This window comes from Flavobacterium sp. GP15 (genome assembly GCF_014281985.1).
GTDB lineage: Bacteria > Bacteroidota > Bacteroidia > Flavobacteriales > Flavobacteriaceae > Flavobacterium > Flavobacterium pygoscelis.
Map to the genome: position 1 here is coordinate 1 of NZ_JACFTC010000004.1, position 57,671 is coordinate 57,671.

The 57,671-nt window shown below is 31.1% G+C and carries 46 protein-coding genes (1 of these 46 running past the window's edge); 27 read left to right on the plus strand and 19 right to left on the minus strand.

Going from position 1 to position 57,671, the window contains the following annotated elements; genetic code table 11:
- Positions 1–496: 496 nt before the first annotated feature.
- Positions 497–1,171, minus strand: coding sequence for a DUF4294 domain-containing protein (locus H2650_RS09630; protein ID WP_188050599.1), 675 nt, complete (start codon positions 1,169–1,171; stop codon positions 497–499).
- 81 nt (positions 1,172–1,252) lie between these two features.
- Between H2650_RS09630 and H2650_RS09635 the strand changes: the two genes are divergently transcribed.
- The 9 genes from H2650_RS09635 to H2650_RS09675 all read left to right on the plus strand — a co-directional run bounded on the left by H2650_RS09635 (position 1,253) and on the right by H2650_RS09675 (position 16,311).
- Positions 1,253–2,341 carry a M42 family metallopeptidase gene (locus H2650_RS09635; protein WP_188050600.1) on the plus strand — a complete coding sequence of 363 codons (1,089 nt, stop codon included), beginning with the start codon at positions 1,253–1,255 and terminating at the stop codon, positions 2,339–2,341.
- A 114-nt stretch (positions 2,342–2,455) separates the two neighbouring features.
- The gene (locus H2650_RS09640; RefSeq protein WP_188050601.1) at positions 2,456–3,136 is read left to right on the plus strand and encodes a response regulator transcription factor; all 681 of its coding nucleotides are present in this window, start codon (positions 2,456–2,458) and stop codon (positions 3,134–3,136) included.
- On the plus strand, positions 3,133–4,494 hold the full coding sequence (locus H2650_RS09645) for a HAMP domain-containing sensor histidine kinase (protein WP_188050602.1): 1,362 nt from the start codon (positions 3,133–3,135) through the stop codon (positions 4,492–4,494). Before H2650_RS09640 ends, H2650_RS09645 begins: the two co-directional genes overlap by 4 nt.
- 74 nt (positions 4,495–4,568) lie before the next feature.
- Positions 4,569–5,816, plus strand: a complete 1,248-nt coding sequence (locus H2650_RS09650) for a TolC family protein (RefSeq protein WP_188050603.1) — start codon at positions 4,569–4,571, stop codon at positions 5,814–5,816.
- Between the two features lie 125 nt (positions 5,817–5,941).
- A complete protein-coding gene (locus tag H2650_RS09655) occupies positions 5,942–7,027 on the plus strand; it encodes an efflux RND transporter periplasmic adaptor subunit (RefSeq protein WP_188050604.1) in 1,086 nt (361 codons plus the stop codon).
- Between the two features lie 3 nt (positions 7,028–7,030).
- Positions 7,031–10,129, plus strand: coding sequence for an efflux RND transporter permease subunit (locus tag H2650_RS09660; protein ID WP_188050605.1), 3,099 nt, complete (start codon positions 7,031–7,033; stop codon positions 10,127–10,129).
- A gap of 400 nt (positions 10,130–10,529) precedes the next feature.
- Positions 10,530–11,612, plus strand: a complete 1,083-nt coding sequence (locus H2650_RS09665) for an efflux RND transporter periplasmic adaptor subunit (RefSeq protein ID WP_188050606.1) — start codon at positions 10,530–10,532, stop codon at positions 11,610–11,612.
- A 28-nt stretch (positions 11,613–11,640) separates the two neighbouring features.
- The gene (locus H2650_RS09670) at positions 11,641–14,859 is read left to right on the plus strand and encodes an efflux RND transporter permease subunit (protein ID WP_188050607.1); all 3,219 of its coding nucleotides are present in this window, start codon (positions 11,641–11,643) and stop codon (positions 14,857–14,859) included.
- Between the two features lie 18 nt (positions 14,860–14,877).
- The gene (locus H2650_RS09675; RefSeq protein ID WP_188050608.1) at positions 14,878–16,311 is read left to right on the plus strand and encodes a TolC family protein; all 1,434 of its coding nucleotides are present in this window, start codon (positions 14,878–14,880) and stop codon (positions 16,309–16,311) included.
- A gap of 737 nt (positions 16,312–17,048) precedes the next feature.
- Here the strand turns inward: H2650_RS09675 and H2650_RS09680 are convergent.
- From H2650_RS09680 to H2650_RS09690, 3 genes are all read right to left on the minus strand, one after another.
- Positions 17,049–18,002: a phosphoribosylaminoimidazolesuccinocarboxamide synthase gene (locus H2650_RS09680; protein WP_188050609.1), complete on the minus strand. Its 954-nt coding sequence runs from the start codon at positions 18,000–18,002 to the stop codon at positions 17,049–17,051.
- 418 nt (positions 18,003–18,420) lie between these two features.
- On the minus strand, positions 18,421–20,769 hold the full coding sequence (locus H2650_RS09685; protein WP_188050610.1) for a prolyl oligopeptidase family serine peptidase: 2,349 nt from the start codon (positions 20,767–20,769) through the stop codon (positions 18,421–18,423).
- A 44-nt stretch (positions 20,770–20,813) separates the two neighbouring features.
- Positions 20,814–21,623 carry a Cof-type HAD-IIB family hydrolase gene (locus H2650_RS09690; RefSeq protein WP_188050611.1) on the minus strand — a complete coding sequence of 270 codons (810 nt, stop codon included), beginning with the start codon at positions 21,621–21,623 and terminating at the stop codon, positions 20,814–20,816.
- Between the two features lie 263 nt (positions 21,624–21,886).
- On the opposite strand from H2650_RS09690, the gene hmpA reads away from it, so the two are divergent.
- Both hmpA and H2650_RS09700 read left to right on the plus strand, forming a co-directional pair.
- Positions 21,887–23,086, plus strand: a complete 1,200-nt coding sequence (gene hmpA / locus H2650_RS09695; RefSeq protein WP_188050612.1) for an NO-inducible flavohemoprotein — start codon at positions 21,887–21,889, stop codon at positions 23,084–23,086.
- 9 nt (positions 23,087–23,095) lie between these two features.
- Complete coding sequence (locus H2650_RS09700; RefSeq protein ID WP_188050613.1) at positions 23,096–23,515, plus strand: Rrf2 family transcriptional regulator; 420 nt, start codon at positions 23,096–23,098, stop codon at positions 23,513–23,515.
- A 32-nt stretch (positions 23,516–23,547) separates the two neighbouring features.
- Here H2650_RS09700 and H2650_RS09705 read toward each other — a convergent pair whose 3' ends face one another.
- Positions 23,548–24,498: a PhoH family protein gene (locus tag H2650_RS09705; RefSeq protein ID WP_188050614.1), complete on the minus strand. Its 951-nt coding sequence runs from the start codon at positions 24,496–24,498 to the stop codon at positions 23,548–23,550.
- 18 nt (positions 24,499–24,516) lie between these two features.
- Positions 24,517–25,044, minus strand: a complete 528-nt coding sequence (locus H2650_RS09710) for a hypothetical protein (protein WP_188050615.1) — start codon at positions 25,042–25,044, stop codon at positions 24,517–24,519.
- 121 nt (positions 25,045–25,165) lie between these two features.
- Here H2650_RS09710 and H2650_RS09715 point away from each other — a divergent pair, with 121 nt between their 5' ends.
- The 5 genes from H2650_RS09715 (at position 25,166) to dnaN (ending at position 30,078) form a co-directional block, all read left to right on the plus strand.
- Positions 25,166–25,993, plus strand: a complete 828-nt coding sequence (locus H2650_RS09715) for an S-adenosyl-l-methionine hydroxide adenosyltransferase family protein (RefSeq protein ID WP_188050616.1) — start codon at positions 25,166–25,168, stop codon at positions 25,991–25,993.
- Between the two features lie 65 nt (positions 25,994–26,058).
- Positions 26,059–26,355 (plus strand): putative quinol monooxygenase, encoded by a 297-nt coding sequence (locus H2650_RS09720; protein WP_188050617.1) that lies wholly within the window; start codon positions 26,059–26,061, stop codon positions 26,353–26,355.
- Positions 26,356–26,445: 90 nt separating this feature from the next.
- Entirely contained in the window at positions 26,446–27,171 is a 726-nt protein-coding gene (gene gldF / locus H2650_RS09725) for a gliding motility-associated ABC transporter permease subunit GldF (RefSeq protein WP_188050618.1), read from the plus strand.
- A complete protein-coding gene (gene gldG / locus H2650_RS09730; RefSeq protein ID WP_188050619.1) occupies positions 27,171–28,856 on the plus strand; it encodes a gliding motility-associated ABC transporter substrate-binding protein GldG in 1,686 nt (561 codons plus the stop codon). Before gldF ends, gldG begins: the two co-directional genes overlap by 1 nt.
- Before the next feature lie 103 nt (positions 28,857–28,959).
- The gene (gene dnaN, locus H2650_RS09735) at positions 28,960–30,078 is read left to right on the plus strand and encodes a DNA polymerase III subunit beta (RefSeq protein ID WP_188050620.1); all 1,119 of its coding nucleotides are present in this window, start codon (positions 28,960–28,962) and stop codon (positions 30,076–30,078) included.
- A gap of 151 nt (positions 30,079–30,229) precedes the next feature.
- Here the strand turns inward: dnaN and H2650_RS09740 are convergent, their stop codons facing one another.
- From H2650_RS09740 to H2650_RS09755, 4 genes are all read right to left on the minus strand, one after another.
- Positions 30,230–30,703, minus strand: coding sequence for a GyrI-like domain-containing protein (locus tag H2650_RS09740; protein WP_188050621.1), 474 nt, complete (start codon positions 30,701–30,703; stop codon positions 30,230–30,232).
- Positions 30,704–30,753: 50 nt separating this feature from the next.
- Complete coding sequence (locus H2650_RS09745) at positions 30,754–32,526, minus strand: DNA mismatch repair protein (RefSeq protein WP_188050622.1); 1,773 nt, start codon at positions 32,524–32,526, stop codon at positions 30,754–30,756.
- Positions 32,527–32,695: 169 nt separating this feature from the next.
- Complete coding sequence (locus tag H2650_RS09750) at positions 32,696–33,529, minus strand: universal stress protein (RefSeq protein ID WP_188050623.1); 834 nt, start codon at positions 33,527–33,529, stop codon at positions 32,696–32,698.
- A 71-nt stretch (positions 33,530–33,600) separates the two neighbouring features.
- Positions 33,601–34,434: a universal stress protein gene (locus H2650_RS09755; RefSeq protein ID WP_188050624.1), complete on the minus strand. Its 834-nt coding sequence runs from the start codon at positions 34,432–34,434 to the stop codon at positions 33,601–33,603.
- Between the two features lie 173 nt (positions 34,435–34,607).
- Here H2650_RS09755 and mnmE point away from each other — a divergent pair, with 173 nt between their 5' ends.
- The 7 genes from mnmE (at position 34,608) to H2650_RS09790 (ending at position 42,711) form a co-directional block, all read left to right on the plus strand.
- Positions 34,608–36,011, plus strand: coding sequence for a tRNA uridine-5-carboxymethylaminomethyl(34) synthesis GTPase MnmE (mnmE, locus tag H2650_RS09760; RefSeq protein WP_188050625.1), 1,404 nt, complete (start codon positions 34,608–34,610; stop codon positions 36,009–36,011).
- Positions 36,012–36,443: 432 nt separating this feature from the next.
- Positions 36,444–37,532, plus strand: coding sequence for a DNA phosphorothioation system sulfurtransferase DndC (gene dndC / locus H2650_RS09765; protein ID WP_370566858.1), 1,089 nt, complete (start codon positions 36,444–36,446; stop codon positions 37,530–37,532).
- A gap of 224 nt (positions 37,533–37,756) precedes the next feature.
- Complete coding sequence (locus H2650_RS09770) at positions 37,757–37,906, plus strand: AAA family ATPase (protein WP_188050626.1); 150 nt, start codon at positions 37,757–37,759, stop codon at positions 37,904–37,906.
- 48 nt (positions 37,907–37,954) lie between these two features.
- Complete coding sequence (locus tag H2650_RS09775) at positions 37,955–38,593, plus strand: viroplasmin family protein (RefSeq protein ID WP_188050627.1); 639 nt, start codon at positions 37,955–37,957, stop codon at positions 38,591–38,593.
- A gap of 6 nt (positions 38,594–38,599) precedes the next feature.
- On the plus strand, positions 38,600–40,771 hold the full coding sequence (locus H2650_RS09780; protein WP_188050628.1) for an ATP-dependent helicase: 2,172 nt from the start codon (positions 38,600–38,602) through the stop codon (positions 40,769–40,771).
- Positions 40,772–40,790: 19 nt separating this feature from the next.
- On the plus strand, positions 40,791–41,858 hold the full coding sequence (locus H2650_RS09785; RefSeq protein ID WP_188050629.1) for an HNH endonuclease domain-containing protein: 1,068 nt from the start codon (positions 40,791–40,793) through the stop codon (positions 41,856–41,858).
- Entirely contained in the window at positions 41,851–42,711 is an 861-nt protein-coding gene (locus H2650_RS09790; protein ID WP_188050630.1) for an HIT family protein, read from the plus strand. Before H2650_RS09785 ends, H2650_RS09790 begins: the two co-directional genes overlap by 8 nt.
- Before the next feature lie 14 nt (positions 42,712–42,725).
- Here the strand turns inward: H2650_RS09790 and H2650_RS09795 are convergent, their stop codons facing one another.
- From H2650_RS09795 to H2650_RS09810, 4 genes are read right to left on the minus strand one after another with little or no spacing between them, the layout of a single operon-like run.
- Entirely contained in the window at positions 42,726–42,932 is a 207-nt protein-coding gene (locus H2650_RS09795) for a helix-turn-helix domain-containing protein (RefSeq protein ID WP_188050631.1), read from the minus strand.
- 3 nt (positions 42,933–42,935) lie between these two features.
- A complete protein-coding gene (dptG, locus tag H2650_RS09800) occupies positions 42,936–44,393 on the minus strand; it encodes a DNA phosphorothioation-dependent restriction protein DptG (RefSeq protein WP_188050632.1) in 1,458 nt (485 codons plus the stop codon).
- Positions 44,390–46,132 carry a DNA phosphorothioation-dependent restriction protein DptF gene (gene dptF, locus H2650_RS09805; protein ID WP_188050633.1) on the minus strand — a complete coding sequence of 581 codons (1,743 nt, stop codon included), beginning with the start codon at positions 46,130–46,132 and terminating at the stop codon, positions 44,390–44,392. Before dptF ends, dptG begins: the two co-directional genes overlap by 4 nt.
- A gap of 15 nt (positions 46,133–46,147) precedes the next feature.
- Entirely contained in the window at positions 46,148–46,360 is a 213-nt protein-coding gene (locus H2650_RS09810) for a helix-turn-helix domain-containing protein (RefSeq protein ID WP_188050634.1), read from the minus strand.
- Positions 46,361–46,511: 151 nt separating this feature from the next.
- Here H2650_RS09810 and H2650_RS09815 point away from each other — a divergent pair, with 151 nt between their 5' ends.
- Complete coding sequence (locus H2650_RS09815; RefSeq protein ID WP_255462865.1) at positions 46,512–46,928, plus strand: YafY family protein; 417 nt, start codon at positions 46,512–46,514, stop codon at positions 46,926–46,928.
- A gap of 128 nt (positions 46,929–47,056) precedes the next feature.
- Here the strand turns inward: H2650_RS09815 and H2650_RS09820 are convergent, their stop codons facing one another.
- The 3 genes from H2650_RS09820 to H2650_RS09830 all read right to left on the minus strand — a co-directional run bounded on the left by H2650_RS09820 (position 47,057) and on the right by H2650_RS09830 (position 50,931).
- Positions 47,057–48,625, minus strand: a complete 1,569-nt coding sequence (locus H2650_RS09820) for a GMC oxidoreductase (protein WP_188050635.1) — start codon at positions 48,623–48,625, stop codon at positions 47,057–47,059.
- A gap of 336 nt (positions 48,626–48,961) precedes the next feature.
- Positions 48,962–49,933 carry a hypothetical protein gene (locus H2650_RS09825; RefSeq protein ID WP_188050636.1) on the minus strand — a complete coding sequence of 324 codons (972 nt, stop codon included), beginning with the start codon at positions 49,931–49,933 and terminating at the stop codon, positions 48,962–48,964.
- 74 nt (positions 49,934–50,007) lie between these two features.
- Entirely contained in the window at positions 50,008–50,931 is a 924-nt protein-coding gene (locus H2650_RS09830) for a ketopantoate reductase family protein (protein WP_188050637.1), read from the minus strand.
- 150 nt (positions 50,932–51,081) lie between these two features.
- On the opposite strand from H2650_RS09830, the gene uvrA reads away from it, so the two are divergent.
- Entirely contained in the window at positions 51,082–53,913 is a 2,832-nt protein-coding gene (gene uvrA / locus H2650_RS09835) for an excinuclease ABC subunit UvrA (protein WP_188050638.1), read from the plus strand.
- 253 nt (positions 53,914–54,166) lie between these two features.
- On the opposite strand, the gene H2650_RS09840 is transcribed toward uvrA, so the two are convergent.
- Together H2650_RS09840 and H2650_RS09845 are read right to left on the minus strand one after the other, a co-directional pair.
- Positions 54,167–54,517: a heavy-metal-associated domain-containing protein gene (locus H2650_RS09840; RefSeq protein ID WP_188050639.1), complete on the minus strand. Its 351-nt coding sequence runs from the start codon at positions 54,515–54,517 to the stop codon at positions 54,167–54,169.
- 244 nt (positions 54,518–54,761) lie between these two features.
- Entirely contained in the window at positions 54,762–55,736 is a 975-nt protein-coding gene (locus H2650_RS09845) for an NAD(P)H-quinone oxidoreductase (protein ID WP_188050640.1), read from the minus strand.
- A gap of 306 nt (positions 55,737–56,042) precedes the next feature.
- On the opposite strand from H2650_RS09845, the gene H2650_RS09850 reads away from it, so the two are divergent.
- Together H2650_RS09850 and H2650_RS09855 are read left to right on the plus strand one after the other, a co-directional pair.
- Positions 56,043–56,771 (plus strand): TIGR00730 family Rossman fold protein, encoded by a 729-nt coding sequence (locus H2650_RS09850; protein WP_188050641.1) that lies wholly within the window; start codon positions 56,043–56,045, stop codon positions 56,769–56,771.
- Positions 56,772–56,878: 107 nt separating this feature from the next.
- Positions 56,879–57,671 carry the 5' portion of an aminopeptidase gene (locus H2650_RS09855; RefSeq protein ID WP_370566846.1) on the plus strand. 2,036 nt of this gene lie beyond the right edge of the window, so only the first 793 of its 2,829 coding nucleotides appear in the window; it begins with the start codon at positions 56,879–56,881; the stop codon falls past the right edge of the window.

The window sequence follows — 57,671 nt, forward strand, 5'->3', positions numbered from 1 at the left end:
TAGGTACAACGATACTAGAATTTACATTAACACTGTTTTTTACACCTATATATAGGTAGGAGTTTCTTTTTTAGCACAATCAAATGTCAATATAATATCGAGTTATGCAATTCTCTTTGAAATCTAAAAACACTTAAGGATTGCTATTGTTGTATTATATATAGGTAAAGCAATACTACCATTTATAAAACCGCTGTTTTTTACACCTATATATAAGTAGTTGTTTTTTTTCTTACCTATATATAGGTGTAGGAATCCTATTGAACAGATTCTGTGGTCTAGAATAGTAAATTTGTTTATTAAGTCTAATCTCTTATAACAGCCTTAGAAAAACAAACCCGCGTTAGGGATGGCAGTGTAAAGCCCACAGTCAAGTGAAGTATAACGGAACTTGACGAGGACTTGAAGCGAATAGCCCGACCCATTCTAAAAAGAGGCTATAACCGAACTCGGATATAGCCTCTTTTTTAGAATGGGAAACGCCAAAAGGAAAATTTTAATTTGCTTTAGCTGCTTTAGTCAACCATGATTCATTGAGATTTCCAATATCAATAGGTGTTGCCGTTTTTTGATTTTGTAACCTACCAGATTCAAAAGCTCCTACTAATATGGTTTCTATTAAATAATCTTCGTTTACCTCATAAGGTGCGTACTTTGATTTTAAGTTGATATCAAACATACTTGCAGCTGTATTAGACCAAAAGGCTTTCCAGCCACTTTTAAGATTCTTAACTAATTCAAAAGTGGTGCTACCAGTCTGACGATGTATTAATTTGACTAGAATTCGTCCTTGTCCTCTGGATAGTTTTTTGAGTTTGGCTTCAAATTCGTCGTTTAGATAATGCTCTACTATACTAAAATATCTTTTTTTCTCCTTACTTGTTTTAAGATTAGCCATTCCTTTATTCAAATTCGTCAAACGCTCTGAGGCTAATTTTGCATAAGGATAGGTTACGTATACTCGGTTTTGAAGGATCAAAAATTGCTTTCTTGCATCAGAACTCATTTTATCCTTGTATATTAATATTTCAGGTAGCTGAATGGTATCGTTAAGTATAGCGTCATCCTCTCGTAACTCATACCCCATTTTTGTAGTATCCTGAGCAATAATTTGAGCATTTACAGCAACAGCACCGAAAAGAAATAAAATAAAGAATTTAACTACCTTCATATAATAAATTTTAATTACCAAAATTATACATTTAATACACAACTGTAATACCAAAATCTTAATTTAGCAAAAAATTATTTTATGAGCACAAAATCGATATTAAAGGAATCCTCTATCACATTTTTAGAACAATATTTAAATAACGCATCTCCAACAGGATTTGAAGCTGAAGGTCAAAAAATATGGATGAATTATTTAAAACCTTATGTAGATACATTTATAACAGATACTTACGGAACTGCAGTTGGAGTCATTAATCCAGATGCACCTTATAAGGTAGTGATTGAAGGACATGCCGACGAAATTTCATGGTATGTAAATTACATTACTGATGACGGACTAATCTATGTGATTCGAAATGGAGGTTCTGATCACCAAATTGCACCATCAAAACGCGTGAACATTCATACTAAAAAAGGAATTGTTAAAGGTGTTTTTGGTTGGCCAGCAATTCATACTCGAAACAGAGGAAAAGAAGAAGTAGCCAAAGTAGACAATTTATTCATTGACATAGGTTGTGAAACTAAAGAAGAAGTAGATAAAATGGGTGTACACGTAGGTTGTGTAATCACTTATCCTGACGAATTTATGATTTTGAATGAAAATAAATTTGTTTGTCGTGCCATTGATAACCGCATGGGCGGATTTATGATTGCTGAAGTAGCGCGTTTGCTACATGAAAACAACATCAAATTACCTTTTGGATTATACATTACTAACTCTGTTCAGGAAGAAGTTGGTCTTCGTGGTGCCGAAATGATTACTAAAACAATAAAACCTAATGTAGCAATTGTTACTGATGTTTGTCACGACTCTACTACGCCAATGATCGATAAGAAAATTGAAGGCGAAACAAAAATAGGTAAAGGTCCAGTAGTTACTTACGCTCCGGCGGTTCAAAATAATTTGAGAGAATTAATTTTAGAAACAGCAATGGCTAAGGAAATTCCGTTTCAGCGACTAGCTTCATCTCGAGTTACGGGAACAGATACGGACGCTTTTGCTTATAGCAATGGCGGCGTTGCATCTGCACTAATCTCCTTACCTTTACGTTATATGCATACTACTGTCGAAATGGTTCACCGCGATGACGTAGAAAATGTAATAAAATTGATCTATGAAACGCTATTGAAATTAGAAAATGAAGAGACTTTTTCTTATTTTAAATAATATTTTAAGGAGCTAATCCCGCTATCCGCTTTATCTTTTGTCCCGAAACCCGGGACAAAAGGATATCGCTCCTATCGGGGCTAAAGAAAGAATAAATACAAATTTAATTTTTTTATGAAAATTCTACTACTCGAAGATGATTTTACTTTATCAAAAGAAATTGCAACATTTTTTACTTCAAAATCTTATGAATGCACCCCATTTTACGATGGTCTATTGCTTGTAAAAAAATACAAAGCTAATGCTTATGATTTGATCATTCTAGACATTAATGTTCCAGGAAAAAACGGAATTGAAGTCTGTAAAGCGATTAGAGAATTGGATAAAAAAACTCCCATTATAATGTTAACGGCTTTTAGTGAAATCGAAGACAAACTTTCTTCATTCGAAAATGGAGCCGATGATTATCTAGTAAAACCTTTTCATTTTGATGAATTATACGCCAGAGTAATTGCTTTATTAAGACGAAAAGACATTCCACAGCAAACAAAAGATAAAATTAGTATTCATAATTTAGATATATTTGAAACGGAAATGAAAGTTTTTCGTTCAGACGAAGAGATTAAATTGACTCCAAAAGAGTTTAAATTGCTATTAACATTAGCCAATGCCAATGGAAATGTACTGTCAAAGCAATTTATTGCAGAAAAATTGTGGGATTATCATATAGAAACCAATCAAAATACAATTGAAGTTTACATCAACTTTTTAAGAAAAAAAATAGATAAAGACCATCCCGTAAAATTGATTCATACCAAAATAGGATATGGTTATTATTTAAAAGAGTCCGAATGACATTAAATAACAGAATATCACTTTTAGTAAGTTTACTCTTCACCGTCTTGTTTGGCTTGGCTTCAACATTGATATTTATATTATATGCTAATTTTAGAAAAGAGGAATTTAGAGATCGATTAGAAGTAAAAGCACTTTCGAATATAAAACTACTCGTAAATGTTAAAAAGGTAGATAAGCAATTATTAAAAATGATTGATCAAAATACCATTAACAAACTTTACAATGAAAAAACATTAATTTTTGATTCTAATTATCGCTTGATTTATAGCAGCATTGATGATGCAAAAATCAATTGGTCCGTTAATGACCTAAAATATCTTAAAACACATAAAACACTTTTTAAACAACAAGGTAATTATGAAGTATATGGTATCTTTTATGATACTAATTACGAAGATTATTACGCGTTAATCTCTGCAACGGATGATTACGGCAAGCGAAAATTACTTTATTTGCGTTTTATTCTGATTATTTCTTATATCGTTTTTACTGCAATTTGTTGGGTATTGACTTCATTTACTGTCAAAAAAATCATGCATCCTTTGGGTATTTTTCATCAAAAAATAAGAGATATAAATGCAAACAACCTTGATAGTAGAGTTGAAGTTCGAAGTAAAAAAAATGAAATCGACTTGATTGCTAGCGAGTTTAATTTTATGATGGACCGAATTGAAATTTCGTATCAAAAACAAAAAGAATTTACGGCTCACGCTTCTCATGAACTACGTACTCCTTTGTCTAGAATAACCTCTCAAATAGAAAACAATATTGCTCTCAAAGAAACAGATCAAAACGCTAAAAATTTCTTAAACACCATTCTTGGTGACGTCAATCAATTAACAGAACTTATAAATTCTTTGTTGATTCTGTCCAAATTGGAGAATAAAAAATACGAAAACAAAGAAATTTATCGACTAGACGAAATTCTATTTACTGCGATTGAGAAGTTGAACAAAATATTTCCTGATTTTGTTATCCTTTTTGAAATGGAAGAAAGTGACAATTTAGATTCGCTTTTAGAAATTACTGGAAATAAAAAGTTACTAGAAATTGCGATTAGTAATATTCTAAAAAATGCTTTTACTTATTCGGATAATCAACAAGCGATAGTAAAAATTAAAGTTGATGGAGAGCAACTAATTATCTCCGTTTCAAACACTGGAAGAACATTAACTGCTAAGGAACAAAAAAATCTTTTTCAACCTTTTATGCGTGGTGAAAACGCTAATGGAACCACTGGTTTTGGTCTTGGTTTACGTATTGTACAGCGAATCCTTACGCTTCATAATGCTAAAATTTTATATAAAAATCCTGAAGAAAATACTAATTTATTCCTACTGATTTTTCATACTTAAGGTCTTTTTAAGGTTGAAATTAAGGCTTCTTAAAGATAGCCAGAACATCTTTGTATCCAACAAAAAAGGATATAATGAAAAAATTAATTGGATTAGTACTACTCTTATTTCTAAATCAAGTTGTTTTCGGTCAAAAAATAGTTACAGTTAAAGACTGCGAAAACATTTTTTTAGAGAACAATCTTGTATTGTTAGCCTCACATTACAATATTGATGCTTCAAAAGCACTCATTATTCAGGCACGTATTTGGGATAATCCCACATTTACGGCTGATTTGAATGCGTATAATCCAGAAAAAGAAAAGTATTTCTACAATGGATCACAAGGAGCTAAATCTTTTGGGATTGAACAACTCATCTACTTAGGAGGAAAAAAACGCAATGAAGTAAAATTAGCGCAAGCTACTGCAAAGCAAACCGAATTGGAATTTGATGAATTGCTTCGAACCTTAAAATTTCAATTGCGTAAAAGTTTCTACACAGTTTACTTCAATTCAAAAAATCTTGAAACCATAGACAGACAGCTGTCACATATTGAAGATTTAATAAGCTCTTATTCAGTACAAACTCAAAAAGGGAATTTGCCTTTGAAAGATTTGGTGCGTTTACAATCTTTGTTTTTAAATTTTAAAAATGACAGAATTGAAGTCGTAAACAGTACGATAGAGGAACAAGCAAACTTAAAATTACTGCTGAACGAAAGTGAAAATGTTGTTCCAACACTGACTGACATTGATTTTGAAAAATATACTAAAGAAATCAGCCTTGATGCCAAAGTATTAGAAAACATAGCCATAGAAAGTCGCCCTGATTATCTGCAACAGCAAAAAAACATTGAAATCAATGAGTTGAATATAAAATATCAAAAATCACTTGCAATTCCGGACTTAACTTTAGGATTAGCTTACGCACAACGTGGAGGCGCCTTTCATAATCAAAAAAATGTAACACTTGGAATACCATTGCCACTATGGAACAAAAATAAAGGAAACATACAAGTTGCTAAAGCTTTATTAGAACAATCAAAATTAGAAAAACAAGCCTTTGATTTACAGCTTCAAACTGAAATTGCTTCTAATTGGAACAAATGGAATGAGTCTCGAAAAAACTATCAGTTATTAAATCCTAAAATAAATGCTGATTTTGAAATGGTGTACAAAGGTATTTTAGAAAATTTTCAGAAAAGAAATATCAGCTTACTTGAGTTTACTGATTTCATGGAAAGTTACAATCAAGCAGCGATTCAAATGAATGAGTTAAAGAAAAAATTAGTCCTTTCTGGAGAAGAATTTAACAGTACCATCAATAAGGATCTATTTTAAAATACCATTCATAAAATCCTCATAACGAATAGCAAACATTCAATTGTAAATAAAAATAAATTAGGCAAATTACACTTGCCTCGCAGCAGTATGCGACAGATACATAACCAAATAAAAGAAACAAAATGAATTATAAAACACTTATAGGAATTGGCTTAGTTGTATTAGCCATGACAAGTTGTAAGCAAGAAGAAGAAAAGCAAGAAACAGCAACCACATTTGTGCTAAGCGACAAAATGCTAAAAACAACCACAACAGCTGTAGCAACAAAAGAAGCGGTACGAAATGAATTAAGTTTTTATGGAAAAATTACTACGGACGACAATAATGCAATTGATGTCTATCCACTTGTTGGCGGAAACGTGGTTAAAGTAAATGTTGAACTTGGAGATTATGTAAAAAAAGGTCAAGTATTAGCAGTGATAAAAAGTACTGATATTGCTGATTTTGAAAAGCAAATGGTAGATGCTAAAAGTGATTTATTGGTAGCCAAAAATAACTTAAAGGTTTCTCAAGAATTATTTGAAGGAAAATTAAATTCGGAGAGAGAAGTACTTCAAGCAAAAGGAGAAGTCGATAAAGCGGCTTCACAATTGAATAAAATTCAGCAAACCTATAAAATTTATAATATAAAAAGTGGCTCTTTATATGAAGTAACAGCACCAATAAGCGGTTTTATAATTCAAAAAAGCATTAATCAAAACATGCTTTTGAGAAATGATCGCTCTGAAAATATTTTTGATATTGCCGAAATCAGCGAAGTTTGGGCTATGGCTAATGTCAACGAAAGTGATATTGAAAAAGTAAAATTAGGAGAAGATGCAGCCATTACCACTTTGAGTTATCCGGATAAAGTTTTTAATGGAAAAGTAGATAAAATTTTTAACGTGATTGATCCTAATACGAAAGCCATGAACGCTAGAATAAAACTGCAAAACAAGGATTTTCTCTTAAAACCGGATATGAACGCCACAATTAAATTATCATTTGAAGAAGATAAATCTATGATTGCGGTTCCAAGTACTGCCATCATTTTTGACAAAAGTAAAAACTATGTTTTGATCTATAAAGATCGTAATAACATTAAAACCAGACAAGTTGAAGTGTACAGACAAGTAAGCGGTACGACCTATATTTCTAGTGGACTAGAAGAAAACGAAAAGGTAATTACCACCAATCAATTGTTTATTTATGATGCTTTAAACGAATAAAACATGAACAAATTTATCAAAAATATTATTGCTTTTTCTATTAAGAACAAGGCATTTACTTTCTTTTGGGTAGGCGTTTTGGCCGTTGCAGGCTTTATCGCTTTCAAAAATATGCCTATTGAAGCATTTCCTGATGTAACTAATACTCAAATTACGATTATCAGTCAATGGAATGGCCGAAGTGCTGAAGAAATTGAGCGCTTTGTGACTTCTCCCATTGAAATTGCATTAAATCCAGTACAGAAAAAAACCAGTGTTCGTAGTGTCACTATGTTTGGTTTATCGGTAATCAAAATTATATTTGACGACGGTGTCGATGATGTTTTCGCTCGCCAACAAGTCAATAATTTATTAAAAAATGCCTCTTTGCCGGATGGTGTAGATGCCGATGTACAGCCGCCATATGGTCCAACTGGCGAAATCTTCAGGTATACGCTTCAAAGTAAAAATAGAGATACTAGAGATTTATTAACCATACAAAACTGGACAATTGACAAGCAGTTGCGTGCCGTTCCCGGAATTGCTGATATTGCTGTTTTTGGCGGTCAAGAAAAAACATACGAAGTAGGTGTTGATCCTGTCAAACTGGCTCGCTATAATATTACACCCTTGCAAGTTTTTGAAGCTGTAAATGGGAGTAATCTAAATGTTGGTGGTGATGTAATAGAAAAAAATGGACAAGCGTATGTAGTTCGAGGAGTTGGTTTATTAAGTTCTATTGCAGATATCGAAAATATAATTGTTGACGATGCAAACGGAAACCCTGTTTTGGTAAAAAACGTAGCTTCTGTTTATGAAAGTTCCTTACCGCGAGTAGGCCAAGTGGGTCTTAACGACAAAGATGATGTGGTAGAAGGAATTGTAGTAATGCGAAAAGGGGAGAATGCAAAGGAAGTTTTGGCTTTGGTAAAAGCAAAAATAGATGAACTGAATAACTCAATTCTTCCAAAAGACGTAAAAATGGTTACTTTTTACGACCGTGATAATTTGATGAATTTCACCACCGAAACTGTAATGCACAATTTACTGGAAGGAATTATTCTGGTTACCTGCATCGTATTTTTATTCATGGCCGATTGGCGCACCACTTTTACGGTTTCAATTGTAATTCCACTATCGTTACTTTTTGCCTTTTTATGTCTGAAATTAATGGGAATGAGTGCCAATTTATTGAGCCTTGGTGCAGTCGATTTTGGTATTATCATTGATGGCGCCGTCGTGATGGTCGAAGGTTTATTTGTAGTTCTCGATCGTAAAGCTAAAGATGTTGGAATGGAAAAATTTAACAAATTAGCCAAAGGCAGCTTAATAAAAAATACAGGAACTGAAATGGGTAAATCTATTTTCTTTTCAAAATTGATTATTATAACGGCTTTGCTCCCAATATTTTCTTTCCAGAAAGTAGAAGGAAAAATGTTCTCTCCCCTAGCCTTTACACTAGGTTTTGCTTTAATTGGAGCGTTACTTTTTACCTTAACCTTAGTTCCCGTTTTGTCGCATTTACTACTGAATAAAAATGTTCGCGAAAAACACAATCCATTTGTTGATTTTTGGGATCGAATTGTAGAAAAAGGTTTTAGATGGAGTTTTAAACATAAGGTTAAATCATTGACTGCTTCAATAGTTTTATTAGTGGTTGTTGTTATTTCTGGTACTTTTTTAGGGACAGAATTTTTACCACAACTCAACGAAGGTTCACTTTGGATCACTGCAGAAATGCCAATGAGTAGTTCTTTACAAGGATCGATGAAAGTCACCAATGAATTGAAAGCGGTCTTATTATCCTTTGAAGAAGTAGATGGCGTTATTTCTCAAACGGGTAGAAGTAATGACGGAACAGATCCAAATGGTTTTGGTTTCGTACAGTTTCAAGTGAATTTAAAACCCAAAAAAGAATGGAAAAGAAAAATTTCCCAAGATGCATTAGTCGATCAAATGGACAAAAAGTTGAAGCAATTTCAAGGAATAACCTATAATTATTCTCAGCCGATTTCTGATAATGTCTCGGAGGCCGTTGCAGGTTTTAAAGCAGCAAATGGAGTCAAAATTTATGGAGATGATTTGGTAAAAATTGATAGTATTGCTAATATTGTCTTGAAAGAGATCAAAAATATCCCCGGAATTAAAGATGCAGGTTTAATTCGCAATCTTGGTCAACCAGAAATTAGCGTAGTATTAAATCGTGAAAAAATGGCTGCTTACGGAGTTATGCTAAATGATGCTCAAGCTGTTCTAGAACTCGCTTTTGGTGGAAAAACAGCAACTCAAAAATATGAAGATTCAAAGAAATTTGATGTTCGTATTCGTTATGCTAAAGAATATCGTAAAGATGAAATTGATATACGTGATCTAAAAGTGCCAACAAAAAGTGGTGCTAAAATTCCATTAAAAGAAATATCTGATGTTAAAAAAATTACGGGTCCAGCCTTTATTTATAGAGACAACACGAAGCGATTTATTGGTGTAAAATTTTCTGTACGAGATCGAGATTTAGGAGGTACTATTGCGGAAGCGCAAGAAAAAGTAGCTAAAATCGAACTTCCAACTGGTTATTCTATAGGATGGACCGGAGAATTTGAAAACCAAGTGCGTGCAAGTGAAAGATTAGCACAAGTGGTTCCTATCAGTTTAATTGGGATATTTATTTTATTGTTCCTCTTATTCGGAAATATCAAGGATTCGCTGTTAGTTTTAGCCAATGTTCCTTTTGCCATTATTGGCGGAATTATAGCATTGCATGTTACCGGAATGAATTTCGGAATTTCTGCAGGTGTTGGTTTTATCGCCCTTTTAGGGATTTGTATTCAAAATGGTGTCATCTTAATTTCAGAATTCCATCATAATCTAAAAGCCAAACTGTCGCTGGAAGAATCGATATTCGTAGGAGTAAAAGCAAGAACCAGAGCAGTTGTAATGACAGCGCTTATGGCTTCAATAGGATTATTACCAGCAGCAATTTCTACAGGAATTGGTTCTGAATCGCAAAAACCACTAGCTGTTGTAATTATTGGCGGATTGATTACCGCCACTATTTTGACTTTATTGATATTCCCAATTATATTTTGGATTTTCAACAGAAAAAAACATGCTCCAATAGAATAAAAAATTATTAGTTGTTTGGTTAGAAAGGCATCATTATTCATTTATAATGGTGTCTTTTTTTTGAAATCAATTTGCAATACGAATTCACGGACTATTCCTTATTACTACTATTTACTCTCTTTGATTTACCTTATTTCTTTTTTAAGTTTTTTTTAAGGTCAATTTTAAGGTCTCTTAAAGCCCATCGATAGCATCTTTGTTCTATCAAAAAAGATCAAATGAAACAAATATTGATATTATCAGCTTTATTATTTGAAAATCAATACAGTAATCCACCAAACTAGTTTCTCTACCACTATCTTTTTGATTCGATTTAGAATTTATTATTCTAAACATACCTTCCACAGATTATTTTCTTAAAGTTTCCAAACCTTAATAATCTACTAAAAATATTGATAAAATGAATAAAATTGTAACTCTTATAGGCATCTGCGCCATAATGAATTTAACAAGCTGCAAATCTGATGTAAAAAAAGAGGCAGAAATAGCTGAAATTACTGTTACTTCTCCAGTAATAAAAGATACCACATTTACAAAGGAATATATTGCTCAAATACAGTCCATACAAAATGTAGAACTTAGAGCACAAGAAAAAGGTTACCTAGAAAACATCTACGTAGATGAAGGTAGAACCGTAAAGGCAGGACAATTATTGTTTAGCATTATGCCTAAATTATATGAAGCTGAATACTTGAAAGCTAAAGCCGATTATAGAATGGTTCAAATTGAATTTCAAAATACTAAAGTTTTAGCTGATAAAAATATTGTTTCTAAATCAGAACTAGCGATGTCTAAAGCAAAATTAGAGGAAGCTAATGCAGATTTATCATTAGCAGAGACCCATTTGTCATTCACTAAAATTAAAGCCCCTTTTGAAGGAACTATTGACAGAATTTTATTCAAAAAAGGAAGTTCTATAGATGAAGGTACTGTATTAACCAAAATTTCAAATAATAAAGAAGTCTATGCTTATTTTAATATGTCAGAAGTAGAGTATTTAAATTATAAATCTCGTGCAACTAAAGACATAAATAACAAAGCTACTTTACTATTATCTAATGGAGAACAACATAAATATCCCGGTCAAATTGAAACTATTGAAAGTGAATTTGATAACAATACGGGAAACATTGCCTTTAGAGCAAAATTTCCAAATCCTGAATTACTTCTAAAAAACGGAGAAACTGGAAAAGTAAGATTGACTGTTCCTATTACAAATGCACTACTTATTCCGCAGAAAGCAACCTTCGAAATTCAGGACAAAATATATGTTTTTGTTATGGATAAAAACAATGTAGTTCACTCTCGAAATATTGAAGTAAAACAACGATTATCTAATGTTTACATCATAGAATCAGGATTATCTCCAGATGATAAAATACTTATAGATGGACTTCAAACGGTAAAAGAAGATGAGAAAATCAAACCTAAAATGGTTTCTGCAACATCGATTTTCAATAGTTTAGAATTAATCAAACAATAGATAAATTTAATCCTATAAAGTAACTATTATGTTTAATAAATTTATTCAAAGACCTGTTCTTTCTATTGTTATCTCCCTTATCATTGTTTTTTTAGGAGGATTAGCATTAATTCAATTACCAATTACTCAATTCCCATCTATTTCTCCGCCAAAAGTTAATATCGTAGCTGAATATCCAGGTGCTAATGGCGAATTGATGGTCAAATCAGTAGTAATTCCATTAGAAAGAGCCTTAAACGGTATTCCTGGAATGAAATACATTGCTTCGGATGCTGGTAATGATGGTGAAGCTTCTATTCAAGCCGTATTTGAATTAGGAACTGATCCCAATATTGCGGCAGTAAATGTTCAAAATCGTGTCGCTGCTGTTGTAAATAAACTTCCTCCAATCGTTGTTAGAGAAGGGGTAAAAATCACACGTGAAGAATCTAACATGCTGCTTTACATCAATTTGTACAGTAAAGATCCTAAACTAGATGTAAATTTCCTTTACAATTATGCCGATATTAATATGCTTTCAGAGTTGAAGCGTGTGGATGGTGTAGGATTTGCAGATGTTCTAGGAGACAGAGAATATTCGATGCGTGTTTGGTTAAAACCGGACAGAATGTTGGCTTACAAAGTATCTTCAGAAGAAGTTATGAAATCGCTTGACGATCAAAGTTTTGAAGCATCTCCTGGAAGATTAGGAGAAAGTTCTGGAAAAAAATCACAAGCATTTGAATATGTTTTAAAATATCCAGGACGTTATACAACTAAAGAACAATATGAAAATATTGTAATTCGTTCTAATGCCAACGGAGAATTACTCAGATTAAAAGATATAGCTGAAGTTGAATTTGGAAATGCGTATTACAATTTATATTCCAAATTAAACGGAAAACCTTCGGCAGCCATTGTAATCAAACAATCTTACGGAAGTAATGCCAGCGATGTAATTAAGAATGTAAAAAAGAAATTAGAAGAAATAAAAGGCGAATCCTTTCCAAAAGGAATGGATTATGAAATTGGATATGATGTTTCTAAATTTCTAGACGCTTCGATCGAAAAAGTAATTCACACTTTAGTAGAGGCATTTTTACTAGTTTCACTAGTGGTTTTTGTATTCTTAGGAGATTGGCGTTCAACATTAATTCCTGCTATTGCAGTTCCTGTTTCGTTAATCGGAACGTTCTTTTTCATGCAACTGTTTGGAATTACAGTCAACTTAATTACTTTATTCGCATTAGTTTTAGCAATTGGTATTGTGGTCGATGATGCCATAGTCGTCGTCGAGGCCGTCCATGCAAAAATGGAAGAATTTCATGTCAATGCATTGGAAGCTACAAAAATGGCCATGAAAGATATTGGAGGTGCCATTATCGCTATTACCTTAGTTATGGCAGCTGTATTTATTCCAGTTTCATTCATGTCGGGTCCTGTTGGAATTTTTTACAGACAGTTTTCGGTTACCATGGCTACGGCAATTATTTTGTCCGGTATTGTAGCGCTAACATTTACGCCTGCATTATGTGCTATGATGTTGAAAAACGTACATGGAGTACCTAAAAAAGACACGGTTTTAAATAGATTATTAGCCAAATTCAATAACTGGTTTAATGGCTTGCAAGGAAAATACCAAAAACTGGTTACTCTTATTGTGAACAGAAGAGTGATTACTGTATTAGTATTATTAGTATTTTGTTTGGGAACTTATTTCTTAAGTTCAACTGTACCATCGGGATTTATACCTAATGAAGATCAAGGTTTATTCTATGCGGTGATACAAACTCCACCAGGATCTACTTTAGAAAGAACCGATGAAATTGCAGATCAATTGCAAAAAATTGCTTCTGGAATGGACGAAGTAAAATCAGTTTCAACGATGTCAGGTTATGAAATATTATCTGAAGGTACTGGATCTAATACAGGAAGTGTATTGGTAAATCTAAAAGGTTGGGACGAAAGAAAACATACGTCTCAACAAGTAATGGATGAATTAGAAGAAAAATCTAAAAACATCAAAGGAGCAACTATTGAGTTTTTCCCTCCTCCTGCTGTTCCTGGTTATGGTGCTGCTGGTGGATTTGAACTTCGTGTAGTGGATAAAATTGGTACTGGTGATTTCAAAAAAATGGAAAAAGTCACTAAAGATTTTGTCAAAGAATTAGGCAAAAGACCCGAACTTTCTTCTGTGTTTACTTTTTATAGTGCCAGTTTCCCTCAATATATGTTGAAAGTAGATAATGATAAAGCACAACAAAAAGGAGTTTCAATATCCGATGCTATGGATAATTTATCCACACTTATCGGAAGTAATTATGAAACCAGTTTTATAAAATACGACCGACAATACAAAGTAATGGTTCAAGCTTTGCCACAATACAGAGCAATGCCAGAAGATGTTTTGAAATTATACACCAAAAATGATGCAGGAGAAATGGTACCATACGGCGCCTTTATGACAGTTGAAAAAGTATTTGGTCTTTCTGAAATTACGAGACACAATCTGTACAATGCTTCTGAAATAAGTGGTGGTCCTGCTGCAGGTTATAGTAGTGGAACAGCCTTAAAAGTAGTTGCGGAAGTAGCCAAACAAACCTTACCAAAAGGATTTGGAATCGAATGGGCGGGAATTTCTATCGATGAATCCAGACAAGGAAATCAAGCTGTTTATATTTTCCTGATCTCTTTAATATTTGTTTATCTGGTACTTTCGGCACAATATGAAAGTTTTATGTTGCCTTTGCCAATTATTTTATCGTTACCTGTTGGAATATTTGGAGCTTTCTTTTTACTGAAAGTATTGGGATTAGAAAATAACATTTACGCTCAAATTGCCATGGTCATGCTTATTGGTATCTTAGGTAAAAATGCGGTTTTGATAGTCGAGTTTGCCGTACAAAGGCACGCTGCAGGACTCACCGCCATGCAAGCCGCCATCGAAGGAGCTACGGCGCGTCTTCGTCCTATTTTGATGACTTCTTTTGCTTTTATTGCTGGATTAATTCCGTTGGTTTTTGCCTCTGGTCCTGGAGCTGTTGGTAACAGAACTATTGGAGCTGCTGCTGCTGGAGGAATGTTATTCGGAACTATTTTCGGTGTAATTATCATCCCTGGATTGTATTACATCTTTGCAAAAATTTCAGAAAAACACATTCTAATTGAAGGAGAAGAAGAAGGAACACTGACAGAAGGTTTAAGAGATTATCTAAAAGGAATCTTCAAGATTACAAAAAGAAAAAAGAATAAAAAGAATGATCTTTAATCTTAGAAATTTAAGAAAATGAACGTACAAAAAAATTATTATAAAATAGGAATTATAGCTCTTTTTGCAACTTTTACGAGTTGCAAAATGCTTGCTCCTGTTGAAAGTATAGAAAAACCAGAATTACCCGTATCTTTTGCAGATTCAAAAGACACGATTAATTCTGCTACTATAAAATGGAAAAGCTTTTTTTCTGATAAGAATCTCCAAAGCCTTATTGATACTGCTCTTACCAATAACATTGACTTGCAAATGACCTTGCAAGATATTGAAATAGCAAGAAATGATGTTAGAATTAAAAAAGGCTTGTTTCTACCAACTGTTTCTGGTGGTTTAGCTGTTGGAACTGAAAAAGTAGGTCGTTATACAAGCACTGGTGCGGGTGATGCATCAACTGATATCACTCCGGGACATACCGTTCCTGAAACACTAAATGATTTTTCTCTAGGCATTCGTGCCAGTTGGGAAGTTGATATTTGGAAAAAATTGCGAAATTCTAAAAAAGCAGCAGCAACACGCTATCTTGCTACTATTGAAGGCAAAAATTTTGTTGTAACTAATTTGGTTGCCGAAATTGCCAATTCGTATTATGAATTACTTTCATTAGACAATCAAATGGATGTGATTAAAGAAACCATTCAGCTACAGAAAAATGCTTTAGAAATTGTAAAAGTTCAAAAAGATGCGGCAAGAGTAACTTTATTAGCCGTAAGAAAATACGAAGCCGAAGTTTTAAATTCTGAAAGTCTAGAGTTTGATATTAAACAACAAATTAAAGAAAACGAGAACAAAATTAATTTTCTTTTAGGAAGATATCCACAAACAATTGTCAGAGATAAAACAGTTTTTGAAAGTCAAATTCCAATACAAATTAATTCAGGAATTCCATCTCAATTATTGGCCAATCGTCCTGACATAAAACAAGCAGAATTAGAGTTGTTCGCTACTAGATGTGATGTCAAAGCTGCTCAAGCTGAATTTTATCCATCATTTTCCATTTCAGGAGGATTAGGTTTTCAAGCGTTTAAACCGTCATTACTTTTCACAACACCAGAATCTTTAGCGTATTCATTACTTGGAGAATTAACGGCTCCTTTAATTAATAGAAATGCAATAAAAGCCGAATTTAATAAGGCGAAAGCATATCAAGTTCAAGCAATGTACAATTATCAAAAAACAATTTTGAATGGTTATGTTGAAGTGTCAAATGAACTATCGAATATTAAAAACTTAGAACAATTGTACGCTTTAAAAAGTAAAGAAGTAGAAGCTTTAAATAGTTCAATATCTATTTCAAACGATTTATTCAGATCTTCTAAAGTAGATTATTTTGAAGTTTTAATGACGCAAAGAGATGCTCTTTCTTCAAAACTAGAATTAATTGAAGCAAAGAAAAGAGAATTTAATGCCGTTGTGAATGTGTACAAAGCATTAGGAGGAGGATGGAATTAATTTAATTCCTTTAAATTTTATAACAATAATAGTTTTCTTGTAGGTTGATAAAAGGCATCATTATTAATTTAATGATGCCTTTTTGAATTTAGACTTCACTTAAAATTGGTTTACTCGTGAACAATATCTTTTAATAAAATTTGTATTTTTATTACATTTACTTCAAATAATTGTGTAGTAATATAACACCAATCAAAAACTCTAAACAAAGCTAGAAAAAAGTGTGAAAAATGTTTTATTAGAGAATATCCTAAATTTAATTCTACAAAAGAATTTGAAGTGTTTCTAGCAGAATTTGATAAAAAAATAGCAAAGTCAATAATTTTCATTAATCAAGGGGAATACAAAGCAGATAATCATACAATATATCTATGCAATAATTGTTAAACAATATGGTGGCTTTCTGATCCTGATAATCATTGGTGTGGATATTTTATGATAGATACAAATGCTAAAAAGCTTATTGACAAAGATGACCGAAATGGGAAAATCCATAAATATGGATGTTTGTCAATATTTATAATTCTGATCACTTTCACTTTGTTTAGATTAATTTCATAAAAAAGTGGCATCATATAACAGCTAATGCTTTACTGCTTTTTTGGCTAAATTTAAAAATGATTTAATACTTGCAAAATGTGTTTTTAATGGAAAAATAAATCTTACACTAAAAAGCAAAAAACCGCAATTCAAATTTAAACTGCGGTTTTTCTATTATTTATATTCTTTATTAGAAATTATCTATTTGCCAAATAAGCTACAACATTTTTCTCGATCCTTTCATTGATATTTGAGATATCTGCTTTTACAAATTTCTCTCCAAGGATATTCTCGTATAATTCGATATATCTTTCAGAAACCGTTTCAATATATTCGTCAGTCATATTCGGGATTTGTTGCCCTTCTAAACCTTGAAAACCATTTTCAATTAACCAGCGACGAACAAACTCTTTTGACAATTGTTTTTGTTCTTCTCCTTTATCTTGTCTTTCTTGATATCCTTCAGCATAGAAATAACGAGAAGAATCTGGTGTGTGAATTTCGTCAATTAAAACAATAACTCCGTCTCTAGTTTTCCCAAATTCGTATTTAGTATCTACTAAAATTAATCCACGACTTGCAGCAATCTCAGTTCCTCTTTGAAACAAAGCTCTAGTATATTTTTCTAAAACTAAATAATCTTCTTCGGTAACAATTACTTTTGATAAAATAGCTTCTCTAGAAATATCTGCATCGTGTTCGCCATTATCTGCTTTTGTAGTTGGCGTTATGATTGGTTCTGGAAATTTATCATTTTCTTTCAACCCTTCTACCATTTTAACTCCACAAATTTCTCTTTTTCCAAGAGCGTATTCGCGTGAAGCATGACCTGATAAATAACCACGAATTACCATTTCTACCTTAAAAGGTGTACATAAATGACCTACAGCAACACTTGGATCTGGAGTAGCAATCAACCAGTTTGGTACAATATCCTGAGTCAACTCCATGAATTTTGTAGCAATTTGATTCAGAATTTGCCCTTTATACGGAATTCCTTTAGGTAAAACTACATCAAAAGCCGAAAGCCTGTCTGTAGCCACCATCACTAAAAGGTCATCATTTATATTATAAACTTCTCTTACTTTACCTCGGTAAACCGATTTTTGATTAGGAAAATTAAAGTCGGTTGTCGTAATTGTATTACTCATCTTTGTTAAGTGTTGTGTTGTTGTTTTTGCAAAAATAGGTTGTTTGAAAGAGATACACAAAATTGTTGAAACATTATTCAGAACAAACGCATTGGTTTAAATAAAATAAAATTTAGCCACGAATTACACGAAAATCACAAATTTTGTGGATTTAATATTACACCAATTCTTTACTTTTTAAAAATTAGTGCAATTAGTTTTTCAGAATCACTAAAATTTGTGTCAATTTGTGTCAACAAATTTAGCCACGAATTACACGAAAATCACGAATTGCAATTACCTCAATATCATACGAATTATTTACTGCCTAAAAATTCGTGTAATTGATTTTTTATAATCACTTCCATTTGTGCAAATTCGTGTAATTCGTGGCAGAAATGACTAAAATTTTAATCTAGCATTACTTCTACTAAACGATCTATTTTTTAAGCAACGTGCTATTGAATAAATCTAAAATTCGGCTGTATTCATCTACCCAAGAATAAGTTTCCTTAAAACCATGCGCTTCTACAGGGAAAGAAGAAAGGCTCCAATTTTTCTTGCCAAGTTCTATAAAACGTTGCGATAAACGAACAATATCTTTGTATTCCACATTATCATCAACCATTCCGTGAAGCATCAATAATTTTCCTTGCAGATTATCAGCAAAATAAATAGGAGAACTTTTTTTGTAAGCTTCTGGATCCGTTTCTGGAAAATTCAGAATGTTTCCAGTATACCCATGATTGTAATGTGCCCAATCTGTTACAGATCGCAATGCAGCACCCGAAGCGAATTCGTTTGGAGTAGTCAACATTCCCATCAACGTAATAAAACCGCCGTAAGAACCTCCGTAAATCCCTACTCTACTCGCATCAATTCCTAAATTTTTAACTAAATAATTTTTACCATCAATTTGATCTGATAAATCTTTTCCGCCCATAAAACGGTAGATTCCAGTTCTAAAATCACGTCCGTAGCCATCACTTGCTCTGTAATCAATATCCAAAACAGTATAACCTAAATCAGTCAATAAGTTATGAAACATGTATTCTCTATGGTAACTACTCCAATAATTATGTGCATTTTGCAAATATCCTGCGCCATGTACAAAAAGAATAGCTGCTTTATTCGCATTGCTTGTTTCTGGTTTGTACAAACGGGCATAAACATCAGTTCCATCTTGAGCTTTAAAAGTAATCACTTCTGGTTCACGCCATTTATAAGACTTAAAAGCTTCAGTGGTAGAATTCGTTATTTGGCTAAGGGTAGTATTTTTTTTGTTGGCTGCCACGTACAATTCCCAAGGTTTATTTTTATACGAATAGCGAACTAAAAGCGTATTTTCATCTGGAGACAAACTCACTTCATGAGCTCCATCTTTCGTTAAAATAGGTTGCAAAATAGCATTTGAAACTTCTAATTTGTAGAAATTTCTATTTCCAGGATGCGTAGTATTAGTCGTTAAATAAAAAGATTTTTTATCCTTTGCCAAAGTGACATCGCGAACTTCCCAATTTCCTTTTGTCAATTGTACTTTCTTTTTTGACTTTAAATTATAAGTGTATAAATGAGAAAAACCGGTTACTTCTGATTGAAAATAAATTGTTTCATTATCTCCTAGAAATCCAAGTGTTCCACCGGAATAAGAATAAGAAGGAATTCCAGGTCCACCAATCCAAGCTTCATCATGTTGATGCTCTAATTCTTGAAAAGTACCGTTCTCCAAATTTAAACTTACAATCCAACGGTCTTTATTATCCTGACTTCTAATTTCAGAAATGGCATAAGATCCATCTTCATTATAAATGGGCTCTTGAACTACTATTAATTTATCTTTTTTCTCAGTAGTTTTTGATTTTTCATAAGATTCTAAATATTTTGGAACATCCTGAATATGGCTCAAAGATGAAAAATTAACAAAATAAACAGAATCTTTAGCCACACTATAAATTCCAAATTTCGTTGTGAGTAATTTGTCTACTGAAACTTTTTCTTTAGTCTCTTCAGTTTGGTTATAACCATCTGCAGTAATAAAAAGTTCCATTTTTTCATTCTTACGCTCTACCTCTTCTATGAGTCTGAAAGTAGCAAAATTTCCTTTTGGAGAAGCCTTTAGACTTCCAAAATTATATTTTCCATAATAATAAGGTTTTGGAAAATCAGACTTAGTCAATTTCGATTTCGCCAAATTCCAATTTTTTAAGGCCTCTTGATCTCTAACAAATTGAAATAATTCCTGTTGTTGACTTTTCAAAAAAGAGTCTTTTTCGGTTGATTTATCTTCTCCTTTTCCTCGTTTAAAATTAGTAATCTGAATAATTGAACCTTGATTCGTATTAAACTGAAATAAATTTTCGTTTTGTTTGAAGTACAAAACTCCTGCATCGGAACCCATTTGCAAACCAGAAATGGGATTGTTTTGTTGGTATAACTTTTTGCTAGTCTTCGTTTTTAAAGAATATGAAAACAAACGTCCTTTATCAATATAGTAATACAAATCGGGATTGGATGACTTTTTAAAATCAATTTTAGAAAAAGCTGCCTCACTTGCAGTTGCTAATTCTGGCTTTGACATTCCATTTTTCCAGAAATAAGTACTACTTCCTAATTCATTAGTTGGATTCCAATCAAAATATATTTTTTGTCCCTCTAAAGACCATCTTTCATTTTCTGGCTGTGCACCAATGAAAGTGTTTCCTTTCATGATTTCTTCCATTTTTAAAGCTTGACTTTGCGCTACAACGGAGAACAAAATGAAAAAGGATAAAATTGTTTTATTATTCATACTATGGTTATTTATTGTGGTTTTTGGTTTTAAATTATAGTTTATTATAAAAATTGTTCCGACAAATAAGTAGCAACACCATCTTGATCATTTGACAAAATGGTTTCAAGATGCGGAAGTGTATCCATCAAACTTTGAGGTGCATTTCCCATTATTAAAGCTTTTCCAGTCGATTTCAACATTTTTTCATCATTAAAACCATCTCCAAAGGAAATAGTTTCTTCAAAAATAAAATTCTCCAATTCTAAAATTTTACCAATAGCAATACTTTTATCAACGGATTTGTCCATAAATTCTAAACAAAAGGGAAGACTAAAAGCATGATTAAACGTATCAGCATAATTTGATAAAATTTGATCCTTCAAATCAACTAATTTTTGGTGATTATGGTGTGTAAAAAATAGTTTTATCGATTTAAAATCTTCCAATTTATTAAAATCAACGATTTCAGGTATGTATTTTGACTCTTCCGAAAAGCTATTCAGTTTATCATTATTATGATTGGTTTGCCAATTGTTTTCTTTGAAAAGTACGGAAGTAATCTCCGAATCAATGTCAAGCTCAAAAATACTTTTTACAACATCACTTTCCATATCTATTGAATACAAAAGCTCATTATCTGGTGAGTGAATTCGAGCACCATTTGAAGTGACTAAATAAACGGGGCAATCTAAACCCGACACAATACTTTGTGCATCCAGATGATGCCGTCCGGTTGCCACAATTAGTAAATAATTTTGCTGGTGTAATTCTTGAAAGATAGCTTTAGTATATGCAGAAATCTTATGGTCTGAATTGAGTAAAGTTCCGTCTAAATCCGTAATAATTACTTTAATTTTATCTTTTAATATCATTTAATTTTTGACTATCCTATTTATTAATTCCAAATTTATTCAATTTTAAAGAGAATCACAACCTTTAGTTCTAGTTTAGAAATAGAGCATACAATTTAACTTTTCGTAATTAATTTATATTAAAACAAAGCAGTATTACTCCTATTTTGTATTCATAATTCATAAATAAATAACATTATGACAAAAATAGCTCAATTGTTGCATTTAAAATATAACAATTAAATTTAGTCGTTACCTTTGTAAAAACATATAAACACAACCCCATGAATACAAGTCAAAAAGAATTAGTAAAAGCTACAGTTCCTGTATTAAAAGCCAGCGGAAATGATTTGATCACCTACTTTTATGAAAGAATGCTAACTAATAATCCTGAGTTAAAAGATATTTTCAATATGGCCAATCAAGCCAGCGGAAAACAACAAAATGCTTTGACAGGAGCAGTTCTGGCTTATGCAGAGAATATTGATGATCCAACTGTTTTAATTAATACTTTAAAAGCCATTGGAAATAAACACGTGAGTTTAAATATTGCTGCCGAGCAATATGATATAGTAGGGAATCATTTAATTAATTCTATAATCGAAGTGTTAGGAGCAGCAGCAACTCCAGAATTAATTGAAGCGTGGACCTGTGCTTATACCGAATTAGCACAAATTATGATCAGTATTGAAGCAGATATGTATCAAAAAAACAGCCTAAAAAAAGGCGGTTGGAAAGGCTGGAGATCGTTTGTAATTTATAAAATTGTTGCAGAAAGTGACGAAATAAACTCCTTTTATCTTAAACCAGAAGACAATCAAGAAATACCCGATTATTTCCCTGGGCAATACATATCAGTAAGCACTTTTATTCCAGAATTAGGCCATAAACAACCGAGACAATACAGTTTATCTTCTAATTCCAACAACGAATATTACAGAATATCTGTTAAAAAAGAAATGGGACAAAAAACACCAGATGGAATCGTTTCTAACGCTTTACACGACAAAAAGGAAGGAGATTTACTAGATGTAAGTGCTCCTGCTGGATTATTTTATGCAGATCCAGAAGCTAAAAATCCGTTGGTTTTAGTAAGTGGTGGAGTTGGTCTAACGCCAATGATGAGTATGGTAGAAACTAATAAAAATGCATTACAAAGAAACCAAACAGTATGGATTCACAGTTGTCGCAATGAAAATGTTCATGCTTTTAAAGATACCATTGAAGAGTTGAATAACGAAAAAACCTGGTTGACTTCCTTTGTTTTCTATGAAACTTTACCCGAAACAGAAACCAACGCGATTGAAGGTAGAATAGACTTGCAACAAATAAAAGAAGAAATTCTGATTAAAGATGCAAAATATTATATTTGCGGACCTGCTGTTTTTATTAAAGTGCAGTATCAATCTCTAGTTAGTCTTGGTGTAAGCAGAGAAAATATACTTTATGAAGAATTTGGCCCACAGTTATTAAGCCTTAATTAATATTATTTTATGAAATTGAATCACTTTACTGATTTTAGTATGCGCGTTTTGATGTATTTAGATCAAAAAAAAGACAATCAGCAAAGTTCGTTAGATGTACTAGCAGCTGATTTTAAAATATCACGCAATCATCTCATTAAAGTGGTTCAATTCTTAGCTGTAAATGAATTGGTTCATACTAAAAGAGGAAAAAATGGTGGTATTTTAATTGCAGCAAGAGCCCGAGAAATCCTCTTAGGTGATTTAATTCATCTTTTAGAACAAGACGATACGCCGGTTGTCAATTGTGATTCAAAACCCTGTGTTTTCAAATCGCATAATTGTAAATTAAAATCAGTTTTTAATACCGCTTATCTCGCTTTTATAGAAAGCTTAAACCAATACAAACTCTCTGATTTAGAATTTACCAATTGGAGTTCTATATTTTAAACAAAAAAGACTTCGTGAGAAGTCCTTTTTGTTTAATCATTATTTTCAATCATTTTGTAGGCATCAATCACTTTTTTGACCAATCGGTGGCGTACAATATCTTTATCATCCAGATAAATAATTCCAATTCCGTCAATATCTTTCAAAACCAACAATGCTTCTTTTAATCCAGAAATGGTTCGTCTTGGCAAATCGACTTGTCCCGGATCACCGGTAATCATAAACTTGGCACTTTTTCCCATACGTGTCAAAAACATTTTCATTTGAGAATGGGTCGTATTTTGAGCTTCATCTAAAATTACAAAAGCATTATCAAGGGTTCTACCACGCATAAATGCCAAAGGAGCAATTTGAATAACGCCTTTCAAAATATAATCTTCTAATTTTTCATTAGGCAACATATCCCGTAAAGCGTCATATAAAGGTTGCATGTAAGGATCTAATTTTTCCTTCATGTCACCGGGCAGAAAGCCGAGATTCTCCCCTGCTTCTACTGCTGGCCTTGTTAGAATAATTCGTTTTACTTGTTTCTCTTTAAGTGCTTTTATTGCCATTGCAACTCCGGTATAGGTTTTTCCTGTACCAGCTGGTCCCACAGCAAAAACCATATCATTTTTTTCCATCGTATCAACCAGCAATTGCTGATTGGGTGTCATGGCTTTTATAATTTTACCACCAACACCATGCACTAAAATTTTATCTTGACCTTGAAATTTTCGGTCTTCCTGAATATCGCCAAGAATGACACGTTCGATTACATTATTGTCAATATTATTATACCTCGTAAAATGAAGCATTAAGCGTTGAAATCTTTTTTCGAACTCGTCTAAGACTTCCTTTTCTCCAAAAGCTTTTAATGTTGTTCCGCGCGCTACAATTTTAAGTTTGGGATAATATTTTTTTATTGTTTCAAGATGAGTGTCTTGAGCACCCCAAAATTCTTTTGGAGCGATGTCTATGAGCTCAATTATTCTTTCGTTCAAACTATCACGTTTTTTAAGTTAATTTAAAGTCAATCGAAATCCAATTCCTCTTGAATTGGTAATAAAATCTAATTTCTGTTTGTCAAATTGGTAATTACCAGTAGCTTTTGAATTATTATAATCAGCAACCACATTTTTTATTTTTTTAGAGAAACCAATCTTAATTGGAATAGCAACTAGAACTGCCGCAAGTCCTACATAGGTTATAAATGAAGGGTAATTGTTTCCTTCATCTTGTAGAACATATTGTCCATTTCCTATAGGTTTTCCAGTTATTCCAGAATCTGTTACACCTCGAGCAAGATCAGCAATCAACAAACTAATTCCTCCAATCAACAATATATTTCCAGCAGTTTTTTTAGACCTGCCCGCATTGTAATTTGCTAGTAAATTTTCATTATTAGTTAATAATTCTCTTACTTGGTTTGGCGAAATTTTCTGGTTTTCAGAATTTAATATATTCCCGTTGGATTTATAAATTAGCTTTTGTGAAAACGATTGTAGCGCACTAATTAAAAGTAAGAACGTAACTATTTTTTTTATCATATATTGTGGTTTAAATTCAATTAAAAATTATCTATTAAAAAACTTTAAATTCTTTAGCTTTGCACTTCTCAAATTTAACAAAATTTAGGTTTAGATAAACTAATAAATTATAAAAAAATTTATGTCAATAATTACCCTAACTACGGATTACGGCTTGAAAGACCACTTTGTAGGTGCATTGAAAGGGAAGATTTTATCCGAGTACTCCGAGGCGAAAATCATTGACATCTCTCATGACATAGACCCATTTAACACAGTAGAAGCGAGTTACATTATCAATGCCTCGTATTCTAGTTTCCCAAAAGGAACGGTTCATCTTATTGGCGTTGATATGGAATTGAATAAAGAGAACAAACATATTGTCATGCAATGGAATGATCATTATTTTATTGCTGCAGACAATGGTATTTTGAGCATGGTTTCCCAAAAAATAGTACCTCAAAAAATAGTTGCTATAAACATACACGATCGTTTACCAACGGATTCTGCTGATTTAGATGTTTTTGTAAAAGTTGCTTGTCATTTGGCTAAGGGAGGTTTGATGAATATTATTGGAAAAGAAATTAATAGTATCAAACAAGTTACCGATTTGCAAGCTATAGCAGCAGCAGATGGTAATTCGATAAATGGACACGTAATATATATTGATCATTTTGGCAATATTGTTACCAATATTTCTAAGAAGTATTTTATAGAAATAGCCAGAGGAAGGCCTTATGAAATTGAATTAAAAACTAAAAATATTAAAACCATTTTACCTAATTATTCTGATATTGCAAGTTCTGACAAATATCCTATAAAATCCTACGAGGGTCAAAAATTAGCTTTGTTTAATGAAGCAGGATTTTTAGAAATTGCTATTTTTAGAAGCAATCCTTCGACTGTTGGCTCTGCCTCCAGCCTATTGGGATTAAATCATAGATCAATTATTAAAATAGTTTTTCGTTAACATTATAAGCTGTTCTAAATTAAAGTATAGTAAAAAGTATAAAATCCTAAATATAAAGTAATAAAATGTTTGTACGAATTGTAAAATTAAGTTTTCACTTGGAAAACATTCCTGCATTTTTAGAAAATTTTGAATTGAATAAACAAAAAATAAGAAATGCACCAGGAAATCGTTTTTTAGAATTGTATCAGGATAAAAATAATAAATCTATTTTTTTTACCTACAGTTATTGGGAAACGGAACTTGATTTAGAAAATTATAGAAATTCGGAACTTTTTAAAGAAGTTTGGACATTTACCAAGAAATTATTTAATGACAAACCAGAAGCTTGGAGTGTTGATAAACTTGCTTCTTTGCTTTAAGTTTTTTCTTGAAAGAAAATCTGGAATTTTAAAATTAAAACAACAATAATATAAAGAGGATTTTGTTATTTCAATCCTTAACATAAAAATATGAAATCAATAATATTACGAGAGGTAAAATCCTTTTTTGGCTCTCCCATTGGCTACTTAGTCATCGCTATTTTTTTAATCATAAATGGGCTTTTTTTATGGGTATTTGAGGGCGAATACAATATTCTAAAAACAGGTTTCGCTGATATGACCCCTTTTTTCACATTAGCACCATGGATCTTGATCTTTTTGATTCCTGCTGTAACCATGCGCAGTTTTTCAGATGAAAAAAAACAAGGAACATTAGAACTTTTATTAACAAAGCCTTTGAGCATTTGGGAAATTGTAAACGGCAAATTTATTGGTGCTTTACTATTAATTGTAATGGCAATTATTCCAACATTTATTTATGTTTGGGTGATCTACGGTCTAGGAATGCCGGAGGGAAATATTGATATGGGAAGTACTATTGGTTCTTATTTTGGACTCTTATTTTTAATTTCGGGCTACTCTGCTATCGGAATTTTTACTTCTACCTTGTCTGAAAACCAAATTGTAGCCTTTATTATTGCAGTTTTTTTATGCTTTTTTATATATTTTGGATTTGAAGGTTTGGCTACAGTTGTACCAAGTGTTTCCAATTTCATTGCTGCATTAGGAATGCAAGATCATTATAAAAGTATGAGTCGAGGTGTTATAGACACCCGAGATATACTCTATTTTGCCAGTATTACAATTGCTTTTCTTTCGTTTACTGTTTATAATCTAAAATCTTTTAAATCGTAATGAAAACAGCTAAAAAAAATAATTTAAAATCAGTTGCCTTTCTTCTAGTTGGTTTGTTTCTTTTAAACGCAATAGGTAGTTTATTCTTTCATCGTTTTGATTTAACCAAAGACAAAAGATATACACTTTCAACCACTTCTTTGAATATCATTAAGCAAGTTGAAAATCCTTTGTATATAAAAGTTTATATGCAAGGCAATTTGCCTTCAGAATTCAAACGCTTACAACAAGAAACAAAGCAATTATTAGAAGAATTTCAAGCCTATAATAAAAATATAATTTTCGAATTTGTAGATCCTTTGGAGAACAAAGACGAAAGTATGGACCAAATCAAGCAGCTGTATCGCAAAGGATTGACGCCAATAAACATTACTGTTGATGATAAAGGAAAGCAATCCCAAGAAATGGTTTTCCCGTGGGCAATTGCAGTGTATAATAATAAGGAAGTAAATATTCCATTATTAAAAAACCTTATGGGTGCTACTACGGCTCAGAAAGTAATTGGTTCGGTTCAGCATTTAGAATATTCTATCGCTGAAGGTTTGAATAAAATTACCAAAGCCAAACAAAAGAAAATAGCAGTTATCAAAGGAAATGGAGAATTACAAGATATTTTAATGGCTAAATTTCTTATGCAAGTGCGAGAAAGCTATTTTATTGGTCCGTTTACCTTAGATTCCGTTGCAAAAAATCCTATTGGAAGTTTAGAAGCTTTACAAAAATACGATTTGGCAGTAATTGCAAAACCTACTGAAGCTTTTTCAGATGGAGAAAAGCAACTCTTAGATCAATATATTATCAATGGTGGAAAAACATTATGGTTAGTTGATCAAGTTTCGGCAGAAATGGATAGTTTGTACAATGCCTCAGGAAGTACGTTGGCCTATCCTAGAGATTTGAACTTGAATGATATGTTTTTTAAATATGGAATTCGTATTAATCCTGATGTTGTAAAAGATGAGCAAGGAAGTCCTATAAAATTAGCTACTGGAGAACCCGGAAGCGCCACACAATACCAACAATTCAATTGGAAATTTGCACCACAAGTCTATCCAAGTAGTTCTCATCCGATTGTTAAAAATTTAGGTGGAATCAAATTTGATTTTGCTAATCCTATCGATACATTGAAAAACGGAATTAAAAAAACCATTCTGCTGCAATCATCTCCTTATTCAAAGAAAATAGGAACTCCAACCGAAATTAATCTTAATAGTGTTTCCGAGCAAACAACACCTGATGATTATTTGAATAAAGGTAATATTCCGCTTTCTGTACTTTTAGAAGGCAAATTTCACTCGATGTATGAAAATAGAGTTTTGCCTTTTGATCAAAAAAACTTTCAAACAACAGGAAAAGAGAATAAAATGATTGTTGTTGCCGATGGAGATTTGATAAAAAATCAGTTGGATAAAAACTTCCAACCAGTAGAATTAGGCTATGATCAACGTTCTGGAAATTTATATGACAATAAGGATTTTTTGATAAATTGTGTCAACTATCTACTAGATGATAACGGACTTATTAACATTCGAAGTAAAGATCTTGATTTACCATTGTTAGATAAAGAAAAAGTCTATGAAAATTATAGCAAGACACAATTCATAACTATCGGTTTACCAATAGTGATATTGCTGATTTTTGGATTCATTTTCACTTTTTTACGCAAAAGAAAATATAGTAAATAGATGTTGATAAAAAAGTTTCCAAACTAGAATAGTTTACGATATATTTGTAAAATGTATCGTATTTAGAATTTAAATAAATGCGTTAAAAAATAAAACAAAACAGATGAAATTTATAATATCGAGTTCGTACTTATTAAAGCAATTACAAGTATTAGGTAACGTGATCAACAGTAGTAACACCTTACCTATTTTAGATAACTTTTTATTTGAATTAGATCATAGTGTATTGACGGTTTCTGCTTCAGATTTAGAGACTACTATGTCTGCAACTTTAGGAATTGATTCTGAAAGTAAAGGTAGTGTTGCAGTTCCTGCAAAATTACTTTTGGAAATCCTTAAGACTTTCCCTGAGCAACCCTTAACATTCACTGTTGAAGAAAATAGTACTATAGAGATTAGTTCTAATTCTGGAAAATATGCATTAGCTTATGCTCCAGGTGATGAATTTCCGAAATCTGTTAGTTTAGACGATCCTTCAGTAACGCTTGTTCCTGCCGATGTTTTGGCAACAGCCATCAGTAAAACTATTTTTGCAGCCGGAAATGATGATTTACGTCCGGTGATGTCTGGAGTTTTCTTCCAGTTTTCACCACAAGGATTAATTTTCGTTGCAACAGATGCACATAAATTAGTAAAATACGCAAGAACAGATGTAACTGCCTCTCAAGTAGCTGATTTTATTATGCCAAAGAAACCTTTAAATATTTTAAAGAACATACTTGGAACTTCTGATGCGGAAGTAAAAATTGAATATAATGATTCAAATGCTACTTTTTCTTTTGACAACTACGTTTTAATGTGTCGTTTGATTGACGGTAAATATCCAAATTACGAAGCGGTTATTCCAAAGGAAAACCCAAATAAATTAATGATAGACCGTTCTCAATTTTTGAGTTCAGTACGTCGTGTAGCTATCTTCTCAAACAAAACCACACACCAAATTCGATTGAAAATTGCTGGTGCTGAACTAAATGTTTCTGCGGAAGATATTGATTATTCTAATAAAGCTGAAGAAAGATTGACTTGTGATTATCAAGGAGACGATATGCAAATAGGTTACAATTCTCGTTTTCTTACAGAAATGTTAACTAACTTGCAGTCTGATATGATCATGTTAGAAATGTCTTTACCAAATAGAGCTGGAATTCTAACACCTGTTGATGGTTTAGAAGAAGGCGAAACAGTAACTATGCTGGTAATGCCAGTAATGTTAAATAGCTAATAAAATATTTTAGCTATCAAAATACGCTATTAACCAAACCAATTTTTATATTTGAAAAAGCCGTTTCGATTTCTCGAAACGGCTTTTTTATTGCTATAAATAACCATTTGCTTGATAAATAACTTCTTTAATAATTACTAATAGTTAGAAATTATTTTTTTAGAGGCAAATAAATTTCGATTACTGATTTGGGATTGTTCCATTGAAAACGGTAATCATATTTTTCAAAGTGCAAAAAACCTTTTTTTTCATGATCTTCAATCTTTAAATTCAAATCAGGAATAATCGTTTTATAAATATGATTTAGTGTTTGTTTAATATCTTGCATCGCACCTTGATGCACGAAAATTTCATAATTGCCTTTTGAAATTTCGAAATTAATAAAATGGTCTGGAAAAATTTGTTTGTTACTAGGAATAGCGGTTAGATAAAAATACTCGTTTTCAACTTTAAAAGTAATTCCATATTTAACCCAATTTCCAGAATGCTGATTTAGATTGTGCTTTTTTAATTCTGCATTAAAGGCGATCCAATGTTTGCTAATAATTATAAAATTCTCTTTTTGAGATTTGGTTAATTGAGTTACCAATCCAGCTGTTTTTATGTTTAGTTCAATTGTCACCATTCATAATATAGTAAATTCTAAATTCTATTAATTACTTCACTATTTTAATGCTAAATGACTCCCATTTTTTTCATTAAAAAAGTAGCACTTCTATTTTTGCAAATACCATCTCTAAGTTTATAGTCAAAATGCAGATCGTTATTGATAATTTCTACTTCAAAACATTTATTAGTTAATAAATCTGGATAATCATTAGTAGTCAAGCAAACTTCAATATCGTGCGTAGCAATCGCTCCTATGGCTTTTTGAGCAATTACCTTTTTAACCACTTCAATTGTCCCATTTCGCTTGTCATCAGAATTCGTTCCTCGTAGTATTTCATCTAATAAAACAAACGCGGGTTGCTTTTCTAACTGATCCATAATTTGTTTTAAACGCTTGATTTCAGCAAAAAAATACGATTCGCTATCTGACAAAGAATCGGATAAACGCATCGAAACTAAAACCGGTAAAGGATGCACATTGGCTTGCTTAGCACAAACTACTGAACCCATTCCTGTGAGAACCATATTAATCCCTAGACTGCGTAAAAATGTACTTTTTCCAGACATATTAGAACCCGTTAAAATCATAAAAGATTGAGGATAAAAACGAACATCATTTCCTATTCTAGTCGTTTGGTTCAATAAAGGATGACTTAAATCAGTAAAATCAATCTCAAAGTTGGTGTTTAAAGTAGGATAAACAAAGTCAGGATTGTTATAGGATAAGTTCGCTAAACTATTTATCAATTCAAATTCTCCTATAATTTCTAACCAATCCTCTAGCGCTTCGGCATGATCAGTTTTCCATTGCACTAATGATTTAAAAACATGCAAGTTAAAAAGAAAAGTTCCGTTAAAAAGAATTGCGGTTATCAAATTACCAATGGTATCCATATTAGAAAACAAACTGGATAATTGTTTAAAATGTACACTAGCATTTTCTTTTTTAAAGGTTAGTTTTTGCTGTAAACTGATGAGCTTTTGAGACGTAAATACCTCCTCTTCAATTTTTTTCAACAGCAAACTATATTGTCCAATGGTTTTGTCAATATTAGAGGAATTAGCAACTTCAAGCTGAATTCTTTTCGTAAATACACCTAAAACGACAAGATTTATAACAAATAAATAAGACAAAATCGAAGCAAAAGTAACATTTGATGTCACGATATAACCAATAATATTGAGCAGAAAAATAACGGGCAAAAAGTATGAAATAAAAACGGTGAACTTAGATAACGGTGCACTATTAAACAAACTCCATTTTAGTAAAGTTTGGTAATTGGATTGACTGTCATTGCTTACTTTGGCAAAAGCCAAAAATTCCTGACGCCAATCTAACTTTTCTGTAAGTTCTTTTATGGCTTCGTGATTCTGGATAATTTCTTCATTAGAAGATATTTTAAGCAATTTAGTAGCTAATGTTTTTTTTCCGATGAAGGTAGCCGTACGATTTACATTTTGAAATAAAGAATGTTCTCCAAAAATATCTAAATCATAAGCGTATGGATGCTGAAAATCATTAAACTCAATTCCGTTTTCAAAAGGAATTTTTTCTCTCTCTAAATAGGTGATTTCATCTTTATTTATTGCAAATAAAGCTTGTGTCACTTGTTTCTTGAATTGTAATTTAGAATGTATTCGCATTAAAACTATAAAAGAAACAAAAAAAAATATTGCAGAAGCAACATAAATTGTTGCACTCGTTTTGAGATAATAATAAATAGAAACTAAAAAAAGTACAATAGCAATTAGTCTAAAAAAACTAATAGTGTTGTACTTTTTGTTAATTGTATTTAATTGAACTGAATATTCTTCCTTTTTAATTTTGTATATGTCCATTGCTACTTTTAGTGAATTACAAATATAATCAATTTCAAAAATGAATAGCAATGACAAACACAAAAACCAAGAGCAATTGCGAAAATGAATTACAAAACTAAATGTCCTTTTTATTTAATTTTATAAATCCATTTTAGATAATGTCCATTTAATAAAATATGCTAATTACTTAATCAATTGGAATTGCTAGAATTGGAATTTCATTATTAACAGCAATTTTTTTAGTCAAACTTGGTTTAAAAAGTCCTTCAAAAAATCCTCTTTTGTAGGTAAGCATCGTCAAAATATCGAGCTCTTTATACATTATAAAATCTAAAATTATTTCTTGTACATCATCACTATGAATCACATAAAAATCTATTGGATCTGCAATAAACTCTTTTTCCCAGCTTTTAATAGTTTCTTTGGTAACATCAGAATTACTGGTTTTTACGTACAAGCATTTTACTTTAGCTTTGGTTTTTTTAGCAATCTCTAGCACCATTTTAAGTGCTTTTTTATCTTTAGGTCTAAAGCGAGTAGTAAAACCGATGATCTCAATTTTCTTAAACTTGGCTTCTACTGGAACGCATAACATTGGCACATCAATACCTGTAATTACTGATCCAGTATTGGTTCCTATAAAAAAAGATTCCCATCCAGTGGCGCCAGCCGTTCCCATTACTACAAAATCAATAGCATCATCTTTAATTGATTTTTTTATATTATGCAATAAATCACCATCCATAAGTCGATGTGATAGTTTAACTTTATCCAAATGGCGTTCTTCGGCAATGGCGCGAAGTTTTGGAATTTCGTTTTTAAACATTTCAAACTGGGACAACTCTAAAGAATTGTAAATCACAGCATAGTTTTCAGGAAAAAACTGATTGTCATAAACAGGTAGATCAAAAGTGTGTAAAAGAATGATTTCAGCATTTACCTTTTTTGCAAATTCTAAAGCGTGCACAAAAGCATTAGTTGCTGTTTCGGAAAAATCGGTTGGAAATAAAATTTTCTTCATTTTGTATAGTTTAAAATATATTTAATCAAATATTATTGAGTTTAAAAATTCTTCTCTTAAAAATCAATTCCTTATTCAGGAATAGCTACTACTGGAATGTTAATATGAAAAGCTAATTTTTTTGAAAGACTCGTTTCAAATAATTTTTCAAAGAAGGTTTTATGATACACATGCATCGCAATCATATCAATTGTATGTGATTCTATAAAACTTAATATTAAACCTTCCGTATCCTCACCTTCGATTGTTAAAAAAGCAACTTCTTTGCCTTTTGTCATTTCCTTCCATTCCTCCATACAATTCGCTTTATTTTGCTTTTCTTTTGAAACAATTTGAAGACAATCTACCGCAGCATTGAATGTTTCGGCAAGAGAGAGCATTATTTGAAAAGAAAGTGTATCCTCATTTTTATATTGAGTAAGGAAAAGCATTTTTTGAATGGGTTTGTATTGGCAATCTTTTGGAATAACAAGTACTACCGCATTTACGTCACTCATAACTTTAGTAGCATTAGTGCCAAAAAAAGTTTCTTCAAGACTAGATCCGCCTTTAGTTCCCATCACTACAAAATCAAATTTTTCATTAGTTGTTATTTTTTTAATCTCTTGAACTAAATTGCCCGAAAGCAATACATGACTTATTTTGATGTGACTTAAATTATTTGCTGCGGCTATATCGCGCAATGCAGGTACTTGATCTTTGTAATTCTCAAAATTACTAAGTTCAGTTACGTCATATATTTCGTGTAAATATTCCGCTGCATTTACAAAATTAGCTTGTGGCACTTGATACACATGTAAGGTAATTACCTCAGCATGAATAGAGTCAGCTAATTGTAAAGCATAAATAAATGCATTTTTTGAAGCTTGTGAAAAGTCAGTTGGAAAAAGGATTTTTTTAGACATACTATTTAATTTATTGCAAATCAATTATTTATATAAATTTACAAAACAAAAACCAAAATAGAATGATAATTATCAGTTTGAAGAATATTTAACAAAGAAATAATGCCGCGGGATTCTTTAGTCTGTCCTTGTTGCCATGGCATTTTTCCTTACTTTTGCATAAATTGATATATATGATTCCTAATGATTCCATAGTAGCGCTTGCAACTCCTTCAGGAGCTGGGGCTATAGCCATAATTCGAATTTCCGGACAAGATGCCATTACTATTGGAAATTCTGTTTTTAAATCCATAAAAAATAAAGAACTAACCACTCAAAAAACACATACTTTACATTTAGGTCATATTATGGACGGTAACAAAACTTTAGACGAAGTTTTGATATCGCTATTTAAAGGCCCTAATTCCTATACGGGTGAAAATACAATTGAGATTTCTTGTCATGGTTCAACCTATATTCAGCAACAAATTATTCAGTTATTGTTAAGAAAAGGCTGTCGTATGGCGGATCCAGGAGAATTTACTTTAAGAGCTTTTCTAAACGGTAAACTCGATTTATCTCAAGCAGAAGCGGTAGCCGATTTAATTTCGTCCGACAATGAAGCATCGCACCAAATCGCTATGCAGCAAATGCGCGGTGGTTTCTCTAACGAAATAGCCAAATTAAGAGAGGAATTATTAAATTTTGCTTCGCTTATTGAACTCGAATTGGACTTTGCCGAAGAAGATGTTGAATTTGCGGATAGAGCACAATTTCATGAATTACTAAACCGAATCGAATTTGTACTAAAAAGACTGATTGATTCCTTTGCTGTTGGAAACGTAATCAAAAACGGAATTCCAGTTGCGATTGTTGGTGAACCAAACGTTGGGAAATCTACTCTTTTGAATGCTTTATTAAATGAAGAACGCGCGATTGTATCTGAAATTGCTGGAACTACACGTGACACTATCGAAGATGAATTGGTCATTGGAGGCATCGGATTTAGATTTATAGATACGGCAGGAATTCGCGAAACGCAAGATGTAGTTGAAAGTATTGGAATCCGCAAAACTTTTGAAAAAATCGAACAAGCTCAAGTGGTGATCTATTTGAGTCCGCTTACACCAAAAGGAGGAACATTAGATACTGAAAACATAAAACAAGTACAGCTGGAAATTGAAAAAATAAAAAATCAGTTCCCATTGAAACCTTTAATTATTATAGGGAACAAAAAGGATTTATATTCTGACGAACAAATCCTAAATCTGCAAACTCAAATCCCAAACATCTTACTAATTTCTGCTAAACAAAATATTGGAGTCGATGATTTAAAAAATCAATTACTATCCTTTGTTAATACAGGAGCTCTACGAAATAATGAAACAATTGTAACCAATACAAGACATTACGACTCCTTACTAAAAGCATTAGATGAAATTCAGAAAGTAAAATATGGTTTAGAAAATAACCTTTCTAGCGACTTAATGGCACTTGATATTAAGGAAGCTTTGTATCAATTTGGGACCATTACTGGTCAGGTTTCTAACGATGAGTTGTTGGGTAATATTTTTGCTAATTTTTGTATTGGGAAATAAAAAAGGATTTTTTAAACCATTAAGAAAAGTTAAGTTTTAGCTCGATTTTAATCTTGAAACATTTTTTTCAGGCTACCAGTTCGACCTATTCACTGAAAATAAGTTCTCATTTCCTTAAAAAGATAAACCCAAAACCAGATTTCCCTAAGGATCGGGATTTGTGGTTTTGGGTTTTGATTTGTATGGGATTTTCATTAACTGACTTATCTTCTGAAACTTAGAAATTATTATAGATAAAATAATAAATATCTGGTTAAAAATAACTGAATCTTAATATTTATGAATAAATACAACTCTAAAACCTTAATAAGTTATGTACAACTTTAAATTTATAATTTCTTTTGTAGGTCAATTTATAATAATTTTGTAAAAAAAATAAACTTTTCATTTAATGACTACCATAAAAAAGTAGAAGGTATAATTGCAGAGATAATCGACCAATATGCCTTTGCTGACCAGTCTGATAGACCTTGGATAATAGGTTTTAGTGGTGGTAAAGACTCAACCGTTTTATTAATGCTGGTTTGGATTGCACTTCAACGAATTAGAAAAGAAATGCCATTTCCATTTCAACTGAAAAGAAAGGTATATGTTGTGTGTAATGATACGATGGTGGAAAATCCAATTATTGCTAATTATGTTGACGATGTTTTAGCAAAGATAACTGAGGCAGCAAGAGATCAAGATCTACCTATATTTGTTCAAAAAACAACACCTAAATTAGAAGAAACTTTTTGGATAAACGTAATAGGAAAAGGTTATCCTGTTCCAAATAATGCTTTTAGATGGTGTACTGATAAGTTGAAAATCAGACCTACTTCCAGCTTTCTTTTAGAACAAATTGACGATAAAGGAGAAGCTATTGTTTTACTTGGAACCCGATATGAAGAAAGTGTAACAAGAGAGCGTTCTATGAGAAAACACGAAGTTACGGGTAGTAGATTATCTAAACATCAAACTACAGTTAACACCTATGTGTATGCTCCTATCAAAGACATGATTATTGATGAAATCTGGTATATAATTAATGCAGTAAAATCACCTTGGGGTTTTGATAACTCTATTCTTTTTAAAATATATGCTGATGCTAGTGCCAATGATTATGAATGTCCAACAGTAGTAGTTAACAAAGAGCACAATTCATGTGGTCAAAGCCGTTTTGGATGTTGGACCTGTACTGTTGTTAAAAATGATAAATCAATGTCATCTTTAGTAAACAATGGCCAAAATTGGATGGAACCATTACTAGCTTTTAGAAATAGATTGGTTGAAAATAGAAACCTAACTGAAAACCGTTCAGATACTAGAAGAAATGGTCAAGAAGCCGTTAGAGATGATGGAACATTTAATGGAAATTATACTGCTGAATACAGATACCAGATATTAAAAGATTTGTTATTTGTTCAAAAGGAAGTACAAATAGAACGACCACATATCACACTAATAAATAATCAAGAGTTAATTGCAATTCAGGTTACTTGGAATAGAGATGGATATTTTGACCATACAGTGGGCGACTAATACAAAGAAATTTACAATAAAGAAATAAGTACTAACAATATCAAATCTCTTGATGATACGGAACGAAGAATATTAAGAGATGTTTGTATTGATGAGCCAAATTATTATCATTTGATTGATAATTTAATTGCTTTACAAGAAACCAAAACATTAATGATTTCAAAATATGGTCTTCACAATGATGTAGAAAAAAGAATTGAAAGTTTTATAAATGAGAATGGGCTATGAAAATAAATAAAATAAAATTTCAAAACTTTAGAATTTATAAAGGAGAAAACGAAATTCTTTTTACTCCAAATACATCCAAAAACATTAGTATCGTTGCCGGTAAAAATGGTTTTGGTAAAACTACTTTTCTAACTTCTATTATATGAATTTTTTATACTTAAATAGAAAATTAAAGGATATAACTTTATGTTACAATGGCTAAAAAAACAAAATTTTATGTAGTTTGGAAAGGAAGAGAAACAGGTATATTTTCCTCTTGGGATGATTGTAAAACACAAACAAATGGTTTTGACGGTGCAGTTTTTAAATCGTTTGAATCAAAAGTATTAGCTGAGGAAGCTTTTCATAATTCAAGTTCACAATATGTTGGGAAAAATAAAAAAGTAATTAGCACATTATCCAAAGAAGAATTAGCTTTAATTGGAGAACCTATTGACGATGCCATAGCTGTTGATGGTGCTTGGGATAACACAACAGGTTTAGTAGAATATCAAGGTGTTAACTTAAAAACTTATGAGGTATTATTCCACATCGGGCCATTAGAAGATGGTACCATAAACATTGTTGAGTTTTTAGCGATAGTCCATGCATTGGCATTGTCTAAACAATGGCATTGGGAAATTCCAATTTATTCAGATAGTAAAATAGCTTTATGTTGGATAAATGATAAAAAAGCAAGAACAAATCATCCACCAAGTGAAAAGAATAAAAAATTATTTGAAATGTTGTCAAGAGCAGAAAAATGGTTAGAAAATAATACATTTGAAAATGAATTATTAAAATGGGAAACAAAAGCGTGGGGTGAAAATCCTGCTGATTTTGGAAGAAAATAAATTTTTATGTCAGAAAATAATAATAACTTACTCGATGGTTTAAATCCAAAACAAAAAGCTTCAATTCTTACTGAAGCAAAAAGAGTATTAGTTCTTGCAGGTGCTGGTTCAGGAAAAACCAAAACAGTAATTTCGAAACTTCTTTATTTGGTCGCAGAAAAAAGTGTTAAGCCTTCTTCTATTTTAGCAATTACATTTACTAAAAATGCGGCTAATGAAATGATTGATAGATTAATTATTTCAAGTGATTCAACAAATACTTACGGATCATATATTCAAGATAAATCAACTACAATCATACAAAAAGAGACTGAAAGAAGAAAAAGAGTTCTAGAACAACCATGGATTTCAAATTTAACAATTAGAACTTTTCACTCTTTGTGCTACAAAATTCTTCGTGATAATGGTAATCCAGTTTTCGATAATAAATTTAAATTAATTACTGATAATTCTGCCGATGAAGTAGATTTAAAAGCAAAAGACATTCTTGCTAACGAGAAACCTAAAGATATAATTAGTAAAATTTTGATTCTTGCTTGTAAAGATCGAAATTATATTTTAAAATTAAAGCGTTACATATTAGATTATTATGTTGAAAAAGTTTCTATTGATAATGAAATAAAAGCCTATGCTAACGAAGGACAAAGAACCTATACAACACTAAAAGGAGAAACTGTAAAATCAAAGTCAGAACGTGATATTGCTGATTGGTTGTACAGACATAACATAAAATATGTTTATGAAAAAGTAACCAGTTTTAAAGATTTTAATTTTAAACCAGATTTTTTTATTCCTCAAGCTAATCTTTATCTCGAACATGTTACAGATAAAAGCTACAAAATGCAAGATAAAGAAAAGCAATTTATTGAAGGTGGTAAAAATTGTGTTGTTACCTATGAATCGATAATGAATAATTCAATACTCTTCAATTTGGTAATGGAGAGAATTATTAAGGGAAAAATTTCTGAAACAATAACTGAAGATGTTTCTTTAAATTATGAAGAAGAATTCAATCGATACCATAACAAAATCGATGAGTTTTTAAAAACCGTTATGCGTTTACAATCTATGATGAAAGCTGAAGATATTGAACCTTCAAGTTTGTTAGAGAAATCATTAAAAAGTGAACATGAAAGAATACGAGTTTTTTATGAACTTGCAATTCCAATTATTGACGAATACAAAAAATATTGTATAAATAAATCTTATGTTGATTTTGATGATTTAATAATTTTAACTGTAAAGCTTTTAAAAGATAATGAAGATATTAGAGAATTATACAGCAGTAAGTATAAATATTTAATGGTAGATGAATTCCAAGATGTAAATGGTTTACAAGTGAAATTTTTAGATTTATTAATGAAGCCTGATAATCAATTATTTTGTGTTGGTGATGATTGGCAAAGCATATATGGTTTCAGAGGTTCTAATGTAGATTACATTGTGAACTTTGAAACACATTATAAAGATTGTGAAATTCATAAATTAGATGTGAATTACAGAAGCACACCAACAATTGTTGGAGCAAGTAACGAAGTTATAAAGCACAACAAAAACCAAATAAGCAAAGATGTTAGAGCATTTAATGAAATGCCTAGTAAAATTCAAATTTACAGAGCTAAAAGTAAAGATGAAGATGGCGTTGCATTTTTTATAGACAAAGTAAGACAACTTTACGATGCAGGTTTAGGTAAAGATGATATTCTTGTTTTATATAGAAGATCTAAAATGTTTAGTCCATATTTTGAAGCTTTAAAAGAAAATAGACTTTTTGTTTCATCTAAAACCATTCATGCTTCAAAAGGATTAGAAGCAAAAGCCGTTTTTATAATAGGATTAACTGAAGGTAATGGTGGTTTTCCTGATATTTGGTTAGATGATGCCATATTTAGAGTTGTTAAAGACATTAAATATGATATCTTACTTGAAGAAGAGAGACGATTATTTTACGTTGCTATAACGAGAGCAAAAGATGAGTTGTTTTTAATTACTGAACTAGGAAATGAGTCTTCATTTATGGATGAAATTCCAGAACATTTCTACAATGTTAATAAGCCGTTTTTTAAAAATTTTGTTGAAACAACTATTATTTGTGATAAATGTAAAGTAAGGGTTAATGAAACAGACAAATTTTGTAGAAGTTGTGGCAACAAACTAACTACAGTTAATTTGAATTAATAGATTAAATATAACATTAATGAATTTGAATTTACCTTTTTCAGATAATTTACCAACTAATAAACTTTCAGCATCATTTGCTAATACTTCTGCAACTTATAAGTTTTATTGGTTAATTGCGATTATTGAAATAGTTGAAAAGGGACAAGTAAATATTAAAAAAAGAGAAATTTTTTCAAGAATGATTAGTAATTCTTGGTACACAGTAAATTATTTTCACGTTTCTTTTGGAAAACAAGATTTAATTCAAAATGCAGTAGAAGATATTTTGAAATTTGAAAGTTTAACAAAGGATATTAAAAAAGAGAATTTACTTTCAATTTTAGAAAATTCAAAAAAAATTGAAACAAAAAAATTACTCGAACATTTTAATCTAAATGTTCCGCATTGGTTCTTATCGCCTTGGTTTCCAAAACTAAAAGACGAAAATAATTCAAATTATAAAAAACGAATTTATTCATATTCTCAAAATTTTGAAAATTGTTGTCTTTATGGATTATACGATGAAAACATAATTGTAAATCCAATTTGGATTCCTTATTTAAAGTCAAATTCTAAAATATTGAAAGATTTTTGCTATTGGAATTTATCACTATTTCTACAATCAAGAAATCCAAATGTTCCTGATATTCCTAACAAATTAATTAAACCTGCTATTAGAAATGGTTTGACGAAACAGACAAATGAATATTGGAAAAATGTTTTTAAAGAATTAGGTTATGTTGAATGCATTTTTACAGGAACTAAATTACTTTTTGAAGAAAAGAATTTTGCTATTGACCATTTTATCCCACATGCATTTGTTTCCCACGATTTAATTTGGAATTTAATTCCAATTGAAAGAAGCAAAAACTTCTCTAAAAGCGATAATTTACCAATATTTGAAAAGCATTTTGAAAAATTTTATGATTTACAAAAAGTAGCTTTTGAAATAAACAAACATCATAATTCTAAAAGTAGATATATGGATGAATACCTATCTATTTTTCCAAATATTGATAGTTTTGAAAAAGAAAAATTTTCAAATACGATTCAACCTTTAATCACAATTGCAAGTAATAACGGTTTTTTGTATATGAATGAGTAATCAAAACCAAAATAGTCATTTAACAGCTATCGAAAGAACTTCACTTTCCTATCCAGCAAGAATTTTATTGAACCAAAAGAAAATCAATGGTAAAGTTCTAGATTTCGGTTGTGGAATTGGAAAAGATGTTGAACTTTTAAAAGTAAAAGGAATTGATATTGTCGGATATGATCCGTTTTATTTTCCAGAATTTCCAAAGGAAAAATTTGATACAATTTTATGTTTCTATGTTTTAAATGTTTTACTTCCAGAGGAACAAGCAGAAGTGTTAATGAATGTTTCTAATCTTTTAAAACCAAACGGAAAAGCATATTTCGCTGTTCGTCGAGATATTCAATACGAAGGTTTTAGAATTCATAAAGTTCATAAGAAAGAAACTTATCAATGTTTGATTAAATTAGCTTATTTGTCCGTTTTTAAGAACGAAAACTGCGAGTTGTACGAATATCAGCATTACACAACGTTAAACAAAGGAAAAACAGATTTAAGTCCATTTTTAAGTGGTGTCGAAACTAGAGAACTAATTGTTGAAACTGCAACAGTATTTTCATTCTATGATAAATTCCCAGTTTCAAAAGGTCATTCTTTAATTGTTCCAAAAAGATTAGTTTCTAATTATTTTGATTTGACTTTAAAAGAACAAACCGCTTGTTGGATTATTGCAAACAAAGTAAAAAAGATACTTCAAGAAAAATACAATCCAGATGGTTTTAACATCGGAATTAATGTAAATAAGGAAGCTGGACAAACAATCTGGCATTCACATATTCACATAATTCCTAGATATTACGGCGATATTGAAAATCCAAGAGGCGGAATACGTGGTGTTATTCCAAATAAAAAAGAGTACTAAATTCGTTCGGATTGTTATTCAAATAATTGGTCTATTTCAATTTCAAATGCCTTTGCAAGTTTATTCATAATTTCAAGGGAAACTTTTGTTTTTCCATTTTCGATTTTAGAAATGTATGATTTATTAATCGATGCTAAATTTGCTAATTGTTCTTGAGAATATTTTTTTTGTTTCCTCAACTCTTTAATTTTTAATCCAAATGTTATTTCAATACTTTTCATATTTTATAAATTAAAATGTAGTACATAAATGTTAAACTTTAATATTCCTATTTTTTCAAACAATTTGGTAATTTCTAATTTTGAGGTTTCATCAAATACAATTCCTCTCTCTCTGAGTTTATCCCATAAAGTTTTTAATCTGATTTTATCTTCAGCTCCAATACAAATCTTTGTCAAAAAGAGCAAAAGTTCTTGAGACAAAATGGTCGTATTACCTAATCGGCCTCTATTCTTAGTATAATTTACTTTGCCAAATTGCGAATACCATTTTGAATAATCGCTGTAAGGTTTGCTTCTAGAAGAATTCTCAAATTGATATTTGATTTTAAACCATAGAGTATAAATGGAGAGATTAATAGTATCTTCAAAGTTTTCTTTAGCCAATGCTAATTCTAATAGTCTATCACAATCATCCCAATTTTTTCCAGTTTCAAAAACGGTAATATTCTCAGTATAGAAGGTGGTTAATTCGTCTATACATTCTTGAAATTTTTCTTTTTCTTCTGGACTAAAACTTTTAAAAAGAGTTACAATGTTTTTATAATCTTCAATAGGTTTATCATCAACCATAATATAGTTCAACAATTCTAAAGTATTAACATGAGCAAATAATGATTCTGAATACCTATTCAATTGTTTCCATCCAACACTATGACTTGACAATCTAGTTTCTGAAAGTGTTTCCCAATCCATTGTGTAATAAATTGGTTTTATTTTTGAAGTTCCTGTTCCAAAATCCTTTAATTCAAGTAGCAACTGATTCAAATAATGAAAATAATAATACTTAAAAAAATCTTCTATATGTTTTAACAGGAACGAATTATTACTAGTTAAATGAGTAAAGTCTTCAATAAATTTTTCTTTTATTTCAGGGAACAAATTTGTATAATTTGTAACTTTTGATTTTGAAGTTATTTCAGATAATTCAGGTAAACACTGAATTATTAACTGATGTAACAAATTTTCATCAACTGCATCTTCATTGAAGGAAGCTTTAGAACTAAAATCTATTAAAAACACATCAAATATAAACTTAGAAATCTCTTTTACAGCATTATTAGAATTAATGAAATTCATATAAGAAAGAGTCCTAATATTAAATTTTATTAAACCATGGTCTTCATCAAAAAAGAGTTTTGTAAGCATATTTTTAAACTCTTCTTTATGTTCCGTATCAACTTTATCTATAGCTGCTTTTAAAATGCTTTCTTTAAGTTCCAATTTAAAGGAGCCACTAATTTTACCTAGTTCAACTTGAGTTTTAGAATTTAAAATCCGAAATAATTCACCAATAACGCCTTGAAATGATTTAAAATCCTCGCTAAATGTATCACCACTTGGATTCGTTTTAAAAGGCAATAGTTTTATTTGATTTCCAGTAACATGACTAAAAGTTTTATTTTTAAAATATCTTTTTTCAAGTCCATTAATTCCTTCTCTATTTAATTCTATTTTCATCATATGACTTGAAATTTATAACCACTAAAAGTGTCTTTCGAAAACTTATAATCAACTGCTTTTCCAATATTAACTTCATCGATATACAATGCTGCTTTATTATTGTTTTGATTAATTAAAATATTTATAGAATTAACAAAGTACACATAATTATTGTTGTCTTTTTTATTGGGTCTATAGCCACTAGAAATCATTTTTAAAATTTTAAACAAACTAAAATCAACATGAATTTTTACAGAATCCGTCCCATTATTTATTTTAAAAGACAAACTAAACTCTTGTGTGAATTTATTGATTTGGCTCTCAAACTTCTCTTTTGATAAATCTACATCTGGTACTACTTCAAAATCCTTGAACACTCTAAATTGAGTTTGTCTTTTTCCAACATTTATAATAACTTTATCATCTGTTTTTGGGTCACCATTCCAATTTCTTGCGGCATTTTCAACTAATCCATATATTTTTTGTATGAATGTTTTATTGTTATTGTTGTAGTGAAATAACCAAATTAAATATTCATTATAATCAACATCGTTTAAATATTTTTCTTCAAAATAATTACTAAAATAATTGAGTCTAATAAACAATCTAGAGAGTTCAGATTTATGAATATTCGTTTTATTTATCTTAGATTCTATTTTATCCAAGTAGATTTTGTCAATATGTTTTGAAAAAATAGTAAAAGATTCTTCCGCATTTATTATAGTTAATAAAATGTCATCAATATGAGAATTTCTATTATTACAAGGATCTAAACTCTCAATCTTTTCGAACAAACTAGATAATTCAGGATGTTCAAATAAATAATTAGGAATTAAATTTGAAATATATTGAGCACCATTCATTTTTTCAATTATCCTAAAATAATCTGCTTCATTTATAGTAGCAAGATCAACTGGAACTAAAATATCATGTACAAAATTTAATAAGGTTCGGAGTGATACAATTTCTTTGCTTTTGATTATTGATTTAATTATGAGTTGTGAAACGATTATTCTATTGTTTTTATTAAAAAGAAATTCATAATTAAATATAATTGGACAATATATTTTATCACTAACAATTATCTTGTAATCTTGATATGCTTTGTAAATAGTATTCGCTTCATTTTCAGACACTATTTTTTCAAGTAGAGTAGAGATTACATCGGATATAGGACCATTTTCAGTTAACGAATAGATATGATAATCAGTAAAATTCACATGGTGAAAGTTACTAGCGGTATCAAATTCGTCACTATGAATTAAATCAGTATCTAATATCTTGCTCGTAATGATATAATCTTTGAGTACTTTAAATTCTTCTCCATATTCTTCTATGAATTTGCTTAAAGTCCCTAGATTAATTGCAAGTATAATTTTGTCTTTGGAATCATTTATGTTAATATCTTTAAATCCTTCTAATAATTTATACAAGGTTTCGTTAGATGATTCATTAGGATTATGTGATTCAGTGGCATCATTATGAATGACAAATTGAGATATAATATTTTTTAATTCATCATGTAAATGGGAGAGTATATGTGATTTTCCATCACCAACATTACCACAAACTAATAACAATTGTGATTTATCTATATTAGAAGCATTCGTAATAATTGTTTTTAATTTTTTTTCAACTTCACGCTCAATATGTAAATATTTTTTAAATTGATTTAAATTGGAATGAGTTCCTTGAGCAACAGCATATTTTGATGATTCTCTTAGTTTTTTTAACTCTTCAAGTAATGGATTTGTTATCATTAAATAAATTTATTTTTAGAGTTTTTTTAAAAGTTCAGAAAGAGTTATTCCAAATGCTTTAGCTATTTTTTCAACAACCACAATAGAAACATTTCTTCTTCCACTCTCTATGCCAGGAATATAAGTTCTATCCAAATCAGATAGTTCTGCTAATTTTTCTTGTGAATACCCGTTTGAGATTCTTAATTCTCTAACGCGTAAACCTAGTTTTATTTTAATATCTTCCATTTAGCCAAATTCGCACAATGTAGACAATTGTACAATAGACGATTGTCTACCATTCATTTGTTTCCTCAATAAAACATCCTTTAAATCTGCAGAAGAAAAAACGTTTAATTTTCATACTTTTATTTTGAAGGAATTTAATAATCGTTAGTTTTTGGTAGGGAAAAGAAAGGGAAGTCAACCCATTACCAATTTAGCATTAGACAGAATTATTTCGATTGACTACGATTTGAATATACCTTATTTGGAAGAAAAATTCAATCCTGATTTATTTTATAAAAATGTAGTTGGCGTGACCGTAAATACTGGTTTACAACCCAGACGCATCGAACTTTGGATTGATGCCAAAAACGCTCCTTATGTTACTACAAAACCTTTACACAATTCGCAAAGGCTCATTAAACAAAATGAAGATGGAAGTATCATTATTCATTTATATGTCATTCAAAATTACGAATTAGATCGCATTTTATTAGGTTTTGGAGATAGTTTGGAAGTGCTTCGTCCTGAATATTTACGTGAACGAGTTAAATCTATTTTCTTAAATGGATTATCTCGTTATCAAGTTTGATACTAGAATAATAATTTTTGACAGGAAAACACATTGCTTTTTAAACTTTTAGTCAATCTTGTACTTAATTTTTGAGTTAGTAACTCGGTCTAGCTTTGATTTTTCCAATTAATTCAAGTATTCTCTAACTATTTTGACTTATCCCCTATCTGCGCCATCGCTCTTTCCGCTATTGCAGTAATCGACAATGAAGGATTTACTCCAGGATTTGCTGATATCATTGCTCCATCTATTACGTACATATTTTTATAACCAAAAACTTCGTTGTTTTTATTAATTACGCCTTGAGAACTATCTTTTCCCATTACCGCTCCTCCTAAAACATGGGCTGTAGATGGAATTCCTGCAAAAGATTCTAATACAAATGAAGTAGGAACACCGTTTACAATTTTACCATATTTTTTAGTCAATTCGATAGATTCTGGAATGTAAGCACTTGGCTTTACTCCTTTTCCAACGGAAGAAGCCATTCCGCCAAAAAAATTAGTTTTAAATTTCAAAGTGCTATCAATAGATTGCATGAATAACAAAACGACAGTACTTTTGGACCAACTGTTTGTAAAATAGATTTTGAAATAACGCACCGGAAATTTCAATAATTGCTGTAACATATTAAATAAACGAGCTGGTGTATTTTTCCCAATAGCGAGCGGTAAATGCAATAGTTTCCAGAATCCAGAACCTTCTGAATAACGAACAATTTCAAGATGGCTATTATCATCCGTATGAAGTAAACTTCCTATAGCAACACCTTTAGACATATTTTTACTATGGTCTAAACTAGAAACGCTTATTAGTGTTTCGTTATTCGTTCTTATATCTTCCCCCAGCTTATCAGACAGCAAAGGCAGTGATTTTGGTTTTAGTTTAAGCAGTAATTTTACTGTTCCCAAAACACCTCCTGAGAAAATAACGCTTGTTGCAGTTAACTCTTTTTTAGATTTAAAATAATGCGTGCTCGATTTTAAAAATACTTTATAACCTGTAGCGCCTTCATTCCCATCAATAGGTAAAACATCATAAACTTCATGTTCCGCTAGAATTTTGGCGCCTAAATTTTGTGCTAAATAAAGGTAATTTTTATCTAGTGTGTTTTTGGCATCATAACGGCAACCCGTCATACATCCTCCGCAAAAATTACAACCAGCTCTTTCTGGGCCTTTACCATCAAAATAAGGATCAATCACTTTTTCTCCTGCTTTACCAAAAAAAACGGCTACTTCAGGATTTTCAAACTGATCTTCTCTTCCCAATTCTATTGCTAATTCTTTAAGTCCTTTATCGCCATCAAATAATTTTGGATTTCTAGCTGCACCAAGCATGGTAAGTGCCGTTTTATAAAAGGGTTTAAGTTCATTTTCCCAATCTGCTAATTCGCTCCAACTGCCCGATTTATAAAAAGAGGTTTTAGGAACAGGCAAAGTATTGGCATATACCAAAGATCCGCCTCCTACTCCAGTTCCAGAAATAATGACAATGTGTCTAAAAACACTCATTTTCATGATTCCAAAAAAATTAAGCGCTGGCATCCACAACCATTTACGGAGGTTCCAATTGGTTTTAGCAAAATCATTGGCTTTATACCATTTCCCTTTTTCGATCACTAAAACTTTATATCCTTTTTCAGAAAGTCGTAAAGCACTAACAGAACCTCCAAAGCCACTTCCAATTATAATATAGTCGTAATCTTTTTGCATTTTTATTTAATTATATGCGAAAAATAAGGAATTAATTTGAATAATATGCACGCATAACAAAAATGATTTTCTAAATATTACCTTTAAAATAAAACAGAGTAAACCTAAAGTCTAGTTCTTATAATTTATTTTAGGAAAATAGTCTTAACGCTAAATTTCATAGCAATATTTAACACTATTTATTTATTGAAAAAATGGTATTGGATAAATCGTCTTGGCGTTTGGCGAGGTTGGGGACTTTAAAGCAGAGTATTTTCTGCCGAAACGATGATATGATAAAAAAAGCTAATTCCACTAAAACCCCAATCTCGCTAAACGGCTGTTGTAGGCGGGTTTTTATTCCATTAAATCAATTTTGTAACCAATTCCAATTTCAAAAATTGGATATTCTTTATTTTTGTCATAGTTATTTGGTTTTTCAATTTGTTTCCAATTTGATTGCGTTTCATAATCAAATCTGAAAAATGTTTTATTATCGTTTTGTCTTGTACTAATTGGAATGTTTGGTAGAATCCATTTTATAAATTTTCCATCAGGATATTTTTTTTTGATGTCATAAGGCATTTCAGTAATTAATAAGTTATTTTCATCAACTTTTCCAATGAATGTTACTACAATAAACAAACCATTTTCGGGAATTTTAATACTTTTTTCAAACGATGAGATAAAAGAATCATTTAAAAGTTCTGAATTAATTATTTCATACTTAATGTAATCATATAAATTTTCTCGTGGTTTATCATCTATAGATTCTAATATTTCTATTTTTATCAAAGTTTTATATGGATATTGTTTTTCTGGATAAAAGTTTTTTGTGGCATCATTTGTCTTTTTAAATAAAGGAATTTCAATACTTTTTAAGATGCTAATTTTATTATCAGAAGGATTTATTTTAAAAGCTAACTTTAAGCCGATTGCACTAAAAAACATTTCTTTATAATTACTATGAATTTTAGGCTTTAAACTTATCGTTTTCAGTAATTTTAATTTTTCCTTTTTAATAACGATTTCATCTAATTTTATGATTTTTGGTTTTAAATGTACAATTGAGTTATTTATTTTGTTCAAATCTATTTTTTTAGATTCATAAGATACGTGAGATATTTCAATTGAATTAACATTTAAATCAGAAATCATAATGTTACCCTTTTCATTTGAAAAAACACCAAAACCATTTAGAAAATTTACATTAGCATACTTTACTGGCAAGTTTGATATGCTATCCAAAACTATTATTTTTGTATTTTGTGAGTAAGAAAAATAAATAGTTAATATTGCTGATAATGTAAATAAAAATTGTTTTTTCATTTTAAAATTTCTTTGTTAGTTTCAATTTTACTCCTTTCTGCGGTAAACTTGCCTACTACTATCTATTAAAGCAATTATAAATTAGATAATTTATCAAAAACCATTTGATAGGTTGGTGTTTCAATTTCGTATTTTAATGATTCGGTAACGACAAAACCAGTCAATGAATCTAATTCTGTTTTATTACCCGCTAAAAAATCTCTGTGCATTGAAGAGGTGGCACTATGAGGTGATTTTTCAAGTTTAAGAATACTTTGCATTACACTATCTTCAGGCAAATTCAACCCTTTTACAGCAGCAAGCATCGTAATTTCATTTAATAGAGAAACATAAAGTGCTCTACTAGTTTGATTTGCTAAAATTTCTCCAATATTCTGATTTAGATAAGAGGTTGCTGAAGCTAAAGCGGAAATGAAAATAAATTTTTCCCACACTGTTTCCTCGATATTATCTACTAGATAACTCTCGATACCCGCACTTTTAAAAATAGCTTGTAATTTATGTAAGGTTGCAATTGAAGCCATAGTAGAACCAAAAAATAACTTTTCATAAGTTCCTATTTTCTTTATAATTCCAGGCGAAACAATCATCGAAACAATGTAAACACAGCCTTGCAACACTTCATTATCAGGAAATAAAGTACTAATGCGTTCTGGAGCATCAACTCCATTATACAAAGGAAGAATAACCGTTTTTTTAGTAATACATTTACTGATAGATACAAGACTTTCCTCTATATCATAGGTTTTTGTAGCACAAATAAGAAAATCAAGTTTCCCTATAACCTGAGGGTCATTTGATACTAAAAATGGAAAAACAATAAATTCATCCGTATCCGTTATAATTTTTAATCCATTATTAGCGATTTCTTTTTGAGTTTCTCCCCTTGCGATAAACATTATTTCAACAGAATCTGACTGGTAAAATTCTTTGGCTAACAATCCTCCAAAATAACCGCCTACTCCACCCATTCCTAAAATTCCGATTCTTGTTTTCATAATTGTATACTGCTTCTCTTTCTAAAAAATGATTATTAATCTGTTTTTCAAAAGTACACAATCTTTAACATAAACTTCTAAAGTGTTCTATTGAAAGAATAAATCAAAATGGTAACTTTGCTACCGACCATTCGGAATTTACAAAAAAATATGTTAGACAAAGACAATACCATTGAAGTTCAAGGCGCTCGCGTTCACAATCTCAAAAATATAGATGTTTCCATTCCCCGTGAAAAACTAGTAGTAATCACTGGACTTTCTGGCTCTGGAAAATCCTCACTTGCTTTCGACACCATATATGCCGAAGGGCAGCGTCGTTATGTAGAAACTTTTTCTGCCTATGCAAGGCAATTTCTAGGCGGGTTAGAACGTCCTGATGTAGATAAAATTGATGGACTTTCTCCGGTAATTGCTATCGAACAAAAAACGACTAGTAAAAGTCCTCGATCTACTGTGGGAACCATTACTGAAATATATGATTTCTTGCGTTTGCTTTATGCTCGTGGCGCTGATGCTTATAGTTATAACACTGGAGAAAAAATGGTTTCCTATTCTGATGAACAAATTAAAGATTTGATTATTCAGGACTTTGCTGGAAAACGAATCAATATTTTGGCGCCTGTTATTCGTGCTAGAAAAGGACATTACGCTGAACTTTTTCAACAAATAGCCAAACAAGGTTTCCTTAAAGTACGTGTCAATAATGATATTCTTGATATTACTTTAGGAATGAAATTAGACCGTTACAAAACACATGATATCGAAATTGTAGTAGATAGAATGGTTATTGATGAAAGCCTTGAGAATGAAAAAAGATTATCAGAAAGTATTAATACTGCCATGCATCATGGTGAAAATGTATTAATGGTTTTAGATCAAGATTCTAATGAAGTGCGCTATTTTAGTAGAAATTTAATGTGTCCTACTACTGGAATTTCGTACCAGAATCCAGAACCTAATTTATTTTCTTTCAACTCACCAAAAGGCGCTTGCGATCATTGCAACGGTTTGGGAACAGTTAATGAAATTAATAGTAAAAAAATTGTTCCAAATCCAAAATTGACTATTAAAGCCGGTGGATTTGCTCCTTTGGGAGAATATAAAAGTTCTTGGATTTTTAAGCAATTAGAAATCATTGGAGAAAAATATGGTTTTAAATTAACGGATGCCATCGAAAAAATCCCAGCGGAAGCAATGGAAATGATTTTGAATGGTGGAAAAGAAAAATTCACAGTTAATTCTAAAGATTTAGGAGTGGCTCGTGACTATAAAATTGATTTTGAAGGAATATCTAATTTCATTAAAAATCAATACGAAGAAAGTGGATCCACTACTATTAAAAGATGGGCTAAGGAATTTATGGACGAAGTTAACTGTCCTGTTTGTGATGGTTCTCGTTTGAAAAAAGAGGCATTATTCTTTAAAATAAACGAAAAAAACATAGCCGAATTGTGCGATATGGACATTTCGGATTTAACGGCTTGGTTTCATGATTTAAATACTCATTTATCTGATAAACAAAAGCGTATCGCTACTGAAGTAATTAAAGAGATTAAGGACCGACTAAACTTCTTGATGAATGTAGGCTTGGATTATTTGGCTTTAAGCCGAAGTTCAAAATCACTTTCGGGTGGGGAAGCGCAACGCATTCGATTGGCAACTCAAATTGGTTCGCAGTTGGTTGGTGTTTTGTATATTCTTGATGAGCCTAGCATTGGTTTGCACCAAAGAGATAACGAAAAACTAATTCATTCTCTAGAACAATTGAGAGATATTGGCAACTCAGTTATTGTGGTAGAACACGATAAAGACATGATTGAACGTGCTGATTATGTCATAGATATTGGACCAAAAGCAGGGAAGTATGGTGGTGAAATCATCAGCAAAGGAACACCTGCAGAAATCTTGAAACACCATACTATTACAGCAATGTACATGAATGGTGAAATGAAAATTGAGGTTCCTAAAAAGCGTCGGGAAGGAAACGGAAAGTTCCTAAAATTAACGGGGGCAACAGGAAATAACTTAAAAAATGTTTCGATAGAGTTGCCTTTAGGAAAAATGATTTGTGTTACAGGAGTTTCTGGAAGTGGAAAATCTACTTTGATTAATGAGACGCTTTACCCTATTTTGAATGCCTATTATTTTAATGGTGTCAAAAAACCAAAACCGTACAAAAAAATTGAAGGATTAGAACATATCGATAAAGTAATTGATATTGATCAAAGCCCAATTGGTAGAACTCCACGCTCGAATCCTGCGACATATACCGAAGTTTTTACAGAAATTAGAAATCTGTTTACTATGACTTCAGAAAGTATGATTCGGGGTTATAAAGCAGGTCGTTTTAGTTTTAATGTAAAAGGAGGACGTTGCGAAACCTGTGAAGGTTCTGGAGTTCGAACAATAGAAATGAACTTTTTACCTGATGTGTATGTTGAATGTGAAACTTGTCAAGGAAAACGTTTTAATAGAGAAACATTGGAGATTCGATACAAAGGAAAATCCATTTCTGATGTGTTGAATATGACGGTAGATGAAGCGGTTCCGTTTTTTGAATTGATCCCGAAGATTTATAGAAAAGTAAAAACGATTCAGGATGTTGGTTTAGGCTACATTACATTGGGACAACAAAGCACAACACTTTCTGGTGGAGAAGCGCAACGCATAAAACTAGCGGGAGAATTATCTAAAAAAGATACTGGAAATACATTTTATATTCTCGATGAACCCACAACAGGCTTGCATTTTGAAGATATTAGAGTATTAATGGAAGTGATTAATAAACTAGTCGATAAAGGAAATACCATTCTAATTATCGAACACAATATGGATGTGATAAAACTAGCAGATTACATCATCGACATTGGTCCTGAAGGTGGGAAAGGCGGAGGCCAACTTATCGCCAAAGGAACTCCAGAAGAAGTCGCAAAAAATAAAAAGAGTTATACAGCACAATTCTTAAAAAAGGAATTGGCTTAAATTTCCTCAACAATTTCTTTTAATATACATTATCAAATAAATTAAACAAAATAAAAATAATCCATAAGTACCAAATCGGTTTTAATTCCCCTCCATTGGAGGGGTGACCGTAGGGCGGGGTGGTTTTTTATTGATTACAATATCACCAATAACATTCTACCCTCAAACTTTTAATCACTACCAGAGATAAAAAAAACTACTGCATCATACAGTAGTTTTCATTTTTATAATCTTATAAATCAAAAAAAAGCCCTTATACTTTTTTACAACAATCATCTAATTGTTCATAAGCTACAACGTCTGCTTTTACATCATCAGCATCATAACCCATTTTTGAAATACCTGATTTTATAGTTTCTAGATTTGTTTTTTCACTATTGTAAAAAACGGTAATTGTGCTGTTTTTTTCATCTAGTTCATACATTTTCACTCCTTTTATTTTCAACATATTGGATTGGAAATTTCCTCCACAAGTTTCACACTGTTTACAATGATCGCAAAAAAGAGTTGTTTTTATTACTGCTTTCTGGTTTTTCTTACCGTCTTGAGCGGAAATGGTAGCCGTAAAAAGCGTAAAGAAGAGAATCAAAAAAGTGTTTTTCATACTATTATTTTTATTCAAATATATCAATTATTAATTAACATTGAGTAGTATTTTATCGAACGAATCAATTGAAGCTTAAAGCAATTCTATTTTAAAAACAGCAAATTTTAAATTGTAACTTTTAAAATCTCAATATTCGAAATTATTTTTTTTTATTGTTCCAAAAGGTATTTTTAAAAAGCAATAGGAAGTTAGTTTCAATACTATATTATCAAATTTGAGTTTGATTATTTTTTTAATAATATCAATCCATTGTCAATAGAATTTTACCAATATGATCACTACTTTCCATAAGTCTATGCGCTTCTGCAGCTTGTTCTAAAGGAAAAGTTTTATAAATTATAGGATGAATTTGTTTAGAATGAAATAGTGGCCAAATGTTGGCTTCTACCTCTTTTGCAATCTGAGTTTTTACTTCATCAGATTGAGGTTTAAGAAAGCTCCCGGTCAAGGTTAGATTCTTACTCATAATAGTGCGCAAATTAATATTTACCTCCGAACTTTTCATTCCGTTGATATAAATTAAGCGGCCTTTCTCGTTTAATATTTCAAGATTCTTTTGCGTATAATCTCCTCCAACCATATCTAGAATAACATCAATTTTTTCCTCTTTTAGCACTTCTTCAAAAGCCTCTTTTTTATAATTGATTGCCATTCCCAAGTTCATTTTATTTAAAAAATCAATCTTTTTGTCACTTCCTGCAGTGGTGTAAACTTTACAACCATAACCTTTTGCCATTTGTAAACCCATAGTGCCAATACCACTTGTTCCGCCGTGAATTAATAACTTTTCGTTAGGTTGCAGTTTTCCCAAATGAAAAACGTTAAACCAAACCGTAAAAACAGTCTCTGGAATGGCTGCTGCATCTATTAGACTGATTCCATCTGGAATGAAAAGACAATGCGAAGTGTTTACCACAACATATTCGGCATATCCTCCGCTTGCGATAAGTGCACATACTTTATCTCCAATTTTTTTGTCGGTTACATTTTCGCCAATTGCTGTTATTTCTCCTGAAACTTCTAAACCAGGAATTAAAGTTCCTGTAAATCCTTTGCCGTAGGCATCCCTATTTTGACGCGTAATTACATCACTGCGATTCACACCAGCTGCTTTGACTTTGATTAATACTTGATTTTTCTCTGGTTTGGGTTTTGGAGTTTCTTGTAACTGCAATACTTCTGGTCCGCCAGATTTTGTAATATGAATAGCTTTCATGATCTCATTATTTTGATATCCTTAAAGATAAGTTTTTTTGACCTTAACCACTTATTTCTTTTTTCTTTTAAATCAGTAAATAAATTTAATTTTAGAAGCTTTGTAAGGTAGAAAACAACAATATAATCTTAAAATTAAAGATTGATTTCACTTTATTGATAAAAAAGAATTACTTTAGTAAATTGGAGTCCTAGCCCAGATAGAAGTGGAAATCCTTTTTGTTTTTTTTGAAAAAAAATAAAAAGATTGGAACAAATAGCTGGAAAAAGCTCCTAAAGAAATGAGTAATAAATTAGATATTAAAAAATGAGATTAGAAGATTTTGACAATGATGAGGATAAAGTAATCCAAGATCGATTAAAGCAAAAAAGTTGGAACGAAATTAGAACAAATGATAGTTGGGCCATTTTTAAAATCATGGCAGAATTTGTAAACGGTTATGAAACAATGGGTCGCATAGGACCTTGTGTTTCTATTTTTGGATCGGCGCGAACAAAAGCTGATTCGCCTCATTATATACTAGCAGAAAAAATAGCATACAAAATTAGTAAAGCTGGTTATGGTGTAATTACGGGCGGTGGTCCAGGTATTATGGAAGCTGGTAATAAAGGCGCACATCTTGGTGGCGGAACTTCTGTGGGACTGAATATTGAATTGCCTTTTGAGCAACATTTTAATCCCTATATCGACGGTGATAAAAACTTGAATTTCGATTATTTCTTTGTTCGTAAAGTGATGTTTGTAAAGTATTCTCAAGGTTTTGTTGTGATGCCAGGAGGTTTTGGAACGATGGATGAATTGTTTGAAGCTATCACCTTGATTCAGACTAAAAAAGTGGCTAAGTTTCCTATAATATTAGTGGGAACAAGCTTCTGGTCTGGATTGCTCGATTGGATTAAAACAGTTTTAGTAGAAAATGAACTTACTGTAAGTCCAGAGGATTTAAATTTATTTAAAATCGTTGATACTGCAGAGGAGGTCGTTGAAATACTTGATAAATTTTATAAAAAATATGATTTATCACCCAATTTTTAATTAAAAAGCTGTCTTAACCGACAGCTTTTTTTATTTTAAAGGAGAATTATACAATTTGTGTCTAATATTAATTATATTTATTTTTTACAAATCTTAATTCTCATTGCTTGAAATCAAATTATAAAATTGGCTTTTTAATTCTTATCGTATTAGTTTCTGCCAAATTATCTGCGCAACATCAGTCGAAGATGGTTGTAGCGTTGAATGCTGAGAAAAAGATTTTAGACATACAGCAACAAATTACTTTTTTTAATCAAACCAATGATACGCTAACTACTATCGTTCTGAATGATTGGAACAATGCCTTTTCTAATAAAAATACGCCTTTAGCAAAACGATTTTCAGATGAATTTTATAGAGGTTTTCATCTGGCTAAAGAAGAAGAGCGCGGAAGCACCAACAATCTATTAATCACCACTAATACTGAAGAGCCAATAATCTGGGAGCGAACAAAAAAAAATCCTGATTACATCGTATTACAATTAAATAAAAAATTATTACCCAACGAGAAAATTACGTTAATGCTTTCCTATGCTAGTAAAATACCTAATGATAAGTTTACAAAATTTGGTTACAATGACAATGGAATTTTAAATCTTAAAAATTGGTATCTAACTCCAGCTCGATACGAAAATCATAATTTTGTAAAAAATAGCAATAATAACTTAGACGATATTGCAAATGCAATTTCAAATTTTGAGATTGATTTTGTATTGCCTAATACATTAGAAATCACATCGGATTTAAACAGTCAAAAAACAGTCGCAAAAGATGGTTTTGTAAACTTTACATTATCAGGCGACAATAGAACAGATTTTAATTTAATTGTTGAACCCAAAAAGAGTTTTTTAAGTTATAAAAATAATGCAATAGAGGTAATTACCAATCTAAAAGACAGCA

Excerpts from the sequence above, each read along its gene's own strand:
- H2650_RS09630 (WP_188050599.1), bottom strand. The coding sequence starts at position 1,171 with ATGAAGGTAGTTAAATTCTTTATTTTATTTCTTTTCGGTGCTGTTGCT.
- H2650_RS09635 (WP_188050600.1), top strand. The coding sequence starts at position 1,253 with ATGAGCACAAAATCGATATTAAAGGAATCCTCTATCACATTTTTAGAA.
- H2650_RS09640 (WP_188050601.1), top strand. The coding sequence starts at position 2,456 with ATGAAAATTCTACTACTCGAAGATGATTTTACTTTATCAAAAGAAATT.
- H2650_RS09645 (WP_188050602.1), top strand. The coding sequence starts at position 3,133 with ATGACATTAAATAACAGAATATCACTTTTAGTAAGTTTACTCTTCACC.
- H2650_RS09650 (WP_188050603.1), top strand. The coding sequence starts at position 4,569 with ATGAAAAAATTAATTGGATTAGTACTACTCTTATTTCTAAATCAAGTT.
- H2650_RS09655 (WP_188050604.1), top strand. The coding sequence starts at position 5,942 with ATGAATTATAAAACACTTATAGGAATTGGCTTAGTTGTATTAGCCATG.
- H2650_RS09660 (WP_188050605.1), top strand. The coding sequence starts at position 7,031 with ATGAACAAATTTATCAAAAATATTATTGCTTTTTCTATTAAGAACAAG.
- H2650_RS09665 (WP_188050606.1), top strand. The coding sequence starts at position 10,530 with ATGAATAAAATTGTAACTCTTATAGGCATCTGCGCCATAATGAATTTA.
- H2650_RS09670 (WP_188050607.1), top strand. The coding sequence starts at position 11,641 with ATGTTTAATAAATTTATTCAAAGACCTGTTCTTTCTATTGTTATCTCC.
- H2650_RS09675 (WP_188050608.1), top strand. The coding sequence starts at position 14,878 with ATGAACGTACAAAAAAATTATTATAAAATAGGAATTATAGCTCTTTTT.
- H2650_RS09680 (WP_188050609.1), bottom strand. The coding sequence starts at position 18,002 with ATGAGTAATACAATTACGACAACCGACTTTAATTTTCCTAATCAAAAA.
- H2650_RS09685 (WP_188050610.1), bottom strand. The coding sequence starts at position 20,769 with ATGAATAATAAAACAATTTTATCCTTTTTCATTTTGTTCTCCGTTGTA.
- H2650_RS09690 (WP_188050611.1), bottom strand. The coding sequence starts at position 21,623 with ATGATATTAAAAGATAAAATTAAAGTAATTATTACGGATTTAGACGGA.
- hmpA (WP_188050612.1), top strand. The coding sequence starts at position 21,887 with ATGAATACAAGTCAAAAAGAATTAGTAAAAGCTACAGTTCCTGTATTA.
- H2650_RS09700 (WP_188050613.1), top strand. The coding sequence starts at position 23,096 with ATGAAATTGAATCACTTTACTGATTTTAGTATGCGCGTTTTGATGTAT.
- H2650_RS09710 (WP_188050615.1), bottom strand. The coding sequence starts at position 25,044 with ATGATAAAAAAAATAGTTACGTTCTTACTTTTAATTAGTGCGCTACAA.
- H2650_RS09715 (WP_188050616.1), top strand. The coding sequence starts at position 25,166 with ATGTCAATAATTACCCTAACTACGGATTACGGCTTGAAAGACCACTTT.
- H2650_RS09720 (WP_188050617.1), top strand. The coding sequence starts at position 26,059 with ATGTTTGTACGAATTGTAAAATTAAGTTTTCACTTGGAAAACATTCCT.
- gldF (WP_188050618.1), top strand. The coding sequence starts at position 26,446 with ATGAAATCAATAATATTACGAGAGGTAAAATCCTTTTTTGGCTCTCCC.
- gldG (WP_188050619.1), top strand. The coding sequence starts at position 27,171 with ATGAAAACAGCTAAAAAAAATAATTTAAAATCAGTTGCCTTTCTTCTA.
- dnaN (WP_188050620.1), top strand. The coding sequence starts at position 28,960 with ATGAAATTTATAATATCGAGTTCGTACTTATTAAAGCAATTACAAGTA.
- H2650_RS09740 (WP_188050621.1), bottom strand. The coding sequence starts at position 30,703 with ATGGTGACAATTGAACTAAACATAAAAACAGCTGGATTGGTAACTCAA.
- H2650_RS09745 (WP_188050622.1), bottom strand. The coding sequence starts at position 32,526 with ATGGACATATACAAAATTAAAAAGGAAGAATATTCAGTTCAATTAAAT.
- H2650_RS09750 (WP_188050623.1), bottom strand. The coding sequence starts at position 33,529 with ATGAAGAAAATTTTATTTCCAACCGATTTTTCCGAAACAGCAACTAAT.
- H2650_RS09755 (WP_188050624.1), bottom strand. The coding sequence starts at position 34,434 with ATGTCTAAAAAAATCCTTTTTCCAACTGACTTTTCACAAGCTTCAAAA.
- mnmE (WP_188050625.1), top strand. The coding sequence starts at position 34,608 with ATGATTCCTAATGATTCCATAGTAGCGCTTGCAACTCCTTCAGGAGCT.
- H2650_RS09770 (WP_188050626.1), top strand. The coding sequence starts at position 37,757 with ATGAAAATAAATAAAATAAAATTTCAAAACTTTAGAATTTATAAAGGA.
- H2650_RS09775 (WP_188050627.1), top strand. The coding sequence starts at position 37,955 with ATGGCTAAAAAAACAAAATTTTATGTAGTTTGGAAAGGAAGAGAAACA.
- H2650_RS09780 (WP_188050628.1), top strand. The coding sequence starts at position 38,600 with ATGTCAGAAAATAATAATAACTTACTCGATGGTTTAAATCCAAAACAA.
- H2650_RS09785 (WP_188050629.1), top strand. The coding sequence starts at position 40,791 with ATGAATTTGAATTTACCTTTTTCAGATAATTTACCAACTAATAAACTT.
- H2650_RS09790 (WP_188050630.1), top strand. The coding sequence starts at position 41,851 with ATGAGTAATCAAAACCAAAATAGTCATTTAACAGCTATCGAAAGAACT.
- H2650_RS09795 (WP_188050631.1), bottom strand. The coding sequence starts at position 42,932 with ATGAAAAGTATTGAAATAACATTTGGATTAAAAATTAAAGAGTTGAGG.
- dptG (WP_188050632.1), bottom strand. The coding sequence starts at position 44,393 with ATGATGAAAATAGAATTAAATAGAGAAGGAATTAATGGACTTGAAAAA.
- dptF (WP_188050633.1), bottom strand. The coding sequence starts at position 46,132 with ATGATAACAAATCCATTACTTGAAGAGTTAAAAAAACTAAGAGAATCA.
- H2650_RS09810 (WP_188050634.1), bottom strand. The coding sequence starts at position 46,360 with ATGGAAGATATTAAAATAAAACTAGGTTTACGCGTTAGAGAATTAAGA.
- H2650_RS09820 (WP_188050635.1), bottom strand. The coding sequence starts at position 48,625 with ATGCAAAAAGATTACGACTATATTATAATTGGAAGTGGCTTTGGAGGT.
- H2650_RS09825 (WP_188050636.1), bottom strand. The coding sequence starts at position 49,933 with ATGAAAAAACAATTTTTATTTACATTATCAGCAATATTAACTATTTAT.
- H2650_RS09830 (WP_188050637.1), bottom strand. The coding sequence starts at position 50,931 with ATGAAAACAAGAATCGGAATTTTAGGAATGGGTGGAGTAGGCGGTTAT.
- uvrA (WP_188050638.1), top strand. The coding sequence starts at position 51,082 with ATGTTAGACAAAGACAATACCATTGAAGTTCAAGGCGCTCGCGTTCAC.
- H2650_RS09840 (WP_188050639.1), bottom strand. The coding sequence starts at position 54,517 with ATGAAAAACACTTTTTTGATTCTCTTCTTTACGCTTTTTACGGCTACC.
- H2650_RS09845 (WP_188050640.1), bottom strand. The coding sequence starts at position 55,736 with ATGAAAGCTATTCATATTACAAAATCTGGCGGACCAGAAGTATTGCAG.
- H2650_RS09850 (WP_188050641.1), top strand. The coding sequence starts at position 56,043 with ATGAGATTAGAAGATTTTGACAATGATGAGGATAAAGTAATCCAAGAT.